52 protein-coding genes and 1 tRNA gene (2 of these 53 only partly in view) are annotated in these 56696 nt (G+C 66.4%); 29 read left to right on the forward strand and 24 right to left on the reverse strand.

Annotation, left to right across the window (positions count from 1 at the left end; all coding sequences use genetic code 11):
* Positions 1-272, forward strand: the end of a protein-coding gene (locus ACFPN1_RS13520; RefSeq protein WP_386755646.1) for a S1 family peptidase. The gene continues 523 nt to the left of window position 1, outside the view; the window shows 272 of its 795 coding nt (coding positions 524-795); its start codon lies beyond the left edge, outside the window; its stop codon occupies positions 270-272.
* Between the two features lie 396 nt (positions 273-668).
* Here the strand turns inward: ACFPN1_RS13520 and ACFPN1_RS13525 are convergent, their stop codons facing one another.
* Positions 669-1079 (reverse strand): TfoX/Sxy family protein, encoded by a 411-nt coding sequence (locus tag ACFPN1_RS13525; protein ID WP_386755647.1) that lies wholly within the window; start codon positions 1077-1079, stop codon positions 669-671.
* The gene (locus tag ACFPN1_RS13530) at positions 1076-1561 is read right to left on the reverse strand and encodes a GAF domain-containing protein (protein ID WP_386755648.1); all 486 of its coding nucleotides are present in this window, start codon (positions 1559-1561) and stop codon (positions 1076-1078) included. Before ACFPN1_RS13530 ends, ACFPN1_RS13525 begins: the two co-directional genes overlap by 4 nt.
* 45 nt (positions 1562-1606) lie before the next feature.
* On the opposite strand from ACFPN1_RS13530, the gene bioD reads away from it, so the two are divergent.
* Positions 1607-2278 (forward strand): dethiobiotin synthase, encoded by a 672-nt coding sequence (bioD, locus tag ACFPN1_RS13535; protein WP_386755649.1) that lies wholly within the window; start codon positions 1607-1609, stop codon positions 2276-2278.
* A gap of 293 nt (positions 2279-2571) precedes the next feature.
* Here the strand turns inward: bioD and ACFPN1_RS13540 are convergent, their stop codons facing one another.
* The 5 genes from ACFPN1_RS13540 to queD all read right to left on the reverse strand — a co-directional run bounded on the left by ACFPN1_RS13540 (position 2572) and on the right by queD (position 8834).
* Positions 2572-5727: an efflux RND transporter permease subunit gene (locus ACFPN1_RS13540; RefSeq protein ID WP_386755650.1), complete on the reverse strand. Its 3156-nt coding sequence runs from the start codon at positions 5725-5727 to the stop codon at positions 2572-2574.
* Positions 5728-5796: 69 nt separating this feature from the next.
* A complete protein-coding gene (locus tag ACFPN1_RS13545) occupies positions 5797-7008 on the reverse strand; it encodes an efflux RND transporter periplasmic adaptor subunit (protein WP_386755651.1) in 1212 nt (403 codons plus the stop codon).
* The gene (locus tag ACFPN1_RS13550; RefSeq protein WP_386755653.1) at positions 7008-7772 is read right to left on the reverse strand and encodes a TetR/AcrR family transcriptional regulator; all 765 of its coding nucleotides are present in this window, start codon (positions 7770-7772) and stop codon (positions 7008-7010) included. Before ACFPN1_RS13550 ends, ACFPN1_RS13545 begins: the two co-directional genes overlap by 1 nt.
* Before the next feature lie 151 nt (positions 7773-7923).
* On the reverse strand, positions 7924-8325 hold the full coding sequence (locus ACFPN1_RS13555) for a phasin family protein (protein ID WP_386755654.1): 402 nt from the start codon (positions 8323-8325) through the stop codon (positions 7924-7926).
* Positions 8326-8480: 155 nt separating this feature from the next.
* Positions 8481-8834: a 6-carboxytetrahydropterin synthase QueD gene (queD, locus tag ACFPN1_RS13560; protein ID WP_386755655.1), complete on the reverse strand. Its 354-nt coding sequence runs from the start codon at positions 8832-8834 to the stop codon at positions 8481-8483.
* A gap of 215 nt (positions 8835-9049) precedes the next feature.
* On the opposite strand from queD, the gene ACFPN1_RS13565 reads away from it, so the two are divergent.
* Positions 9050-11380, forward strand: coding sequence for a Tex family protein (locus ACFPN1_RS13565; protein ID WP_386755656.1), 2331 nt, complete (start codon positions 9050-9052; stop codon positions 11378-11380).
* A gap of 49 nt (positions 11381-11429) precedes the next feature.
* Here ACFPN1_RS13565 and ACFPN1_RS13570 read toward each other — a convergent pair.
* A tRNA-Met gene (locus ACFPN1_RS13570) sits at positions 11430-11506 on the reverse strand.
* A 135-nt stretch (positions 11507-11641) separates the two neighbouring features.
* Between ACFPN1_RS13570 and ACFPN1_RS13575 the strand changes: the two genes are divergently transcribed.
* The 3 genes from ACFPN1_RS13575 (at position 11642) to bfr (ending at position 13109) form a co-directional block, all read left to right on the forward strand.
* Positions 11642-12253, forward strand: a complete 612-nt coding sequence (locus tag ACFPN1_RS13575) for an RNA pyrophosphohydrolase (protein ID WP_386755729.1) — start codon at positions 11642-11644, stop codon at positions 12251-12253.
* 64 nt (positions 12254-12317) lie between these two features.
* Positions 12318-12521, forward strand: coding sequence for a (2Fe-2S)-binding protein (locus ACFPN1_RS13580; RefSeq protein WP_386755657.1), 204 nt, complete (start codon positions 12318-12320; stop codon positions 12519-12521).
* Positions 12522-12638: 117 nt separating this feature from the next.
* Positions 12639-13109: a bacterioferritin gene (gene bfr, locus ACFPN1_RS13585; protein ID WP_386755658.1), complete on the forward strand. Its 471-nt coding sequence runs from the start codon at positions 12639-12641 to the stop codon at positions 13107-13109.
* Between the two features lie 76 nt (positions 13110-13185).
* On the opposite strand, the gene ACFPN1_RS13590 is transcribed toward bfr, so the two are convergent.
* On the reverse strand, positions 13186-13788 hold the full coding sequence (locus tag ACFPN1_RS13590) for a DUF4126 domain-containing protein (RefSeq protein ID WP_386755659.1): 603 nt from the start codon (positions 13786-13788) through the stop codon (positions 13186-13188).
* A gap of 139 nt (positions 13789-13927) precedes the next feature.
* Between ACFPN1_RS13590 and ACFPN1_RS13595 the strand changes: the two genes are divergently transcribed.
* The 6 genes from ACFPN1_RS13595 to ACFPN1_RS13620 all read left to right on the forward strand — a co-directional run bounded on the left by ACFPN1_RS13595 (position 13928) and on the right by ACFPN1_RS13620 (position 18258).
* A complete protein-coding gene (locus ACFPN1_RS13595; protein ID WP_386755661.1) occupies positions 13928-14356 on the forward strand; it encodes a bactofilin family protein in 429 nt (142 codons plus the stop codon).
* An 87-nt stretch (positions 14357-14443) separates the two neighbouring features.
* Positions 14444-15160, forward strand: coding sequence for a DUF6776 family protein (locus tag ACFPN1_RS13600; protein WP_386755662.1), 717 nt, complete (start codon positions 14444-14446; stop codon positions 15158-15160).
* Positions 15161-15206: 46 nt separating this feature from the next.
* On the forward strand, positions 15207-15590 hold the full coding sequence (erpA, locus tag ACFPN1_RS13605; protein ID WP_386755663.1) for an iron-sulfur cluster insertion protein ErpA: 384 nt from the start codon (positions 15207-15209) through the stop codon (positions 15588-15590).
* Between the two features lie 43 nt (positions 15591-15633).
* Entirely contained in the window at positions 15634-16212 is a 579-nt protein-coding gene (locus ACFPN1_RS13610; protein WP_386755665.1) for a GIY-YIG nuclease family protein, read from the forward strand.
* Between the two features lie 29 nt (positions 16213-16241).
* Positions 16242-17165: an NAD(+) diphosphatase gene (nudC, locus tag ACFPN1_RS13615; RefSeq protein ID WP_386755666.1), complete on the forward strand. Its 924-nt coding sequence runs from the start codon at positions 16242-16244 to the stop codon at positions 17163-17165.
* A gap of 166 nt (positions 17166-17331) precedes the next feature.
* Positions 17332-18258: a hypothetical protein gene (locus ACFPN1_RS13620; RefSeq protein ID WP_386755667.1), complete on the forward strand. Its 927-nt coding sequence runs from the start codon at positions 17332-17334 to the stop codon at positions 18256-18258.
* A 129-nt stretch (positions 18259-18387) separates the two neighbouring features.
* On the opposite strand, the gene ACFPN1_RS13625 is transcribed toward ACFPN1_RS13620, so the two are convergent.
* The 6 genes from ACFPN1_RS13625 to ACFPN1_RS13650 form a co-directional block, all read right to left on the reverse strand.
* Positions 18388-18816 carry a DUF2752 domain-containing protein gene (locus ACFPN1_RS13625; RefSeq protein ID WP_386755669.1) on the reverse strand — a complete coding sequence of 143 codons (429 nt, stop codon included), beginning with the start codon at positions 18814-18816 and terminating at the stop codon, positions 18388-18390.
* A gap of 45 nt (positions 18817-18861) precedes the next feature.
* Positions 18862-19215, reverse strand: coding sequence for a CD225/dispanin family protein (locus ACFPN1_RS13630; RefSeq protein WP_386755670.1), 354 nt, complete (start codon positions 19213-19215; stop codon positions 18862-18864).
* A 433-nt stretch (positions 19216-19648) separates the two neighbouring features.
* Complete coding sequence (locus ACFPN1_RS13635) at positions 19649-21544, reverse strand: MFS transporter (RefSeq protein ID WP_386755671.1); 1896 nt, start codon at positions 21542-21544, stop codon at positions 19649-19651.
* Positions 21545-21697: 153 nt separating this feature from the next.
* Positions 21698-22708: a CorA family divalent cation transporter gene (locus ACFPN1_RS13640; RefSeq protein WP_386755672.1), complete on the reverse strand. Its 1011-nt coding sequence runs from the start codon at positions 22706-22708 to the stop codon at positions 21698-21700.
* Between the two features lie 5 nt (positions 22709-22713).
* Positions 22714-22914 (reverse strand): hypothetical protein, encoded by a 201-nt coding sequence (locus tag ACFPN1_RS13645; RefSeq protein WP_386755673.1) that lies wholly within the window; start codon positions 22912-22914, stop codon positions 22714-22716.
* 207 nt (positions 22915-23121) lie between these two features.
* Positions 23122-23331, reverse strand: coding sequence for a hypothetical protein (locus ACFPN1_RS13650; protein ID WP_386755674.1), 210 nt, complete (start codon positions 23329-23331; stop codon positions 23122-23124).
* Positions 23332-23939: 608 nt separating this feature from the next.
* Between ACFPN1_RS13650 and ACFPN1_RS13655 the strand changes: the two genes are divergently transcribed.
* The gene (locus ACFPN1_RS13655) at positions 23940-24494 is read left to right on the forward strand and encodes a DUF4136 domain-containing protein (RefSeq protein WP_386755676.1); all 555 of its coding nucleotides are present in this window, start codon (positions 23940-23942) and stop codon (positions 24492-24494) included.
* 24 nt (positions 24495-24518) lie between these two features.
* Here the strand turns inward: ACFPN1_RS13655 and ACFPN1_RS13660 are convergent, their stop codons facing one another.
* Positions 24519-24920 (reverse strand): response regulator transcription factor, encoded by a 402-nt coding sequence (locus ACFPN1_RS13660; protein ID WP_386755677.1) that lies wholly within the window; start codon positions 24918-24920, stop codon positions 24519-24521.
* 275 nt (positions 24921-25195) lie between these two features.
* Here ACFPN1_RS13660 and ACFPN1_RS13665 point away from each other — a divergent pair, with 275 nt between their 5' ends.
* A complete protein-coding gene (locus ACFPN1_RS13665; protein WP_386755678.1) occupies positions 25196-25351 on the forward strand; it encodes a hypothetical protein in 156 nt (51 codons plus the stop codon).
* A gap of 133 nt (positions 25352-25484) precedes the next feature.
* On the opposite strand, the gene ACFPN1_RS13670 is transcribed toward ACFPN1_RS13665, so the two are convergent.
* Positions 25485-25817 (reverse strand): hypothetical protein, encoded by a 333-nt coding sequence (locus ACFPN1_RS13670; RefSeq protein WP_386755679.1) that lies wholly within the window; start codon positions 25815-25817, stop codon positions 25485-25487.
* A gap of 56 nt (positions 25818-25873) precedes the next feature.
* Between ACFPN1_RS13670 and ACFPN1_RS13675 the strand changes: the two genes are divergently transcribed.
* Positions 25874-26995, forward strand: coding sequence for an ATP-binding protein (locus tag ACFPN1_RS13675; RefSeq protein WP_386755680.1), 1122 nt, complete (start codon positions 25874-25876; stop codon positions 26993-26995).
* 1691 nt (positions 26996-28686) lie between these two features.
* Here ACFPN1_RS13675 and ACFPN1_RS13680 read toward each other — a convergent pair.
* The 4 genes from ACFPN1_RS13680 to ACFPN1_RS13695 all read right to left on the reverse strand — a co-directional run bounded on the left by ACFPN1_RS13680 (position 28687) and on the right by ACFPN1_RS13695 (position 35556).
* Positions 28687-30270, reverse strand: coding sequence for a hypothetical protein (locus tag ACFPN1_RS13680; protein WP_386755681.1), 1584 nt, complete (start codon positions 30268-30270; stop codon positions 28687-28689).
* A gap of 21 nt (positions 30271-30291) precedes the next feature.
* Positions 30292-31188 (reverse strand): hypothetical protein, encoded by an 897-nt coding sequence (locus tag ACFPN1_RS13685; protein WP_386755682.1) that lies wholly within the window; start codon positions 31186-31188, stop codon positions 30292-30294.
* A 998-nt stretch (positions 31189-32186) separates the two neighbouring features.
* Complete coding sequence (locus ACFPN1_RS13690; protein ID WP_386755683.1) at positions 32187-34280, reverse strand: alkaline phosphatase D family protein; 2094 nt, start codon at positions 34278-34280, stop codon at positions 32187-32189.
* A gap of 796 nt (positions 34281-35076) precedes the next feature.
* A complete protein-coding gene (locus tag ACFPN1_RS13695) occupies positions 35077-35556 on the reverse strand; it encodes a hypothetical protein (RefSeq protein ID WP_386755684.1) in 480 nt (159 codons plus the stop codon).
* Between the two features lie 634 nt (positions 35557-36190).
* Between ACFPN1_RS13695 and ACFPN1_RS13700 the strand changes: the two genes are divergently transcribed.
* From ACFPN1_RS13700 to ACFPN1_RS13750, 11 genes are all read left to right on the forward strand, one after another.
* Positions 36191-36799 carry an HD domain-containing protein gene (locus tag ACFPN1_RS13700; RefSeq protein WP_386755685.1) on the forward strand — a complete coding sequence of 203 codons (609 nt, stop codon included), beginning with the start codon at positions 36191-36193 and terminating at the stop codon, positions 36797-36799.
* 7 nt (positions 36800-36806) lie between these two features.
* On the forward strand, positions 36807-38408 hold the full coding sequence (locus ACFPN1_RS13705) for a type I restriction-modification system subunit M (RefSeq protein WP_386755687.1): 1602 nt from the start codon (positions 36807-36809) through the stop codon (positions 38406-38408).
* On the forward strand, positions 38398-39798 hold the full coding sequence (locus ACFPN1_RS13710; RefSeq protein WP_386755688.1) for a restriction endonuclease subunit S: 1401 nt from the start codon (positions 38398-38400) through the stop codon (positions 39796-39798). Before ACFPN1_RS13705 ends, ACFPN1_RS13710 begins: the two co-directional genes overlap by 11 nt.
* Entirely contained in the window at positions 39798-42116 is a 2319-nt protein-coding gene (locus tag ACFPN1_RS13715) for an AAA family ATPase (RefSeq protein WP_386755689.1), read from the forward strand. Before ACFPN1_RS13710 ends, ACFPN1_RS13715 begins: the two co-directional genes overlap by 1 nt.
* Positions 42113-43399 carry an McrC family protein gene (locus ACFPN1_RS13720; RefSeq protein ID WP_386755690.1) on the forward strand — a complete coding sequence of 429 codons (1287 nt, stop codon included), beginning with the start codon at positions 42113-42115 and terminating at the stop codon, positions 43397-43399. Before ACFPN1_RS13715 ends, ACFPN1_RS13720 begins: the two co-directional genes overlap by 4 nt.
* Complete coding sequence (locus ACFPN1_RS13725) at positions 43396-43665, forward strand: hypothetical protein (protein WP_386755692.1); 270 nt, start codon at positions 43396-43398, stop codon at positions 43663-43665. Before ACFPN1_RS13720 ends, ACFPN1_RS13725 begins: the two co-directional genes overlap by 4 nt.
* Positions 43662-44375 (forward strand): DUF3800 domain-containing protein, encoded by a 714-nt coding sequence (locus ACFPN1_RS13730; RefSeq protein WP_386755693.1) that lies wholly within the window; start codon positions 43662-43664, stop codon positions 44373-44375. Before ACFPN1_RS13725 ends, ACFPN1_RS13730 begins: the two co-directional genes overlap by 4 nt.
* A complete protein-coding gene (locus ACFPN1_RS13735) occupies positions 44372-44881 on the forward strand; it encodes a hypothetical protein (RefSeq protein ID WP_386755694.1) in 510 nt (169 codons plus the stop codon). The genes ACFPN1_RS13730 and ACFPN1_RS13735 overlap by 4 nt, the downstream gene beginning before the upstream one ends.
* 185 nt (positions 44882-45066) lie before the next feature.
* Positions 45067-48186 carry a type I restriction endonuclease subunit R gene (locus tag ACFPN1_RS13740; protein WP_386755696.1) on the forward strand — a complete coding sequence of 1040 codons (3120 nt, stop codon included), beginning with the start codon at positions 45067-45069 and terminating at the stop codon, positions 48184-48186.
* A 20-nt stretch (positions 48187-48206) separates the two neighbouring features.
* The gene (locus ACFPN1_RS13745; protein ID WP_386755697.1) at positions 48207-48839 is read left to right on the forward strand and encodes a DUF1294 domain-containing protein; all 633 of its coding nucleotides are present in this window, start codon (positions 48207-48209) and stop codon (positions 48837-48839) included.
* A 158-nt stretch (positions 48840-48997) separates the two neighbouring features.
* Positions 48998-49420, forward strand: a complete 423-nt coding sequence (locus ACFPN1_RS13750; RefSeq protein ID WP_386755699.1) for a hypothetical protein — start codon at positions 48998-49000, stop codon at positions 49418-49420.
* A gap of 220 nt (positions 49421-49640) precedes the next feature.
* Here the strand turns inward: ACFPN1_RS13750 and ACFPN1_RS13755 are convergent, their stop codons facing one another.
* Positions 49641-50195 (reverse strand): cysteine hydrolase family protein, encoded by a 555-nt coding sequence (locus tag ACFPN1_RS13755; RefSeq protein ID WP_386755700.1) that lies wholly within the window; start codon positions 50193-50195, stop codon positions 49641-49643.
* A 204-nt stretch (positions 50196-50399) separates the two neighbouring features.
* A complete protein-coding gene (locus ACFPN1_RS13760; RefSeq protein WP_386755701.1) occupies positions 50400-50783 on the reverse strand; it encodes a winged helix-turn-helix transcriptional regulator in 384 nt (127 codons plus the stop codon).
* Between the two features lie 77 nt (positions 50784-50860).
* Here ACFPN1_RS13760 and ACFPN1_RS13765 point away from each other — a divergent pair, with 77 nt between their 5' ends.
* The 3 genes from ACFPN1_RS13765 (at position 50861) to ACFPN1_RS13775 (ending at position 53771) form a co-directional block, all read left to right on the forward strand.
* Positions 50861-51172 carry a DMT family transporter gene (locus tag ACFPN1_RS13765; protein WP_386755702.1) on the forward strand — a complete coding sequence of 104 codons (312 nt, stop codon included), beginning with the start codon at positions 50861-50863 and terminating at the stop codon, positions 51170-51172.
* A gap of 632 nt (positions 51173-51804) precedes the next feature.
* Positions 51805-52314: a hypothetical protein gene (locus ACFPN1_RS13770; RefSeq protein WP_386755704.1), complete on the forward strand. Its 510-nt coding sequence runs from the start codon at positions 51805-51807 to the stop codon at positions 52312-52314.
* A gap of 20 nt (positions 52315-52334) precedes the next feature.
* On the forward strand, positions 52335-53771 hold the full coding sequence (locus tag ACFPN1_RS13775; RefSeq protein ID WP_386755705.1) for an XVIPCD domain-containing protein: 1437 nt from the start codon (positions 52335-52337) through the stop codon (positions 53769-53771).
* Positions 53772-54595: 824 nt separating this feature from the next.
* Here ACFPN1_RS13775 and ACFPN1_RS13780 read toward each other — a convergent pair.
* Positions 54596-56696: the 3' portion of a bifunctional diguanylate cyclase/phosphodiesterase gene (locus ACFPN1_RS13780; RefSeq protein ID WP_386755707.1), read on the reverse strand. The gene runs 1211 nt beyond the window's last position; 2101 of the gene's 3312 nt are visible here — the last part of the coding sequence; its start codon lies beyond the right edge, outside the window; the stop codon is at positions 54596-54598.

Here is a 56696-nt window from a genome sequence, read left to right on the forward strand (position 1 = left end):
GTTGGCGCTGCGGCGCGATCAAGGCTAAGGGCGTGACCGTCAATTACCAGAGCGGCGAGACGATCGTGAACCTCACCCAGACCACGGCCTGCTCGGAAGGCGGCGACTCGGGTGGTTCCTTCATCACGGGTACCGGCCAAGGCCAAGGCGTGCTCTCGGGCGGCAGCGGCAACTGCAAGGGCCGGGCCGGCAAGACCGGCGGCGGCAACAGCTACTACCAGCCTCTGCTGCCGCTCTTGTCTTTCTACGGGCTGACCCTCAAGACCAATTGATCCATTGCGTCGTGAGAAAAAACGCCCCGGGAAACCGGGGCGTTTTTTTATGCAGCTACTTACTCGATGTCCACTTCGGGTCGAGAGCGGTCGTCCGGGCCTGGTAGCACGCTGGCACTCCCAACTAGTGGGAGTGCGACATGCCTGCGAGACGTAAGATCGTAGGCCAGAAGGCATCGCTGAAGATCCGCGAGATCTGGGCAAGGCCGCAAGGCGCAATGAAATTGCGCCGCATGCTCTGTCAGGACGCGGTCTCGTTCGGCGCATACGCCTGCGGCTGATGCGTCCCGCGACGTTGGGTCGTATGGCGGCGCCTGGCCGCATGAAGAGCGAACTGACGAGATTCCCGCGTTCGCGGGAATGACGATCGAATAAGTTGCGCGGCGTTACCGGGCGTCAGTCTTCGGTGTCGCCGCCGCCACTCTCGTGCGAATCGAACATCGCACTGAACATCGCAGAGCCCGAGCCCGAGCCCGAGCCCGAGTCGGTGGACTCGCTCATCTGCGTGGTGGTCACCGGGCCGGCGGCGGGGCGATTGCGCGGCGGTGGCAGCTTGGCGGTGGCGGCGTCCGCGGCGAGGATCAGTTCCTGGCGGCGTTCTTCGGGGACTTCCTGCCAGTGGCAGTCGAGCAGGGCGCCTTCGATGGCGTAGAGCAGGTTGAGGCCGGGCTTGAAGCCGGCGCGCTTGACGCGCATGAAGGCTTCCACGGTGCCGACGGCGGCCAGGTCGTCGAGTGTGCGCAGGCCTACCTGCCGCAGCCAGGCCGCGCTCTTGGGACCGATGTTGCGCATCTTCGCAGTCGTCATGACAGGGCTTCCATGAAGGCCTGGGCGATGGCTTCGAGGCCGCGCTGGTCGTCGGCGTCGAAGCGGTCGGGTTCGGGGCTGTCGAGATCGAACACGCCGATCAGTTCGTCGCCGCTATACAGCGGTACCACCAGTTCCGAACGCGAGGCCGAGTCGCAGGCGATGTGGCCGGGGAAGGCGTGCACGTCGGGCACGCGTTGCGTTTCGCGCGTACGCGCGGCGGCACCGCACACGCCCTTGTCGAGCGGGATGCGCACGCAGGCGGGCAGGCCCTGGAACGGGCCGACGACGAGTTCGGTGCCGTCGTAGAAATAGAAGCCGACCCAGTTGAGCGACGGCAAGGCGTGGTAGACGAGCGCCGACAGGTTGGCGGCATTGGCGATGCGGTCGCGCTCGCCGGCAAGCAGCGCGCGCGCCTGCTCCTGCAGCTGCGCGTACTGCTCGGGCTTGCCGCCGCTGAGCTGGGAGGCGGTGAAGGTCATCGCCGGAGTGTAACAGCCGGGCCGCGGCGGCTAGGATGCCGGGCCATGACGCTGTCTTCCTTCTATGTGACCGGTACCGATACGGGTATCGGCAAGTCCGTGGCCAGTGCGGCGCTGCTGCATGCGCTGCGCGCGCGTGGACGGCGCGCCGTCGGCATGAAGCCGGTCGCCAGCGGCTGCGAAGCGACCGCGGCGGGCTGGCGCAACGAGGATGCGCTGCTCCTGCAGCAGGCCAGCGAGCCGCGCCCGGCCTATGCCGATGTGAATCCGTATGCGTTGCCGAACGCGCTGGCGCCGGAGCTCGCCGCCGCCGATGCGGGCGTGACGATCGCGCTCGATCCGATCCTCGCCGCGCACGGCCGCCTGGCGGAGATGGCCGACACCGTCGTGGTGGAAGGCGTGGGGGGCTGGGCCGCCCCGTTGAGCGCGAGCCTCGACCAGGTCCATCTGGTACGCGCGCTGCGCCTGCCGGTGGTGATGGTGGTGGGCCTGCGCCTGGGTTGCATCAGCCATGCACGGCTGACGGCGCGGGCGATTACCGACGACGGCGTCGAGCTGCTCGGCTGGATCGCCAACGACATCGATCCGGCAATGGCGCGCAGCGACGACAACTTTGCGATCCTGCAACGGGTGCTGCCGGTGCCGTGCTGGGGGCGCGTGCCGTTCATGGCGGCGCCGGATCCGCAGGCGGCAGCGGGGCATCTGCGGTTGCCGTAGGCGGGCTGGGCGCGGGCCGAACCCGGGTGCGCTGCGCTTACCCGGGCTACGTGTGCTGCGGGACGCCGATGCTTCTCCCGCGCTGCGGCGCGTTGCAGCCAGTCGCGGCGCGGACTACGAAGACTGTGGGCAATGCGGGTGAAGTTGTTCGCGGTGGGATGGCGGCCAAGGCCCGCCCTACGCGGCGACGCGCTGAAGACCGTCCCGCATCAAGTTCTTCGCGGCGCGGTGCGCTGCGCAAAAACGGAAACGGGCGCATCGCTGCGCCCGTTTCGCGTTCCACTCGGGGAACGTCAACCGGCTTCGGGGGCCGGCGGCAGCTCCGGTTCGGCGTGAGCTTCCTCGACGCGATGCTGGCTGTGGTCGCGCGCGATGTAGAGGTAGAACGCCGGCAGCACGAACAGCGTGAACATCGTGCCGATCAGCATGCCCGCGGCGATCACCAGGCCCATGCAGAAGCGCGCGGCCGCACCGGCGCCGCTGGCGATCAGCAGCGGCACCATCGCGAACACCAGTGCGGCGGTGGTCATCAGCACCGGGCGCAGGCGGATGCCGGCGGCGCGCTCGATCGCCTCGCGCTTGCTCAGGCCCTGCTCGATCTGCAGCTTGTTGGCGAACTCCACGATCAGGATGCCGTGCTTGGAGATCACGCCCACCAGCGTCACCAGGCCCACCTGCGTGTAGATGTTGATGCTCATGCCGGGGAATCCGGCCATCCCCATGAAGCCGAGGATGCCGTTGAGGATCGCCAGGATGTTGAGCACCAGCAACGCGCCGCAGATCGCCATCGGCACCGTCAGCAGCATGATGATCGCGTCGCGGAAGCTCTCGAACTGCGCGGAGAGCACCAGGAAGATCACGATGATCGCCAGCGCCAGGGTCAGCAGCATCGCCTGGCCCTCCTGCTTGAACTGCCGCGACTCGCCCGCGTAGTCGACGCTGTAGCCCTGCGGCAGCACCTGCCTCGCGGCATCCTCGAGGATCTCCAGCGCTTCGCCCTTGGTCACGCCGGGGCGCGGGGCGAAGGTGATCGACACGGCGTTGAGCTGCTGGAAGCGCTTGAGCTGCTCGGGCTGCGCCGACTCCTTCAGGGTCACGATGGTCGACAGCGGAATCAGGTCGCCGTCCCTGGTCCGCGTGTAGTAGTTGGTCAGGTCGCTCGCGTTGAGGCGGTCGCTGCGCTGCACCTGCGGAATGACCCGGTAGGAGCGATTCTGCAGCGCGAAGCGGTTGGCGTAGCCGCCCGACAGCATCGCCGACATGTCGGCCGACAGCGTGCGCATGTCGATGCCGAGCAGCGCCGCCTTGTCGCGATCGACCAGCACTTCCACGCGCGGCTTGTCGATCTTCAGGTCCTTGTCCAGGAAGATGAAGCGCTTGCTCTCGCGCGCCTTCGCGAGCACCGCGTCGGCGAGTTCCTGCAACTGCGTCAGGGAACCGGTGCCGCCGATCACGAACTCGCCGCCGCCACCGCCACCACCGGCGCTGGGCAGCGCGGGTGGAACCTGGGCGAAGACGTTGAGGCCGGTGATCTTCGACAGCTCCGGCTGGATGGTCTGATCAAGCACCTGCTGGGTGGTGCGGTCGCGCTCGCCCCACGGCTTCAGCACGAAGCCGGCAATCGCGGTGTTGGTGCCGGCGCCGCCGTTGATGAGGAAGAAGTTCTCGTTCTCCGGCGTGGTCTTGCCGATCTTCGTCAGCTCGGCCGTGTAGCGCTCGACATAATCCAGCGTCGATGCCGGGTCGGCCGACGAGAACGAGAAGATGAAGCCCTGGTCCTCTGCCGGCGCGGGTTCCTTGGGCGAGCCCATGTACAGGAACGCGCAGGAAACGAACACGAGTACGCCGAAGATCGCGATCACCGACTTCGTCGCCAGCGCGCTGTGCAGGCGGGTCTCGTAGCTGCCGCGCAGCTTCTCGAACTGGTTGTCGAGCCAGACCTCGAGCTTGCCCTTGCCCTGGCCGTGCTCGTGCGCCTTGAGGATCTTCGCGCACATCATCGGCGTCAGCGTCAGCGCGATCACGCCCGACAGCAGCACCGATCCGGCCAGGGTGAAGGCGAATTCGGTGAACAGCACACCGGTCAGGCCGCCCTGGAAGCCGATCGGGATGTACACGGCGACGAGCGTCGTGGTCATCGCCACCACCGGCCAGGCCAGCTCGCGCGCGCCGCGTATGGCCGCGTCGAAGGGTTTCATCCCTTCCTCGATGTGCCGGTGCACGTTCTCCAGCACGATGATCGCGTCGTCTACCACTATCCCGATCGCCAGTACCATCGCCAGCAGGGTCAGCAGGTTGATGGTGAAGCCCATGACCAGCATCAGGAACAGCGCGCCGATCAGCGACAGCGGCACCGTGACGGCCGGGATCAGCACGCTGCGGAAGCTGCCCAGGAACAGGTAGATCACCACGATCACGATCAGCACCGCCTCGACGATGGTGTGGATCACCTCGTTGATGGCGTCATCGATGTACTTGGTGCTGTCGTAGGGAACGCTCGCGCTCAGGCCTTCGGGCAGCTGCGGCTTGATCTCGTTGTCGAGGACCTCGCGCACCTGCTTGATCACGTCCAGCGAGTTCGCATCGGGCGCGACGAAGATGCCCATGAACGTGGCCGAACGGCCGTTCATCGACACCGAGGAGCCGTAGCTCTCCGAGCCCAGCACCACGTCGGCGACGTCGCCCAGGCGCACGATCGCGCCGTCCTGCGAGCGGATCACCAGCTGCTTGAATTCCTCCGGCGTGCGCAGGTCGGTGCGGGCGGTCAGGTCGATGGAGACCATCTGGCCCTTGGTCTGGCCCAGCGCGGACAGCACGTTGTTGGCCTGCAGCGCATTGAACACGTCGCTGGCGGTGACCTTGAGCGCGGTCATCCGGTCCGGCTTCATCCAGATGCGCATGGCGAAGGTTCCGCTGCCGATCACCTCGGCACGCTGCACGCCCGGAATGGTCGCCAGCTTGGGCTCGACCGCGCGGACCAGATAGTCGGTGATCTGGTTGTTGTCGAGCAGGGTGCTGTCGAACGACAGGTACATGGCCGCGATCTGTTCGCCCTGCTGCAGTTCGATCACCGGGTCCTCGGATTCCGGCGGCAACTGCCCGCGCAGCTTGTTGACCTTGGCGGCGATCTCGGTGAGCGCGTCGTTGGCGTTGTGGTCGAGACGGATGTACGCCTGGATCGTCGACACGCCGGCGGTGCTGCTCGACACAAGGTAGTCGATGCCCTCGGCGCTAGCTACCTCGCGCTCCAGCGGCGTGGTGATGAAGCCCTGGATCAGGTCCGCGTCGGCGCCGAAGTACGTCGTGCTGACGTTGATGACGGCGTTCTGCAGCTCGGGGTACTGACGCACGTTCAGCGAGCTGCCGGCACGGATGCCCAGCAGCAGGATGAACAGGCTGACGACCATCGCCAGCACGGGTTTCTTGATGAAGATGTCGGTGAATTTCATCGTGCGGCCTTCGTGGGGGTGGCGCTACGTGTGCGGCCGCCGCGGCGCGTGTCGCGGCGGCCTTCGGTCTCAGCGGTTCGCCGGCGTCGGCGTCTTCTCCGCCGTCGGCAGCACCGAGTTGTTGATGACCACCGTGGCGTCGTTGCGCAGCTTCAGCAGGCCGCTGGTGGCGACGCGCTCGCCGGGCTTGAGGCCTTCGGTGACCGCGATCAGGTCGCCGTGGGTCGCGCCCGTTTTCACGAAACGCTGCTTGGCGATCAGGGTCGGACCCGCCGGTGCGCCTTCGCTCTTGCCCTTGTCCTGTCCCGCGCCGGCCTTGGCAGGCGCTTCGGTGATCACGTAGACCGAATTGCCATAGGGGTTGAAGCTGATCGCCGTCTGCGGAATCACGACGACCTTCTGTTCGCCACCCTGGTCGAAGCTGACGCGGGCGAATGTGCCCGGGCGCAGCGCGTTGTCCGGATTGCGCAGCGTGGCCTGGACCTGGAAGTTGCGCGTCTGCGGGTCGACCTGCGGCTCGACCGAGGTGATCGTGCCCTCGAACCGGTGGCCGGGCATGGCATCCACCTTCGCCGTCACCTTCGTGCCGGTCTGCACGCTCGGCAGGCGCTGCTCGGGCAGGGTGAAGTTGAGGTAGATCGGATCCAGCGACTGCAGACTCACCAGTTCATCGCCCGGGTTCACGTACTGGCCGAGGTTGACCTTGCGGATGCCCAGCACGCCGGAGAACGGCGCGCGGATCGTCTTGCGCGCGACCAGGGCGCGTTGCGCGTCCGCCTGGGCGCGGGCGCTGGCGGCGTCGGCGATGCGCTTGTCGGCGTCGTCGCGCGAGACCAGCTGCCTGGCCGCGAGCTCGCGGTAGCGGTCGGCCTGCACGGCGTTGAGGCGCGCGGTGGCCTCCAGCGACTTCAGCGTGGCGATTTCGGTCGACGCGTTGAGCTGCAACAGCACGTCGCCTGCGTTGACCCGGTCGCCCGGCTTGAAGTGGATCTCGCTGATCACGCCCGGCGACTCGGTGGTGACCTGGGTGCCGTTGACCGCGACGAGCGTGCCGACGGCTTCCACCGAATCGCGCCAGCTCTGCTGCTGCGCGACACCGGCGCTGATCGTCGCCGGCGGCTGCGGCATGTTGTCGAAGAACTTGTTGGTCTGCGCCGCGAAGAACGCCTTCACGCCGAACACCAGGCCGAACACCAGCACGGTGATCAGCAGCATCCAGAACATGCGTTTCCGGGTGGAAGGCGTGCGCACGGCGGTGCGCGAAGGGTCGTGCCTGGCCATCATGGTGCTTCCTTGTGGGAGTGCGATGCGCCACCCAGCGGCGGCGAAGGTGAATCGAAGACTTCACGGCTGATGCGCGTGAGTTGCGCGTCGATCGCAGCCTCGTCCGACACGTCGAACAGCGGCCGCCAACCGTAGCCGTTGAGCAGGTGTTGCAGATTCTTGATCAGGAGCCGGTAGGGCTCGCCCACGTCATGGCGCTCGAGCACGCCCTCGGCGTGGACCAAAGTATGCATGCCCATGCAGAGGGTCCATGGGCCGATGGTCAGGGTCTGCGGCGTCAGCCCGGTATTGGCCGGCAGATCGCCCCGATGCAGCGCGTCGGCGACGATGCCTTCGATCAGTTCCCCGATCGGCGCGCCGGCCTGCAGGGATCGTTGCCGCGCCTTCTCGGACGCCGCATGCCAGATGACGTCGGTGAACACGTACTGCGCGAGCCGGAAGAACTGCGGCTGCGAGCGGATCAGCATCAGATCGGCGATCGCGATGGCGAGCATGCGTTCGCGCGTCGTTCCGTTCCACTTCGCCGCGCGCTCGAACAGTCCGACCCGGTTGAGGCAGTCGCGCGTGGCCAGCGCCACCAGCAGGTCTTCCTTGCTGGCGAAGTGCTGGTAGAGCGTGCCGACGGCGTAGTCGCAGTCCTCTGCGATGCGCGACATCTGCAGGCTCAGCAGCCCGTCGCGCTGGATCAACTCCTGCGCGCAGTCGAGGAAACGTTGTTCGCGCGCCGCGAGGTCGCGCTGACGGCGTTCCTTGGTGCTCATTCCGGGGCGGGTGGGGGCAGGAGGGTGCAGATTTTGAATCAGATTCAAAAAATGAGCAATTGACTATTTCTGGCGTCCGGGCAACAAAAAACCCGGTAGCGGACTACCGGGTTCGTTGTTCCACGGGGGAGTGGAGAGAGAGACGGTTCGCTTACTTCGCCTTGGTGGCCTTCGCGACCTTGTCGGCGGCTTCCTCGACCGTGGCCTGGGTCTTGGCGGCGACGGTTTCGATCTGGGCCTTGGCGATCTGGCCGATGGCTTCGTTGGCCTTCAGCGTGCGGCTGTAGACGTCCTGGCCGACGGCGACGGCGCGCTCGACGTTCTCGCGCGCGACCTGCACGCCCTTCGGCAGCAGGGTCTTGAAGGCTTCGACGTCGCGGGCCTGGGCGGCTTCACCGAAGAAGGCGAAGGTGGCCTGGGCGCGGTCCTGGAGGGCGCCGAGCTGCAGGCCGAACACGGCCTCGGCGTTCTCGAGGGCGATGCGGTTGATCTGGGCGGCCGTGTCCGCGAACTGGCGCGAGGCGGCGGCAAACTGTTCGTTGAACTGGTACATGGCGGCTCCTGTGGGGACTTTGCAGATCCGGCTGGGCGGATTGTGCGTCGCAGCATAGAGCCCGGATTGTTGCGATGCAACATCCTGCCGACGAACGGCGGCTGGTTTTGTTCAGTTTTCTGCGGAATCAAGGACTTGGCGGCCCCGGCTCGCCGTCAGCCCCGGTACCGGCAGCCCGAGGTGCAGGTCTCGTGCACCACCACTTCGCTCAGCAGCGGCAGCGCGGGCTTCAGCCGTTCCCAGATCCACACCGCCAGCCGCTCGCTGGTCGGGTTCTCCAGACCGGCAATATCGTTGAGGTAGTGGTGGTCGAGCTGGTCGTACAGCGGCTTGAAAGCCGTCTTCACGTCGGCAAAGTCCATCACCCAGCCGGTATCGGCGCCGATTTCGCCGCGCAGGTGGATCTCGACGCGGAACGAGTGGCCGTGCAGGCGCGCGCACTTGTGGCCTGCCGGCACGTTGGGCAGCCGGTGCGCGGCCTCGAGGGTGAAGACCTTGAAGATATCCATGGCGCAATTGTAGGGCGGGCCCCGACCCGGCGCGTGCCGCTCGCCCGCCTGGGAGCCTGTGTGGCGTAGCACCTGGCTGCAACAATGGCGGCATCGCGTGGCTCGATCGGCGGGCGTGAGTCCGCCCTACGCGAATGCGGGATGTCAATCCTTACGTTGCCGCGCGTGCATCGCCACAATCGGCCTGCATTCCGCAGCAAACGACTCCCGTACTGATGCCCGAGATTTCCCCGCAGCTCGCCCGCCAGATCGCGTCCACCATCGCCGCCGAGATCGGCGCGCAACCCGCCCAGGCCCAGGCCGCCATCGCGCTGCTCGACGAAGGCGCCACCGTTCCCTTCATCGCGCGCTACCGCAAGGAAGTCACCGGCGGCCTCGACGACACCCAGCTGCGCAACCTCGAGACGCGCCTGACCTATCTGCGCGAACTGGAAGACCGCCGCGCCGCCGTGCTTGCGTCGATCGCGGAGCAGGGCAAGCTCAGCGACGAGCTGCGCGCGGAGATCGAGGCGGCCGATTCGAAGTCGCGCCTGGAAGACCTCTACCTGCCGTACAAGCCCAAGCGCCGCACCAAGGCGCAGATCGCGCGCGAAGCCGGGCTCGAACCGCTCGCCGATGGCCTGCTTGCCGATCCCTCCCAGGTGCCGGACGAATTCGCCGCGACGTTCGTCGATGCCGAAAAGGGCGTCGCCGACGCCAAGGCCGCGCTCGACGGCGCGCGCGCGATCCTGATGGAGCGCTGGGGGGAAGACGCCGCGCTGGTCGGCGAGCTGCGCAACTGGCTGTCTGATGTCGGCGTGATCCGCGCGCGCGTGGCCGAAGGCAAGCAGAACGAAGGCGCGAAGTACCGCGACTACTTCGATCACGCCGAACCGCTGGCGAAGATCCCCTCGCACCGCCTGCTCGCGCTGTTCCGCGCGCGCCGCGAGGAGATCCTGTTCCTCGACCTCGACCCGGGCGCCGACGCCGAAGCCGGCCACCAGCAGGCCGAAAGCCGCGTCGCCTTCCACGCCGGCGTGAAGGCGCAGGGCCGCCCCGCCGACAAGTGGCTGCAGGACACCTGCCGCCTCACCTGGAAGGCCAAGCTGCACTTGCACCTGCTGCTCGACCTGTTCGCACAGGCACGCGAGAAGGCCGAGGCCGAGGCGATCGACGTGTTCGGCAACAACCTCAAGGACCTGCTGCTCGCCGCCCCGGCGGGCCCGAAGGCCGTGCTCGGCCTCGACCCCGGCCTGCGCACCGGCGTGAAGGTCGCGGTCGTCGACCGCACCGGCAAGCTCGTCGCCACCGACACGATCTATCCGCACGAACCCCGGCGCCAGTGGGACCAGTCGCTGCACACGCTGCGCGCGCTGTGCACGAAGCATGGCGTCGAGCTGATCTCGATCGGCAACGGCACAGCTTCGCGCGAGACCGACAAACTCGCCGGCGACCTGATCAAGCTCGCGCCCGAGCTGAAGATGCAGAAGATCGTCGTCAGCGAAGCCGGCGCGTCGGTGTATTCGGCGTCCGAGTTCGCGGCGAAGGAATTTCCCGGCCTCGACGTGTCGCTGCGCGGCGCGGTGTCGATCGCGCGCCGCCTGCAGGATCCGCTCGCGGAGTTGGTGAAGATCGAACCCAAGGCCATTGGCGTGGGCCAGTACCAGCACGACGTCGACCAATTCCGCCTGGCGCGCGCGCTCGACGCGAGGGTCGAGGACTGCGTGAACGCGGTCGGCGTCGACGTGAACACCGCTTCGGCCGCGCTGCTCACGCGCGTGTCGGGCCTGTCGTCGACGGTCGCGGAGAACATCGTGGTCTACCGCGACCAGAACGGCGCCTTCAGGTCGCGCAGGGAACTGCTCAAGGTGCCGCGCCTGGGCGACAAGACCTTCGAGCAGTGCGCCGGCTTCCTGCGCATCAACGACGGCGAGCAGCCGCTCGACGCCTCGTCGGTGCACCCGGAGGCCTATCCGGTGGTCGAGCGCATCCTCAAGCACTCCGGTCGCGAGGTGAAGCAGATCATCGGCGACGCGTCGCTGCTGCGCGGCCTCAAGCCCGAGCAGTTCGTGGACGAGAAGTTCGGCGTGCCGACCGTGCGCGACATCCTCAAGGAACTGGAAAAGCCCGGCCGCGACCCGCGCCCCGAGTTCAAGGCCGCACGCTTCGCCGACGGCGTGGAGGACATCAAGGATCTCAAGGTAGGCATGATCCTCGAAGGCGTGATCAGCAACGTCGCCGCGTTCGGCGCCTTCGTCGACATCGGCGTGCACCAGGGCGGCCTGATCCACATCTCCGCGCTGTCCGACAAGTACGTGAAGGACCCGCGCGACGTGGTGAAGGCGGGCGACATCGTCAAGGTGCGCGTGCTCGAAGTCGATGTCGCCCGCAAGCGCATCGCGCTGACGCGACGCCTCGACGATGCGGTGCCGCCGGTGCGCGACGCGAAGGCGACCGACAGTCGCGGCGGTCGCGACGAGCGTCGTCCGCCGCGCGACTTCCGCAACGCCCCGGCGCCCGCCAACAACGCGCTGGCCGCGGCGTTCGCCAGGGCGAAGCGGGACTGACGGCTGCAACGAAAAAGCCCCGCGATGCGGGGCTTTTTCGTGGAACGGATGGTGGCTATGGGTGGACTCGAACCACCGACCCCAGCATTATGAGTGCTGTGCTCTAACCGGCTGAGCTACATAGCCATCGCGGATGCAATTCCCGCAGAGAGCCGCGAATTATTCCGGCTCGCCCGTCCTCCGTCAATCCTCCGCGGCCTTGCTTGTCCGCCGACGGGCCCCGTGGCAGAGTCGGACGCAGTGCATTTCGGAGTCCGCATCGTGATCGATCCGGACGGGTACCGACCCAACGTCGGCATTGTATTGATGCACCCGGACGGCCGGGTGTTCTGGGCCCGCCGCGTGCATCGCGATGGCTGGCAGTTCCCACAGGGCGGCATGAACAGCGACGAGACGCCGCTGGAAGCCATGTACCGCGAATTGCGCGAAGAAACTGGCCTGTTGCCCGAACATGTCGAGGTTTTGGGCGCCACCCCCGGCTGGCTGCGCTACCGGCTGCCGCCGCGCGCGATCCGCCGCCACGACCGGCTGGTCTGCATCGGCCAGAAACAGGTGTGGTTCCTGCTCCGGCTGACCGGGCAGGAGAGCGACCTGCGCCTGGACCTGACCGACAAGCCGGAGTTCGACCACTGGCGCTGGGTCGACTTCTGGTACCCGGTCGAGCACGTGGTGACCTTCAAGCGTGGCGTCTACAGCAGCGCGCTGCGCCACCTGGCGCCGGTCGCGCGCCGCATCGCCGGGCCGCAGGCGGTACCGGTGCCCGGTCCGGAATTGCTGCGGGATCCGCGCCGGAATGCCGGTCGCAACCGGTTGCGACCGCGGTCCCGCCCGGATTCCCAGGCCCGCGGCGGGTCCGAACCCTCGTCTAATTGACAATCATTCTCATCCATGGCGGAATAGTGCGGCAGCCAGCCCGGCTGCATAGCGCCCGCCGCTCATGTACGTCTGCATCTGCAATGGGGTCACCGACCACGACATCCGCCAGGCCGTCGAAGCCGGGTGCCGGAGCGTGGCCGAACTGACCATGCGGACCGGCGCCGGCGCCACCTGCGGCAGTTGCCTGGACCTGGCCGCGCAGCTGATGGACGAGGCGCGCGCCGTGCACGCGTTGCCGCTACCGGTGCTGTCGCAGGCGGCCTGAGCCACGATCCGGCGCGCCGAGCGGACGCGCGCCGCCCGTTGATGCATTCGATTCGCGTTTCGTCATGGCCTGCGCGCAAGGACTAGAGTCGCGCCAACGACACGCACGGAGCACGCCATGAAGGGCGACGCCAAGGTCATCGAATACCTCAACAAGGCGCTCTACAACGAGCTGATCGCCATCAACCAGTACTTCCTGCACGCCAAGATGCTGAAGAACTGGGGCCTGAAGGAACTCGCCGAGCACGAGTACCACGAGTCCATCGACGAGATGAAGCACGCCGACAAGCTGTCGGAACGCATCCTCTTCCTCGAGGGCCTGCCCAACTTCCAGAACCTGGGCAAGCTGCGCATCGGCGAGGGCCCGCGCGAGGTGCTCACCTGCGATCTCGCACTCGAGCTCGATGCGCTGCCGATGCTGCGCGAAGGCATCGCCTACTGCGAAAGCGTCAAGGACCTCGTCAGCCGCCGCCTGCTGGTCGACATCCTCGAATCGGAGGAAGAGCACATCGACTGGATCGAGACGCAGCTCGCCCTGATCGATCGCGTGGGCGAACAGAACTACCTGGCGATGAAGATCGAAAGCTGACGGTCAAGCCGACAACCGCGCCGGACACGAAAACGCCACCGCAAGGTGGCGTTTTTCGTTCGCGGGAGCCGTGGCCTCAGGTCGCCCCGAGCCCCGAGGAAGGCCGGTCGACCCGCGGACGGCGCCGGAACAGCTTGCGCCATACCCACCACAGCAGCAGCGCGAACACCGCGGTGATGAAGACCACGATCGACAGCGCCAGCCAGGGATGCGCGAACACGAGCGCGAGTCCGCCCACGGTGGCGAGATCCTCGGTGACCGACGCGGTCCAGTTGCTGACCGGTTCCGGCGAGGTGTTGAGCAGGGCGCGCGCGCCCGCCTTCAGCGCATGGCTGGTCAGGGCGACGCCCGCGCCGGCGGCCAGCGCACCGGCCCCCAGATGCCCGTCCGGCGACAGGGTCGCGGCGGCGAGGAACGCGCCGGCGGGGATCCGCAGCAGCGTATGCAGCAGGTCCCAGCCCGAATCTACGCCCGGAATCTTGTCGGCGAAGAACTCCGTGGCGGCCAGGGCGCCCGAAACCCCCAGCACCCAGGGCGACTGGGTCGCCTGCAGCGCCGCCGGCAGTTCCAGCCAGCCCAGGGCCCCGGCCAGGCCGACGCCGAACACGGTGAGATACACGCGGATGCCCGCCAGCCAGGCCAGCACGACGCCAATTGCGAACAGGTGCGCATCGGACATGGCCCGTCTCCCGCTAGACTTCGCGCCGAGTATAGGGGAAGGGAAACCGCCCATTCCGGCCCGTGCGGCCGCTTGGCGCCAGTCACTGATGCGCGCGCCGTCCGTCCGTTCGGGACGGTTCCAGTCTTTGGGGAGAGCCATGTTCAAGAAAGACAAGAAGTCCACCGTCGCCCCCGGCCAGGTCGACACCCTGATCGGCCCGCAGGTGGTGATCCGCGGCGACTTCCATTTCTCCGGCGGCCTGTACGTCGAAGGTCGCATCATCGGCAAGGTCATCGCCAGCAACGGCGAAGCGGCCCAGGTCACGATCGCCGAAACCGGCATCGTCGAAGGCGAAGTGCGCGCGCCCAATGTCGTCATCAACGGCCAACTGGTGGGCGATGCCTACGGCGAGCAGGTCGAGATGCATCCCAAGGCGCGCGTCAACGGCAACGTCCACTACAAGGTGATCGAGATGATCGCCGGCTCCACGCTCACCGGCCGCCTGGTGCATGCCGAAACCATTGCCGCCACGGCGCAGGATTCGGCCAACGTCCATCCGATCAACGCGGACGTGGCGATTGCCTGACGCCCGCGGGCGGCACATCTGAGGTGTGTGCCCGCACCGTTACCGCCGGCACACACCATCGCCGGCCGTAGCGGATAATCTCGCCGCATGTATCGACGCCAGCAAACTTCGTGGTTGCGCGAACACTGGGTCGCGCTCGTCATGGCCCTGGTCTTCGTCGCCGCACTCGCCTTCGGTGGCTGGGGCCTGTGGCAGGTGTTCGCACCGGCCTCGGGCAATCCGCAGGCGCAGATCGGCGCGCTCCGCCGTGAAAACGGCAACCTGCGGGACGAAACCGAGCAGCTGCGCCAACGCATCGCCACCCTGACGCGCTCCGACCAGATCAGCCGCGACGCCAATCGCGACCTGCAGGGCGCGCTCGCCGACCGCGACGAGGAAATCGCCGGCCTGCGCGCCGACGTCGCCTTCTACGAACGCCTCGTCGGCGCCACCGCGCAGCGCCACGGCCTCAGCGTGCATGCGTTGAAGCTGCTGCAGAACGGCCCCGCCTGGCACTTCACCGGCACGCTCACCCAGAACCTCAACCGCGGCGCGATCAGCGAAGGCGTGCTGACCCTGTCGGTCGAAGGCACGCGCGGCGGCAAGCTGCAGAAGCTGGCCTGGACCGATCTGCGCCAACAGGCGTCGGCGCCGGGCGTGGTCTATTCGTTCAAGTATTTCCAGCAGGTCGAAGGCGACATCTTCCTGCCCCCGGACGTGACGCCGGCGAAGGTCACCGTGCGCCTGCAACCGCGTTCGGGCGCGGCCATCGAGCAGTCGTTCACCTGGGCCGAGGCCCTGCGCGGGCAATCCGCCGCCGAATGAACGCGCGCGGGTTGAATGCCCGCCCCGCGCCCCCCATTCTCGACGCATGAGCCAGAACACCGTTCCCCTCGAAACCCACGCGCCCGATTACCAGGCGCTGGATCGTCCGCTGCAGTTCACCTCCGCCGCCGCCGCCAAGGTGCGCGAACTGATTGCGGAAGAGGGCAATGCCGCGCTGAAGCTGCGCGTCTACATCCAGGGCGGCGGCTGTTCCGGCTTCCAGTACGGCTTCGAATTCGACGAGCAGCAGGCCGAGGACGACCTCGCGGTGCAGACCGACGGCGTCACCCTGCTGGTGGATCCGCTCAGCCTGCAATACCTGATGGGCGCGGAAGTCGATTACACCGAAAGCCTGCACGGCGCGCAGTTCGTGATCCGCAACCCGAACGCGAAGACCACCTGCGGCTGCGGATCTTCCTTCTCCGCGTAAGCATTCCGGTTTCGACGCTTCGATCACTGCTCATGGATGGGCAATGTTCCGGGACTACATGCTGCGCTGTGTCGATCGCAGCTATTACATCGGCCGCACCGACGATCTCGAGTACCGCCTGGCCCAACATCACGCCGGCGCCTTGCCCTGTTACACGCTGAAACGGCGGCCGCTCGAACTGGTGTTCTCGCAGGAATTCGTGACCCGCGAGGAAGCGCTTGCGGTGGAGCGCCAGCTGAAGGGGTGGAGTCGCGCGAAGAAGGAGGCGTTGATCCGCGCCGATCGGGCGACGATCAATCGGCTGGGGCGGGGCAGGCATCGGCATGAGCGCATGGCGGCTGATCCGCTTCACTCGAACTGCGTACGGAAGCTGAGGTTGCCCGGCTCGCTGGGAGCCCTTCGACTTCAGGCCTTCGGCCCTACGCTCAGGGCGAACGCAGTCCAAGGTTCAGATCGGTTCCTTCACCTGTTCGCCCAGAGCGTAGGCGCGCAGCGCCGAAGTCGAAGGGAATTCAGCGTCACCGGAAAGCATGTCCCGTTCGCCCAGAGCGTAGGCGCGCAGCGCCGAAGTCGAAGGGCTGCAACAAAGCCACCTGCCCCACACCACGCCCCCGACCGATAATACGACCCTCATCGCGCCCGGAATCCCCGATGCCCGCAGCCCCCTTCGCCTTCGTCGAAACCGATGCCGTCCGCGCCGCGCTCGATCGCGCCGACCACCTGCGCAACGACAACGACGCGCTGACGAAGCTGTGGCCCAACGCGCGCGTCGTCCTGCTCGACGAGAACGGCCTGGCCTACGCCGACGAGCAGCGCCGCCTGCTCGCACCGACCGGCATGCGCCTGAGCGAGGGTCCCGGCGGTACCGGCGCTGCGGTGTTCCTCGGCATCGACGCGAACGGGCAGGGCTGGTTCGCGCTCGATGCCGCGCTCACCGCCTTCCAGGCCTCGCAACGCATCGACCTGCGCAGCGCCGCCACGCACTGGCCGCATTTCGACGCATCCGTGTTCGCGCAGGCGCGCGCCGTGCAGCACTGGCGCCAGCGGCATCGCCACTGCGGCGCGTGCGGCGCGGCGCTGACGTATTCGCGCGGCGGCTGGCTCGGCACGTGCACGCAGTGCAAGTCGGAACACTACCCGCGCACCGATCCCGCGGTGATCGTCGCGGTCAGCGACGGCGAGCGCCTGCTGCTCGGTCGCCAGAGCGTGTGGCCCGCCCGCCGCTACTCGACCCTCGCCGGCTTCGTCGAGCCCGGCGAATCGCTCGAGCACACCGTCGCCCGCGAAGTCTTCGAGGAAACCGGCGTGCGCGTGAAGTCGTGCCGCTACCTCGCCTCGCAGCCGTGGCCGTTCCCGAGTTCGCTGATGCTCGGCTTCGTCGCCGATGCGCATCCGGACACGCCGCGGATCAGCGATGAACTCGAGGACGCGCGCTGGTTCACCCGCGAGGAGATCCTCGAGGCGCAGGCGCGCGAAGCCGACCCCGCGCGCGACGACGGCACCGGCCTGCTGGTTTCGCCGCGCCTGTCGATCGCGCGCTGGTTGATCGATCTGTGGGTCGAAGGCGTGCGCTGAGCGAGGTGCCGCATTCCGCGCGCCCCTTGACCACAACGGCGGGCGCGCTGCGTTCACCCTGACAGAAGCACGGTGCGCGTCACGGGCGACGGGCTAGAATCGGCCGCGTCGTCCGCCCCGCTCCCCGAGCGCTCGCTCCGGAGCGAATGTCCGCAAGGATTTGCCCATGGCTGTCACCCTGCTCGCCGTCGTCGCCGCCCTGGTCATCGGCCACCTGGCGCAGTCGCTGGCGGCCTCCGTGCGCCATTACGACTGGTACGCCCATTGGCTGGACTGGCTCGACGCGCAGTTTCCCGAAGGCAGTTTCTGGCGCGGTCGCTGGGGCGCGGCGCTGGCGCTGGTACCGCCGTTGCTGGTCGTGCTGCTGTTCCAGATCGCGCTGCGGCATCCGCTGTACGGCCTGGTCGGCGTGCTCTTCGCCATCGCGGTGCTGTTCTACGCGTGGGGCCCGCGCGATCTCGACCTCGACATCGACGCCATCGCCGATGCGCCCGACGCCACCGCGCGTCGCGCGGCCATGGCACGGCTGTGGCCGGATGCGCCGCCGCTCGCCATCGATGGCAGCGCCCTGGTGTCGGCGGTGTTCCAGAACGCGTTGCGGCGCTGGTTCGGCGTGCTGTTCTGGTTCCTGGTGATGGGCCCGACCGGCGCGCTGCTGTACCGCCTCGCGGTGCTGTCCTGCGAAGGCGCCTACGCCCGCAAGGTGCCGATGGAAACCCGCGACGGCGCCGCCACGCTGCTCAAGCTGCTCGACTGGCCCGTCGCGCAGTTGCTGACGCTGGCCCTCGCGCTGGTGGGGAATTTCGATACGGTGCTGGGCGCGTGGCGCGAAGCCGGCGGCGCGTCGTTCACGCTCGAGCACCGCTTCCTCGATGCCGCCGGTCGCGCCAGCGTGCGCACCGAACTGGCGGAAGAAGCCGCCGACTACGCCGACGGGATCGCCGAATCCGGCATCGAAGCGACACCGCCGCCCGCAGCCGCCCCGGTGTCCGAACTGCCCGAACTGCGCGACGCCATGAGCCTGGTCTGGCGCAGCCTGCTGGTGTGGCTCGCGGTGCTGGCGTTGTTCGTCATTGCCGGCTTCGTCGCGTAAGGCGGACTCAAGCCCGCGCTTCGTCCGAAACGCACGCAACATCGTAGGGTGGGCTCAAGCCCACCCATACGAATCCACCAGCGTAACGGGATGGTGAACGGCGCGACGAACGGCGGGCCAGGGCCCGCCCTACGAGATCCCGCCGGGGGCGAGCCACTCCAGGCCGGGCAGATTGCGCAGCAGCCCGAACACCAGCAGCGCACCGATCCACCAGCGCCCGTCGAACACCACGCGCCGCACCGCCTTCGGCAGCCACGCGCGCGCGGTCACACCCTGCAACGTCATCGCCGCGAGCAGGGGCAGACACAATACGAAGAACGCGTTCATCGCCAGCGCGCGCCGCAGATCGAAATGCACCAGCGCATGCAGCGCACGCGTGATGCCGCAACCGGGGCAATACAGCCCGGTCAGATCATGGAACAGGCACGACGGGAACCAGCTTCCCGCCGCGTTCGGATCGAACGCACGCAGCAATCCGATTCCCACCAGCGCGCCCGACGCAACGACCGCGATCGCGATCGTTGCGTTGCGCGAAGCCGATCGCGGCGCTGCGTTCACGTCATCGGCCTTCGTGCGATCGATCGGATGGACAGTCCGCGCGGATCAGCGGCGCTGCTCCATCTGCTCCGCCCACTGCTTCCAGTACTGCGTCGAATCGTAGCCGGCGATGCGCAGGCCGATGTTGATCAGCAGACCGAGCACGCACAGACCGGTGGTGATCTGGCACCACAGCTTGGCCTGCTTCGACGCATGCTCCGCGCCCGCCCGATCGCCCGCCGACAGCTTGCTGTTGACCTGCGAGGCGAACACGATCGCCACCACGCCCGGAATCGTGCCGACGATGCAGCACAGGCAGAGCGAGGCGATGGTGATCAGGATGGCCCAGATCAGGTAGTTCGGAAGCGGCCCGTAGGCTTGCGCCTGTTCGGGCGGAAATGACGGCGGTGTGCTGCTCATGACGGCGTCCCCTCGGACATGGTGAATGGAATCCCCTGCAGGCCTGGCGGCCCTGGCCGGCATCCTAGCAGCGGGGGTTTGCGGGCGTCATCGTGAAAAGCCGCGCTTCCCGCGCCTGTGCGCTGCCCGCGGGATCCTTCGACTCCGCGCCTGCGGCGCTACGCTCAGGGCGAACGGTGTTGGGGCAGTCGCACCATTTCGCGCCGATGGCTCTTCCTGGACCCGTTCGTCCTGAGCGTAGGTGCGAAGCACCGAAGTCGAAGGACACCCGCCCGCGCAACACCACCACCATGAACCCGTTCGTCCTGAGCGTAGCGAAGCGAAGTCGAAGGACACCCATGGCGCGACACAGTCGCCATAACCCCGCTCGTGCTGAGCGTAGGTGCGAAGCATCGAAGTTCGAAGCACCGCCCGCACCACCCAAACAGAGTCCCTACGCCGCCTCCCCCCGCAATCCCCGCACCTTCGCCTCCAGCACTTCCGCCGTAACCCCCTGCGGATCCAGCGGCGCCTCCGCCATCACCTCCACATGCGCGCGGAACCGCCGCGGCACCCGCATGCGTCCCAGGCGTCCGTCGCGATGGCTCCACATGCTCGCCCACATGCCGCGCAGCGCCATCGGCACCACCGGCACCGGGCGACGCTCGAGGATCTTCTCCACGCCCGACTTGAACTTCGCGATCTCCCCATCCCTGGTCAACGCGCCCTCGGGGAAGATGCCGACGATCTCGCCCTCCGCCAGCGCCGCGTCGATCGCATCGAACGCGCGCTGCATCACCTCCGGGTTCTCGCGCGCGCCCGCGATCGGGATCGCCTTGGCCGTGCGGAAGATCCAGCTCATCACCGGGATGTTGAAAATCCTGTAGTACATGACGAAGCGCACCGGCCGCGGAATGCTCGCCGCCAGGATCAGCGCATCCATGTAGCTGACGTGGTTGCACACCAGCAGCGCCGGCCCCTCGTCGGGCACGTGCTTCTCGATCCCGTGCAGCTTCAGCCGGTACAGCGTGCGCACCAGCAGCCAGCTGACGAAGCGCATCGCGAACTCGGGCACGATCGTGAAGATCCAGATCGCCACCAGCGCATTGACGATCGCCAGCGCGAGGAACAGCTGCGGAATCGTCCAGCCCAGCACGCGCTGCGCGGCGATGCCCACGCCCGCGGCCAGCACGATGAAGAACGCGTTCTGGATGTTCACGCCGGCGATCACGCGCGACAGTTCGTCCTTGGGCGTGCGGCTCTGGATCAGCGCGAACAGCGGCACCAGGAAGAAGCCGGCGAACAGGCCGATCCCGACCAGGTCCATCACGATCCGCCACGCGCCCGGCTGGCGCAGGAAACCCATCGCATCCAGCCCGCTCACCGGCGCCAGGCCGCTGCGCGCGAAGTACAGGTCGAGCAGGAAGCCGGTCATGCCGATCGCGCCCATCGGCACCAGGCCGATTTCGACCGTGCGCGCCGACAGCTTCTCGCACAGCAGCGAGCCCACGCCGGTGCCGACCGAGAACAGCGCCAGCGCGAGGATGTAGATCGTCGCGTCGTCGCGCGGCGCACCGAGGTTGAGCTCGGCGTAGGTCGGCAGGTTCGAGGTGATCACCGTGCCGAAGAACCAGAACCACGACACGCCCAGCACCGAGTTGCGCACGCCGGGCTGGCGGCGGGTCAGGCGCATGATCGCCAGCGATTCGGGCAGCGGGTTCCAGTTGATCTTCAGGTCGGGCGCGCCGGCTTCCGCGCGCGGAATGAAGCGGCTGACGACGTTGCCGGTGATCGCCAGCGCGATGATGGCAATCGCCGCGACTACCGGCCCCTGCGCGCCGGCCACCTGGAAGATCAGTCCGCCGGACAGCATGCCGGCGAGGATCGAGATCGACGTGCCCATCTCGACCAGGCCGTTGCCGCCGGTGAGTTCCTCCGGCTTGAGCACCGAGGGCAGGATCGAATACTTCACCGGCCCGAACAGCGTCGACTGCACGCCGGTCGCGAACAGCGCGACCAGCAGCACGATCATGTTGTGGGTGAGAAAGCCGATCGCCGCGAACGACATGATCACGATCTCCATCGTGGTCGTGATCCGGATCAGCTTCGACTTCTCCAGCTTCTCGGCGATCTGCCCCGCGGTGGCCGAGAACAGGAAGTAGGGCAGGATGAAGATCGCCGGCGCGAGATTGGTGTAGAGCGTCTTGTCCTGCGGACTCACCGCGAGATAGCCGAGCAGACCGATGATCGCCAGCCGGTAGACGTTGTCGTTGAACGCGCCCAGCGACTGGGTGAGGAAGAACGGCAGGAAACGTCGCTGCCGCAGCAGCTCGAACTGGTTATGGGCCATGGGGGCTCCCCTGAATCTGCGCGGGAGCCTAGCAGACGATCCCGCACGCGATCACATGGCCCGCGGACGCGGCGCCACCTCGCCCGCACGCACCACATCCATGCAGGAGCGTCCCACGGGCGCGAAACGCCGCCGATCGTCAAACCGCAAGCCTCACCACCACCGCCGTCGCTTCGCCACCACCATCGCCACCGCGACCAGGATGCCCATCGCGACGATCGTGGTCACGAATCCGATCGTGCCGGTCTTGAAGATCGGCGCCTGGAAGTTCATCCCCAGCACGCCCGCCACCACCGCCAGCGTGCCCAGCAGCACCGTCACGAAGGTCAGCGTGCGCATGATCTCGTTGGTGCGCTGCGCCGTGTGCGTGGCGAACAGTTCGAAGCTGCCGATCACCAGCTCGCGTGCGGCTTCCACCGCATCGAGGGTGCGATCGAAGCGCTCGCTGAGCGCGCGGCACTGCTGCTGCGTGCCCTCGTCCGCGTCGGGACGGAAATCCGGACGCGCCATCGCGCCGTACACCTGCCGATGCGGCGTCAGCAGGCGGCGCAGTTGCGACGCCGCGCGGCGCAGCACCGCCAGTTCCTTCACGTAACCGCGCGGCAGCGGCCGCTCCAGCAACTGCACTTCGAGCCGGTCGACGTCCGCTTCGAGTTCGGCGACCGCATCGAAGTACGTCGACATCTGCCAGTCCAGCAGCGAAGCGGTGAAACCCTCCGCGCTCAGCACGCCGAGATGCGTGTCGGCCTGCTCGCGGTCGCCGAGCTGCGCGAGGTATTCCAGCGGCTGCCGGTGCACGGTCACCACGAAGTTGCGTCCGCTGAGCACCAGCAGCGACTGGCCGCGGCACTCCAGGCGCTTTTCGCCGGCGACCACCACCACCTTTACCAGGAACCAGTCGCCGAAGTTCTGCAGCTGCGGCCGCCCGTCGTCGTGATCCAGCGCCGGCACGGCATCGCCCAGCCCCAGGGTCTGCAGCAGTGCGCGGGCGTGCTCGCCTTCGTGGTCGATCCACAACAGCTGGCGTTCGGAGAGTGCGTGCAAATCGACGGTGTCGACGGCCACTTGGCGATCGCTGCCGTCGTCATCGAACAGCACCGCACGCGTCCGCCCCTCGCGCGACGCAGCGCCTGCGGCCGGTGGCGAGGACAGGGGCGGGCCCATGTCGCTCAGTGGTGCTTGCGATCCCCGCCGCGACTGTCGCGGTCGCCGCGATCGCCCTGGCCCGGCGGCGACGCGTGCTTCGCGGGCTTGCGCACGTCCTGGCTCAGCGAACGGCCCAGATCGTCGGACTCGCGGATGCGGCCCTGTTCATCGCGCCGCACCAGGCGCTTGTCGCCGCGGGGAGAAATCAGTTCGCGCTTGCTCATGGCTGCGGCCCGGTGTTTGGGGACGCCCAGCTTCCGGCGACCGCGGTGAAGGTGCGGCGAATCCGCGCAGGAGCGCCGCACCGCTACCGGATGCACGCATCACACCGCACACACGAAACACGCGCGTCACGTCGCACGTACGCGAAGGCCCCGCCTGGCGGGGCCTCCTTCCGCTGCCACCTGCAGCGGCGCGTCATTGCATTCGCGTCAGCTGTTGTCGCGATTGGTCTGGGTATTGCCGCTCTGGCCGCTCTGCTTGCCCTGGCCCTGCCGGGTGGATTCGTCCGTGTCCTTGCGGCCGGCCTGGCGCTGCTGCTGGTCCTGCTCGCGACCCATGCCTTCGCGGCGCTCGGTGCTCGAGCCGGTGTTGCCGGTGTTGGTGCGGTTCGGGTTGTTGCCCATGTTGGTGTTACCCATCGGTGTATCTCCACAAGGCCGACTCATGTCGGTGCGCGCATGGTGGGCAGCGGGCGGGTAGGCGGCAGTGAGCGGCGCGCGAACGTTGTGCAAACAAACGGCACAGTGACGCGCGCGGCGCGGCGGTTGGCGCATTCATGCGCGAGGCGGCGGTTGAATGGTTAAGGCGGTGCGCAGGGCGTCTGGCGGGTGACGAGTGCAGAGGCCGAAGTGCAGAGCAAAAGCGCGGAGCAAAAGCGCCCCTCATCTGCCCTTCGGGCATCGTCTCCCCGCGATGCGGGGAGAAGAGGAAGCCTGCCGCGACGCCGGAGGAGAGGAAGCCCGCCGCGACGCGGGGCGGAGAGGAAACCCGCGCGCGCATTCCCCTCTCCCCGCTTGCGGGGAGAGGGTCGAGCGGCCGCCAGGCCGCTGAGGGAAGGGCGGGTGAGGGGAGCGAGCGCAGCGAGCTGCCTTTCGCTCTCGCTTTCCCAGATACCCAACTACCCCCAGTTCACAACACCGCCACCCCCACCGCCGCACCGTATCCCCGCGATCCGCCGTGCGCGCCGTTCGCCGTCCTCGCGCCGCGCGCCGGCGGCTTCGCACCCGAATACGCCAGGAGCACATCCATGAAACGCCTGCTCACCACGGCCTTCCTCCTGCTGGCGCTCGCCGCGTGCGCCACGCCGAGGGTGTTCACCGATCACGATCCCAACGCGCCGTTCTCCCGCTACCACAGCTACAGCTGGCGCGAGAAAGCCGAGAAGGCGCCGCCGCTGGTCGCGCAGCGCATCGTCGCCGCCGTCGACGCGCAGCTGCGCGCGAAAGGCTGGACCCTGATGCCCGAAGGCGGCGACATCGCCCTCGCCGCGCACGTCGCCAGCCGCCAGGAATACGAACTCGACACCTTCTACGACGACCCCTTCTGGGGCGGCTGGGGCTGGCACGGCCACTGGGGCCATTACTGGGGCGCGCCGCGCCTGGGCTTCGACACCACGCGCGTGCGCAGCTACACCGTCGGCACGCTGGTGCTCGACATGTTCGACACGCAGACGAAACAGGCGGTCTGGCGCGGCACCGCCGAAGGCACCGTACCGAAGAAGCCGGAGAAACTCACCGCCGACATCCAGACCGCCGTCGCGAAGATGTTCGAAGACTTCCCGCCCGGCAGCGCCATGCGCTGACGGCGCAGCACGACAACACCTGCGCTACACCGCCGGATGCCGCCGCGTCGTGCGCGCCGGCGCCGGCCGGTTGCGCGCGGCAAGATCGCCGCACAGCGCGCGCAGCGCGGTGACCAGTTGCTCGGGCCGGTACGGTTTGGCGATCAGCGGCTGCCAGCGCAGGTCCGGCGGCATGTCCAGGCGCCGCGTCGACGACGCCAACAGATAGGGAATCCCGCGCGCGGCGAGCGCACGCGCCAGTGGGAACACCATCCCGCCCTCCAGTCGCACATCCAGGATCGCCGCATCGACCGCCTTCGCGGCCAGTACCGCTTCGCCGGTCGCGGCATCGCGCGCGCATTCGACCTCGTAGCCGGATTGCACCAGAACATCGGAAAGCATTGAAGCGAGCGAGCGGTCGTCCTCGACGATCAGTACGCGGTTCATGCGCAGCCACACAACGGGAGGAAACGCGAGGATCGCCCGTCGCGCGTGTGCGCCGTGTGGGCAGTCATGCAGGTGGCGTGCCGCCACCGCAGGCGCGTGTACGGGCGCGTGCGCACGAAAGCCCGGTGCCCGCGCGCGACACGCCGATCGCACCGGCGGCGCCAACCTGCATGAACCGCTCAGCGTCATCGCACCGCCTGCACGCGCTCCACGCACGCCCGTCACCTTTCCCGGTCCACGCTGCGCGCTATCCCGATGCGAGCCCGTGAACCGACATGACGACCCCGCGCAACCGCCCGCCGCGTGCCCCCGCGCGCAAGACCCCGACGAGCAAGTCCCTGCCCACGCGCACGATCCAGCCACGCCGACCGCGCGCCGAAGACCCGACCGCGCGCATGGTCACGCCCAGCCGCAAACGCACCGTGCACTGATCGTCGCTGCTGCGCGCGATGCGAAGCGCATCGCACCGCGTTCATGAACGTAGGAGCGGGCCACGCCCGCGACGCCTTCCGTTTCGCGCCCAGCGCATCCATGCAGCGCTCCGGCAAAACACCCCGCCCCGATTCAGATATCCCACTCCAGCGGCCCGATCCGCGTGCGCACGTCCATGTCCCACTCGCGATCGCGCATCACGCGCTCCTTGAGTTCGTAGCCGATCGGCCCGCTGAAGCTCTCAAGCCGCCGCCACAACAGCGGTCCCGGCTCGCCGACTTCGTCCGGTTCGCGCTCCTCGCGGAAGATCGCGATCGCATCCATCGCGCGCGCATCCACCACCCGCGGCGTGAGTCGTACGTTGTAGCGGACGGTGCAGTGAGGCATCGCGCGAGAGTGCACCGCGCCCACGCGGTAGCCAACGATGAATGCGCTGCGTTCACCCACGCGGGGGATGATCTTCACGCGGCCGTGACGCGACCGCGGTTTCCTCGTACATCTCACTCGCCCCTCGAGCGCGCATGAACAGCCAATTGGCGGACTTCATCGAACTCCACACCGACGCGATCGTGGAGGGCGCGATCCGCTTCGCCCGCTCGGTCGAGGTCGCCACCGTCCTCGACGACGCGGCCCTGCGCGACCACCTGCCCGACATCGTCGCGGCGATCGTCGCCGACCTGCGCACCCCGCAGACGCGCGCGGAGGAAATCGAGAAATCCGAAGGCCGCGCCGTCGCGCCGCCCGGCCGCGCGCGCTCGGCCGCCGGCACCCACGCCCTGCATCGCGCCCACAGCGGCTACAGCATCGCCAACCTGGTGTCGGAATACCGTGCCCTGCGCGCGTCCGTGCTGCGGCTGTGGGCCGATGCACCCGAGTGCGCGGCCGCCTCGCACGAGGACGTCACCCGCTTCAACGAAGCCATCGACGAAGCGATCGCCGAGTCGGTCAGCCACTACGCCACCGAAGTGGAGCGCTGGCGCAACATCTTCCTCGGCGTGCTCGGCCACGACCTGCGCAGTCCGCTCAGCGCCATCGTGATGACTTCGGAAATGATCGCGCGCATGGCGGTGGACGCCCCCGTCGCCGACGCCGCGCAGCGCCTGATCCGCAGCGTCGAGCGCATGCGCGTGCTGCTCGACAACCTGCTCGTGTACAACCGCGCCCAGACCGGCGTCGGCTTCCAGATCGAGAAGCACGACACCGACCTGGTGCCGTGCTGCCACGAGGAAATCGAACTGCTGCGCGCGTCGCTTCCCGGCGCGCGCATCCACTTCCGCGCGCCCGCATCGGTGCGCGGCCGCTTCGACGCCGGCCACATCCGCGAAGCGCTGTCCAATCTGGTGGTCAACGCGTACAAGTACGGCGCGCGGGGCGGCGAGATCGAAGTCGAACTGCGCGAGGAACCCACCGGCGCCGAACTGAGCGTCGCCAACGCCGGCACCGAGATCCCGCGCGAGCAGTTCGACCTGATGTTCGAACCCCTCCGCCGCGCCGGCCTCGCTGCCGACGAGGAAACCGAACGCGCCAGCCTCGGACTGGGCCTGTTCATCGTGAAGCAGATCGCCCTGGCCCACGCCGGCAGCATCCGCGCCGAATCCGCCGACGGACATACGACGTTCCGGTTGCGATTGCCGCGCAGTTGAGTGGGGCGTTGAACGGATAGTTGGCGAACGATCGAGTGATCGAGCGATCGAGTGATCGAGCGATTGAGCGGTTCAACGACTCGAACATGCACGTCGCGACCCGTCCGCGCCCACTGAGATCCCCGCACTTCTCCCTCCCTTTCGCGCAGCGAAGGGGAGGGCCGGGGAGGGGTGCGAGCGCAGCGAGCGGCTTTCGCGGTGGCGTGAAGAAGGAGCAACAGCAAAAACAAAAGCACCCCCTCCCAACCTCCCCCTTGCGCTGCGCGCAAAGGGGAGGGGCTTCAAACCAGGGCTCGCGCGACAACGCACCGGCGCGATGGCCGAGGTGCTGCACGACTTGCATGCACCCCGCACTCCGATCGCCGCTTCTACCCCTCCCTTTCGCGCAGCGAAGGGGAGGGTTGGGGAGGGGTGCGAGCGCAGCGAGCTGCTTTCGCGGTGGCGCGAAGAACCAGCAACAGCAAAAACAAGAGCACCCCCTCCCAACCTCCCCCTTGCGCTGCGCGCAAAGGGGAGGGGCTTCAAACCAGGGCTCGCACGACAACGCACCGGCGTGATGGCCGAGGTGCTGCACGACTGGCCGCACCCCGCACTCCCATCGCCGCTTCTCCCCCTCCCTTTCGCGCAGCGAAGGGGAGGGCCGGGGAGGGGTGCGAGCGCAGCGAGCGGCTTTCGCGGTGGCGCGAAGAACCAGCAACAGCAAAAACAAAAGCACCCCCGCCCAACCTCCCCCTTGCGCTGCGCGCAAAGGGGAGGGGCTTCAAATCACGGCTCGCGCGGCAACGCACCGGCGTGATGGCCGAGGTGTTGCACGACTGGCATGCACCCCGCACTCCGATCGCCGCTTCTCTCCCTCCCTTTCGCGCAGCGAAGGGGAGGGCCGGGGAGGGGTGCGAGCGCAGCGAGCGGCTTTCGCGGTGGCGCGAAGAACCAGCAACAGCAAAAACAAGAGCACCCCCTCCCAACCTCCCCCTTGCGCTGCGCGCAAAGGGGAGGGGCTTCAAACCACGGCTCGCGCGACAACGCACCGGCGTGATGGCCGAGGTGCTGCACGACTGGCATGCACCCCGCACTCCGATCGCCGTTTCTCCCCCTCCCTTTCGCGCAGCGAAGGGGAGGGTTGGGGAGGGGTGCGAGCGCAGCGAGCTGCTTTCGCGAGGGCGCGTAGAAGAAGCAACAGCAAAAACAAAAGCACCCCCTCCCAACCTCCCCCTTGCGCTGCGCGCAAAGGGGAGGGGCTTCAAGCCATTGCTCCACGACAGCGCACCTGTGTGATCGCCAAATGTGCTGCAACTGCACGACTTGCATGCACCCCGCACTCCGATCGCCGCTTCTCTCCCTCCCTTTCGCGCAGCGAAGGGGAGGGTTGGGGAGGGGTGCGAGCGCAGCGAGCGGCTTTCGCGATGGCGCGAGGAAGGAGCAACAGCAAAAACAAAAGCACCCCCTCCCAACCTCCCCCTTGCGCTGCGCGCAAAGGGGAGGGGCTTCAAACCACGGCTCGCGCGACAACGCACCGGCGTGATGGCCGGATGTGGAGCGCCAGTTGCTTCTCCTCCTCTCACCCCGCGGAGAGAAGGTCGAAGCGCGATAGCCTGCTGAGGGCGGAGCGCCGGATGAGGGGCGCTTTTGCGCTTCACTGCATCAAAAACAGAGAAGCCCCAGGTGGGGCTTCTCAAACGAGGCGCTGAACGCTACGAGACCTGCGTATTCATCCGCATCGCCAGCGACACCGCCGCCTCCGGTCGCGGCGCATTCCCCTGGAGCTCCTGCGTCGCGACGTTCTCCGCCCGCTGCACCGACTCGGCCAGTGGTGGCGGTGCCGCGCCGAGATCGACTTTCGCGAAGAACCCCGGCGTCCGGCCGATCACCCACGCCTGTCCTTCCACTACCGCCACGCGATCGAGCTGATCCACTCCGCGGATGCCGTTGATGCGCGCCTGTGCGAACGCATGGGCGGCATGTTCTGGCGACGTGCCCTCAGGCAACTGGCGCCGGATCGCATCGAAGAGCGCGTCGGCATGTCCCGGTCGCTCCTGCTCGCCACGCACGTCGCGCGCGCCCGGCCCCGGCGCCTGCTGCCTTGGCGGGGCGCGGTCGGCGGGCCGCTGCTCCGGAGCGACTTCATCGCCTGCCTGCCGTTGATGCACAGCGGCGGGCGTCGTCGACGTCAGGACGTACTGCCAGCGCGTCTGCTGCGGGCGGCCACGCACCGCGGTCTCGAAGCTGTGGTAATCGCCGCGCAGGATCGTCTGGCAACCGGCGGAATCGGTATTGGCCGACGAGCCCGGATGGATCTTGAACGAGCGGTCCAGATCCTGGACGCCATTGATGTCGGCCTGATCGAACCACCCGTCGCCATTCGTATCGCGCTGCACGCGACCGGCGCGTGCGTTCGGCGTCAGCGCCGCCGGGCTGGGACGCAGCGCGAAGTCGGCGGCTTGGCCATGCGGCGCCGGATGAGTCGTCGCCTGCATCTCGATGGTGCCTTCGGCCAGACGGCCAAGGTCACGCAGTCCATCGCCGTTGACATCGACGCCTTCGATCTTGCGACGCGTGACGTCGCGGTATCCGGTTGCGGCTGCGCGCACCTGTCCGTCTATCCCGCCTTGGGCAAAGCGCCGATGCCCATCGCTGCCGGCATGATGGTCGTACTGGGCCGTGGGTTCGGTGTTGGCGCGATCGAATGACCGAAGATGGCGGCTTCCGTCTGCACCACGCCACAACACGACAACGCGATCGTTGTACACACCCACGCCAGTGCGCGACTCGTCAGCCTCACGAGTGCGAGGATCATCAAGAGCAGGAATCGCGACGCTTCGATCGGAAGGCGACGCCAGCGTCGAGTTCTCCCGACGTAGCCCCAGGATGACGCGGTCCTGGCCCTGCAAGGCTTCGCGCGCAGCCTGGTTTCCGCGCGTCGCCACGATGCTCGCGAATATGTCGTATTGCTGCGCGTCGGTCAGACCTGCCATCTCGTTGACTTCGCCAGGGACTCCTCCGGTTGAGAATCGCGGCGCCCGGCTTGCAGCGGCGACGCGATCCAATGAGGCGTAAGTGCCTTCCTCGCCTGTGGTCGCGCCAGCGCGGCGCAATGCAGCAATGCGGTCGGCGGCGCCTGCAGCCACATAGCGATCCAGCGCCTCCTGCACCACAAGACGCTCTCCCTGGCGCTCGCGTTCCAGCAACTGCATAGCTTCGCGCGTCCGGTTCTGCTCCAGCAATGCGATTACGCGATCCGCCGACTGGCGAATGTCGATTTCGGTCTGTCCTGTCATTCCATGACTCCTGTGAGTGGCTTACCTGCCGTTGATGACGAAGCGATCGTGTTGCGGGAATTCGTAGGGGCACGCCGTCTTGTTGTCAGGAACTCGAGCGCAGGGCCACTGCGAGCGAGCCACGCGCTCCTTCAGTTCGAAACTCTGTCCGTTCCAGACCAGGAAGCCGAAGTGCGCTACGCCTCCGGCGTCACGCGGATCGTCGGATGGAATCGGGCGATCCGGGTCGAATTCCATGATCCAGCGCATGGTTGGTGCAAGCCCCAGTTTGCTCATGTCCAGCCACAGCGGCCCCCCGCCCAGGTCGTCGTAGTGCGTGCGCTGTGCGGGTGACAGTGCCGGTTTTTCCGGGAGAAGCTGTGCAGTGACGTCCATCGGCGCGCCAGCGCCTGTTACCCGATAGGCCTTCAGGCCCATGCCATAGCGACATCCGGGTGCGTACGGGTCAGCACACATGTCGGCGACGAGATACACCGTCGTGGCCGGATCGGATCCTTCAAACGAGCGAATTCCGAGCTCCCGCCCCACCATCAGATCCATGCGCCTGCCCAGGCCCGGAATGACCTTGAAGGTCACGTCTTGGGTGGGCCAGGGCTCTTTGCCTTCGCTCGACGCATTCCGCTGCGTCAGCCAGATCACTGTCTGCGCGAAGTAAGTGGGCAACGCGCCATAGCAGAGGTGGCCGGGCTCCGCTGAGGTATCAGCCGCCGGCTCCGAACCGGGAGGGCACGCCGGTTCATCGCGCGCAATGGCAGGTGCTTGCCTCGGTGCCGCCGCCGTTGCCATGTCGGTCGCTACCGGGGGCGCCGCTACATCGGCCGAAGTAGCCAGCGTCGGCGTTGTGGAGGCTTGCGTGCACCTCGCCAACGCGAGCGTCAGCAGAAGGGCAGGGAAGGGTGAATGCGTGTCGAAGCGCATGAATGGACGGTCCTTATCCAGAGCGGCCGGGCCTGGCCGCGCGGAAGCGTAGCGCACGCCGGCGCCAGCTCACCATCCTTTCGGCATTCCGGCACGCGATGAGGTCGCCGCTTCTCTCCCTCCCTTTCGCGCAGCGAAGGGGAGGGCCGGGGAGGGGTGCGAGCGCAGCGAGCGGCTTTCGCGGTGGCGCGAAGAACCAGCAACAGCAAAAACAAAAGCACCCCCTCCCAACCTCCGCCTTGCGCTGCGCGCAAAGGGGAGAGGCTTCAAACCAAGGCTCGCGCGACAACGCATCGGCGTGATGGCCGAGGTGCTGCACGACTTGCATGCACCCCGCACTCCGATCGCCGTTTCTCCCCCTCCCTTTCGCGCAGCGAAGGGGAGGGTTGGGGAGGGGTGCGAGCGCAGCGAGCTGCTTTCGCGGTGGCGTGAAGAAGGAGCAACAGCAAAAACAAAAGCACCCCCTCCCAACCTCCCCCTTGCGCTGCGCGCAAAGGGGAGGGGCTTCAAGCCATTGCTCCACGACAGCGCACCGGCGTGATGGCCGAGGTGCTGCACGACTTGCATGCACCCCGCACTCCGATCGCCGTTTCTCCCCCTCCCTTTCGCGCAGCGAAGGGGAGGGTTGGGGAGGGGTGCGAGCGCAGCGAGCTGCTTTCGCGGTGGCGTGAAGAAGGAGCAACAGCAAAAACAAAAGCACCCCCTCCCCACCTCCCCCTTGCGCTGCGCGCAAAGGGGAGGGGCTCAAAGCACGGTTCGCACGACAACGCACCTGCGTGATTGGCGGATGCGCTGCTCGATATGCATGCAAGCCGCGCCCCGATCGCCGCTTCTCCCCCTCCCTTTCGCGCAGCGAAGGGGAGGGTCGGGGAGGGGTGCGAGCGCAGCGAGCGGCTTTTGCGGTGGCGCGAGGAACCAGCAACAGCAAAAACAAAAGCACCCCCTCCCAACCTCCCCCTTGCGCTGCGCGCAAAGGGGAGGGGTTCAAACTACGAACCTCACACCGCCAACCCCACATCCCCCTCCAGCACCGTCTGCTTCAGTTGCGGTCGCTCACCCGGTTGCCACAACGCCGCTTCATGTCGCACGCGATACCGCAGCGGGCCGCCGTCCTCGCCCGGTGCGCGCGTGATCGGACGCGGAATGCACACGAAGTCGGTCACCATCCGTTCGCCGTCCACACGCACGGTCGCGTAGCCGTGTCCGCCGGCGTCGTAGAAGGTCAGGTGCGGGGCCAGTTCCGGATTGCGCACCGCCAGCGCCTTCTGCAGGTCCCTGGTCTTTTCGTATTCCAGCGCCGAGCGCACGCCGTGGCGCAGCGTCAGGTTCTGGGTGGACTGCGGCCTGCCATCCTTGTCCTCGGCGATGTACAGCCCGCGCGTGGGATTGTTTTCCTTCTTCTGGTTGTGCTCGTTGGCCTCGGCCGCGCCCGGGGAAATCAGCGAGCCGCCGACAAAGCTGACGCCCACCGGTTCGAACGCCGCCGGCGGCAACGCCTTCGCGGCGTAACCGGCCCAGAAGCTGTGGCGATCGCCGGCGACGACGATGAGCCCGGTCATGCCGGCATCGCGCACGGCATCGAAGATCTCCGCGCGTTCGTGGTACATGCTGCCCCAGTCGTACACGGTCATCAGGCCGTAGCCCTTGCCCTTCCACTGGCGCGACAACTCGGGCGGCAGGTTCTGCGGATCGACACGCGTATCCAGCGTGCCCAGCGAATTGCCCCAGACCTTCCACGTCGCCGTCGCGCCGCGCAGCTGGTCGAGGAACCACGCCTTCTGCTTCGCGCCCAGCATCGACTGCGGCGGATCCTTTGCGACGTAGTTGTCCACGCTCCTGTCGCCCATCACCAGCTTCGCCGGCGGGTGGCCGTCGGCGTAGGCGCGGCCGCCGTCGAGCTGCGCCCACAGCTCCTCCGGCACGAAGCCGAGCACGTCGCCTTCGAACAGCGGACCGATCTCGTCGTGGCTGCCCGGATCGCGCGAGCGGAAGCTGCGGTTGTCGGTGATGAACAGGTCGATGTGCCGGCCCCAGCGCAGCGCACGGTAGGCGATCAGGCTGTTGATCGCGGCGAGGTTGTTGGGCTCGGTGCACAGGCCGGTGTCGTCGAAGTCGGCGGGCTTCATCGGCACGTCCTCGACCTGCGGCGCGTCGAAGGCGGCCAGGTTCGAACCCGGCGCCAGCACGCGCGCCGGCAGGAATTCGAACCACGCCTGGTTGGCCGCGACCTTCAGCGTCTGCGCCGGCACCCAGCCGTCGGTGCCGGCGAATTCCTGGATCGATTGCCAGCCGTTCCACGAGAACTCGTGGTTGTCCCAGATGCACACGAACGGCCAGCGCGCACGCGCGTCCTGCAGGTCGGGATCCTGCAGATAGGCCTTGTAGGCGACGCGGTAATCCTCCAGCGAATCGGGCACCCAGAAGCGGTTCTTCGCGACGGTCTTGCCCTTCGGATACTTGATCGGGAAGGTGATGAGGCGGTCGTAGCGATGCCCGTTCTTCACCTGGTCCGGGTACTGCACGACTTCGTAGATGAAATCGCCCAGGTGCAGCACGAAGTCGATGCGCTCGCCCGGCGCGGCGCGTTCGTCCTCGTAGATCATCCGGCGATAGCCGTTGCCGTAGCCCTCGGGAATGCTCTGGCAGCTGACGAAGGCGAACTTCGCCGGACGCAGGTCGTCGGCGGCGGGCGCGGTCAGCGTGCGACCGATGCGGCTGCCGTTGCCGTCCTCGTCGACGAAGCGATACCAGTACTCGCGCGCCGGCTGCAGCTCGCCGACGAGCACACGGCAGGTCCAGTCCGAGCGCGCCAGCACCGGCGCCGCGGTGGTCGCGACCACGCGCGTGAACGCCGCATCCTCCGCGACTTCCACCAGCAGCATCCCGCGCTCGCGGTTGTCCGCATACGGCCGCCGCGTCCACAGCAGCACGCTGTTCGCATCCGGATCACCCGACGCGACGCCCTGCGGAAACAGATCGCGGCGTTCGCGCCACCCACTCGACGACGGCCGCACCGTCGCGCATCCCCACGCGAGCGTGGCACCCATCGCAGCGGCGAGCTTGAGGAACTGACGACGATCGAGAGTCGGCATGGCGGCGCCCCGGGACGTGACGGATGCGCCGCACGCTAGACCCGCGACATGGGTGGGGAACGTGCCGGAAGTACTTGCCCGCACCCCCGCGCTTGTTCGCCATCCCCGCGAAAGCGCGAACCAGCGCCTTTGTACTGGTTATCGCCTTGCCGTTTTGCTCGTCATCCCCGCGAAAGCGGGGATCCAGTGTCTTTGTCCTTGTCCTTGTCTTTGTCTTTGTCTTTGTCTTGTTCCTGCTCGTCATCCTCGCGGCCTTTCACGGCCGAATGGCTGGGCAAGCGGGGATCCAGCGAGTAGCCCGTGTAAGCGCAGCGCGTAGCCCGCGTAAGCGCAGCGCACCCGGGTCGCGAGGAGCCTCACCCGCGATAGTTCCCGACACGCCGCAGCGCGCGAGAAAGAAACATCGGCGCGCTATTCCCCCTCCCTTTCGCCGAAGGCGAAGGGGAGGGTCGGGGAGGGGTGCTCTTGCTTTTGCTTTGCCGTCACAGACTCGCGAACCCACACGCAACATAAAAAAGGGCCCCGCATCCGCAGCGCGTAGCCCGGGTAAGCGCAGCGCACCCGGGGTCGCGAGGAGCCTCACCCGCGATAGTTCCCAACGCGCCGCAGCGCGCGAGAAACATCGGCGCGCTGTTCTCCCTCCCTTTCGCCGAAGGCGAAGGGGAGGGCCGGGGAGGGGTGCTCTTGCTTTTGCTTTGCCGTCACAGACTCGCGAACCCACACGCAACACAAAAAAAGGCCCCGCATCCGCAGGGCCTTCCCACATCACCACCTCAACGCAAACGCCACTGCATGCTCAGGCAGTCACCGCCTCCGGCTCCGCCTTGCGCCGCCCATTGGCCTCGAAGCGCTTGCCCAGATCCCGCCGCAACGCCTGCAGACCTTCGCTCTTGCCCGCGATCTTGAGGAACGCATAGCCCTCCAACGCCGACGCCATCGCATCGCTGCCCAGCGCCACTTCGGTATCGCGCACCCGCTCGACCAGACGCGTCAGCCGCACCAGGCGCGCATTGAGCGCATCGTGCGTTTCCAGGTCGCGGCGCATTTCCTCGACATCCAGGTTGCGCGGCAGCAGCCCGCTGTTCTCCGCCATCACGTCCAGCGCCTTGCGGCAGAACGCCTCCGACCCGTCGCCCATGCGCACCGCGTGCTTCAGCGATCCGGGCGCCAGCGCCACCAGCATCGGCGCCAGCTGCTGCTCGACCTGGGCGAGCAGCTGATCCAGCTGGTCCCACTGCTCCGGCGAAAAATGCGTATTCACCAGGTTCTGACTCATTCCCTGCTCCTTGTCCGTGATCCATTGAAAGCCGGCCACCATGGCCGACGCGCAAAGGCTAGCCAGCGCGTGTGCCGGCGCCCATCGGACAAGTCCGCGCCGCGGGATAGGAAAACTCCGACCCGTGTCGCCCGGGCTCCCGACCGCAGTCGGCCCGGGCGGGGACACCAGCCCGCTCGCACCCCGGCGCAGTCCCCCAGGCAGCGAACCGAAGTAGGGTCCGGCCCCGACCCGACTCGCCGGCGAGGGGAGTGCGGTCGTTCGGCGAGCGAAGCGCGGTATCCCGGCGAAGGGACTGCAGTCGGGCTGACAGGAGACTGCGGTGGGTGATCGATGGACCGCAGGAGGGCGCCGAGGGGACTGCGATAGGCCGCCGAAGGGACTGCGGTAGACCGGCGAGGGGACCACGGCAGGCGGCGAGGGAACTGCGGTAGGCGGCGAGGGGACTGCGGTAGGCGGCGCCTCCCCCTTCTCCCCGCCCCAGCGGGGAGAAGGTCGAAGCGGCGCAAGCCGCTGAGGGAAGGGCGGATGAGGGGCGCTCTTTGCCCTTTCAGCCATTTCAAACCCCCAGCCCTCCCCACCCCCACCCCCCACCCGTCATCATCCCAACCCCGGGAACGTGGCAGGGGGCCACATGACCGCACTCACCGAGCGCTTCACCCGCGCCGTCGACTACGCCCGCATCGCCCACGCCGGCCAGGTCCGCAAGGGCACCACCATCCCGTACCTCACCCACCTGCTCGGCGTCGCCGCCCTGGTGATCGAACACGGCGGCACCGAGGACCAGGCCATCGCCGGCCTCCTCCACGACTGCATCGAAGACTGCGGCGAAGCCCACGAAGCCACCATCCGCGCCGAGTGCGGCGACACCGTCGCCCGCATCGTCCGCGCCTGCACCGACGGTACGGCGGAAGACAAGGGCGCCTTCGTCACGCCCGAAGAAAAGAAAGCCGACTGGCTGCGCCGCAAACGCGACTACCTCGCGCACCTGGCCGAAGCCGACGACGAGGTGCTGCTGGTGTCGGGGTGCGACAAGCTGCACAACGCCCGCGCCATCGTGCAGGACCTGGAAGACCCGCGGGTGGGGGGCAGCGTATTCGCGCGCTTCACCGGTGGGCGCGACGGCACGCTGTGGTATTACGACGGCCTCGTCGCGATCTTCTCGCGGCGCAATACGCCCGCAGCGCCGGCGGTTGCCAATGCCGTGGCCCGTATGCGCGCGCTTTCCGCTTCCCACCCCTGATCAAGCAATGACCAACGAAGAATTCAAACGCACCCTCTGGGACGCTGCCGACAAGCTGCGCGGCTCGGTGGCGGCGGCGCAGTACAAGTACCCGGTGCTGGGCTTGGTGTTCCTCAAGTACGTGTCCGACATGTACGACGCGCAGTCGGAGGTGATCCGACAGCGCATCGCCGATCCGCGTTCGGACTACTACATCGAGGACGAGGCGACGCGAAAGGAGAACGAGGACGCCTTCGCCCGCGACAAGACCTTCTACGACCTCGACAACGTGTTCTGGATCCCGCCGGACGCGCACTTCAGCGTGCTGCTGGCGCAGGCCACCGCGCCGGACCTGGCCCAGCGCCTCGACAAGGCCATGGCCGCGATCGAAGCGGAGAACCCGCGCCTCAAGGGCGTGCTGTACCGCGAGTTCTCGCGGCTGGAACTGGAGCCGGGCAAGCTCGGCGAGCTGATGGGACTCATCGCACGGCTGAAGTTCGACGCGCACAAGCACGACAGCCGCGACGTGTTCGGCGAGGTGTACGAATACTTCCTCGGCCAGTTCGCGCTGAAGGAAGGGGCGCGGGCCGGCGAGTTCTACACGCCCAAGAGCGTGGTCAACCTGCTGGTGGAAATCCTCGCCCCGTTCAAGGGCACCATCTACGACCCGGCCTGCGGCTCGGGCGGCATGTTCGTGCAGTCGGCGCGCTTCAAGGACGCGCACCAGGCGCAGCTGAAGAAGAAGGGCGACCTCGCCATCCACGGGCAGGAACTGATGGCCGCCACCCGCCGCCTGTGCCTGATGAACCTCGCCGTGCACGGCCTCGACGGCGACCTCGGCCAGAGCTATGGCGATACCTTCGCCAACGACCAGCACAAGACGCTGCGCGCCGACTACGTGCTGGCCAACCCGCCGTTCAACATCTCCGACTGGGGCGGCGACAAGCTGCAGGACGATCCGCGCTGGGTGTACGGCATCCCGCCCAAGGGCAACGCCAACTTCGCCTGGCTGCAGCACATGCTGGCGCGCCTGTCCGCGCGCGGCCGCGCCGGCATCGTGCTGGCCAACGGCTCGATGAGCTCGCAGCAGAGCGGCGAGGGCGAGATCCGCCGCGCGATGGTACAGGCCGACGTGGTCGAGTGCATGGTCGCGCTGCCGGGGCAGCTGTTCTCCAACACGCAGATCCCCGCGTGCCTGTGGTTCCTGTCGAAGGACAAGGCGGCGGGCGGCAATGGCAAGGTGGACCGGCGCGGGCAGATCCTCTTCATCGACGCGCGCAAGGCGGCGAGCGGGCGCATCAGCCGCACCCAGATTGAGTTCACCGACGAGGACCTGCAGCGCGTCGCGCAGGCCTACCACCGCTGGCGTGGCAGCGACTTCAGTGATGGTGGCGAGTACGCCGATGTGCCGGGTTTCTGCTACAGCGCCTCACTGGCGGACGTCGAGAAGCACGGCTTCGTGCTTACCCCGGGCCGCTATGTCGGCGCGCAGGCGGAAGAGGACGACGACGAGGCCTTCAACGACAAAATGGAGCGGCTGACCGCGCAGCTGGCCGAGCAGATGGCGAAGGGGGCGGAGCTGGATGCAGTGATCCGGGAGAAGCTGGGGGCATTGGGTTATGGCGTCTGAGTGGAGGCCTGTACGGATCGAGGAAATCGCCGAGAAGATCGCGATGGGGCCGTTTGGCTCAAATATCAAAGTCGAGACATTCGTCGATGAAGGAATTCCAGTCATCAGTGGTGCCCACTTGCATGGGACACGCGTCGAGGATGGAGACTTCAATTTCGTTACGCCAGAGCATGCCGAAAAGCTCAGAAATTCGAATGTCTATCGCGGCGATGTGATCTTCACTCATGCAGGAAACATCGGTCAGGTTGCGTATGTTCCAAATAACTCCCGATACGAACGCTACGTCATTTCTCAGCGTCAGTTCTATCTGAGATGTGACCAGGCCAAGGCTGATCCGGCATTTATCACCTACTTCTTTCACAGCCCAGAAGGTCGGCACAAGCTGTTGGCCAATGCGTCGCAAGTCGGCGTTCCGTCCATCTCGCGCCCGTCGTCGAACCTAAAGGAAATCGAAGTCGCATTGCCGAGCCTTGCGGAGCAACGTGCAATCGTCGATCTCCTTGGATTGATTGAAGATCGCATCGGCAACCTGCGCCAGACCAACGCCACGCTCGAAGCCATCGCCCAAGCCCTGTTCAAGTCCTGGTTCGTGGACTTCGACCCTGTACTCGCCAAGGCCGAAGGCCGCGAGCCGGAAGGCATGGACGCCGCCACCGCCGCCCTGTTCCCCAGCGAATTCGAGGATTCCGAACTCGGCCCTATCCCGCGAGCGTGGGGCTGGGCAACGCTGGGTGTCCTCTGTGAATCGCGAGGAGGCTTTATCCAGACAGGTCCGTTCGGAAGCCAATTGCATGCCAGTGACTACGTCGAAGTTGGCGTACCCGTTGTAATGCCTCAGGACTTGTCTGGGCGTCGGGTTATAGAGGATCGAATCGCGCGAATCGCCGCGGAAGATGCAGATCGCCTTGAGCGGCACAAGCTTCGAGCTGGGGACATTGTGTTTAGTCGTAGGGGCGACGTAGGCCGACATGCAGCCATCTCAGAGCGAGAGGCTGGGTGGTTGTGCGGAACGGGTTGCCTGCTTGTTAGGCCGGGAAGCTCGGAGTCTGTTTCTGCATTTTTCTCAGCGGCGCTGGCACGGCCCGAAGCTACGGAATGGCTGGTGCGACATGCCGTGGGCGCAACGATGCCAAACCTAAACACCAGAATTCTTTCAAATCTCCCGATGATTCAGTCGCCACCCGAGATCATGAGCGCGTTCGAATCGATCTGCGGTCCGCTTGAGAGTCGCGTGTCGGCGAATCTCGAACAAGCTGCGCAGCTTTCAGCCCTCCGCGACGCCCTTCTCCCCCGCCTGATCTCCGGCAAGCTCCGTCTGCCGGAAGCAGCGACGGTTCTGGAAGAACTCACTGAAAGCAACGGCTTCGCCGAGCCGGCAGGAGTGGCCTGATGACTGACAACGAAAAGCCGCAATGGGAACTGGTTGCCGACGCTGTGCTCGCATTGGGCGGTCAGGCCAACCGCCATCAGGTCTGGGAGTACCTGAAACGCAGCCACCCGGACATTCCGTTCAGCACGGTGACCGCCGAACTGAACAGCGTGTCGGTCAACTCCCAGGCCCGTACCTCCTACAACACCGGCCGGGAGCCCAGGCGCACGGATAGCGGCAACCGCTATGACCGGTTGTTCAAGGTGGGCAGCGGCGCGGGCGCGCACTACGTTCCCTACGACCCCAAGGCGCATGGCGTCTGGGAGATCTATCCGGATCCGGCGGCCACCAGCACGCACAAGACCTCGATCCGGCGGGTGGATGGCGCGAATACGGCGGTGACGGTGACGCTCACCGAAGGCGCCATCAAGCCCGGAAACACCTTCTTCCCGATCAAGGCGTTCGAAGGCGATTTCTTTCCGTCGTCGCTGATCCGCGCGAAGGCCCCGGACGCACCCGCGGTCAAGGCGCGCTTCACCACCGACGCCGGCATCGAGTTCCAGTCGGACATCTACCGCAGCAGCGTCAACACCGGTTATCTCCACAACCGCGCCGCCGCAAGCGACTACTACGCCGCGCGGGGCGCCAAGAGCGGGGACGTGCTTCGTTACGAGCGCACGGGCGACGGCAGCTACCACATCACGCTTCTTCCGGCGGCGACGGGCACCGGCAGTGCCAGCCAGCAGAACCCTGCTACGCAAACCGAGACGACCATGACGTTGCCCATCAACAAGATCCTCTTCGGCCCGCCCGGCACGGGCAAGACCTACCGCACCGTCGATGAGGCGCTGCGGATCCTCGATCCGGTGTTCCTCGCCACGCACGGCGACAGTCGCGACGCCCTGAAGACGCGCTTCGATGAACTGTCGGACGCAGGCCGCATTCGCTTCGTCACGTTCCACCAGAGCTTCAGTTACGAGGACTTTGTCGAGGGCATCCGTGCAGACACCGACGGTGACGAAAGCGACGAAAAGGAAGGCGGCATCCGATACCGGGTGGAGCCCGGTGTCTTCAAGCAGATCTGCGAAGCGGCGCGCAGCCGCACCGTGGTGGAGTCCGGCTCCGGCATCGACATCGCCGGACGTCGGATCTGGAAGATCTCACTGGGCGACGCCAATACGGAAGGCCATATCTACGACGAATGCATGGACAAGGGCCTGGCACTGCTCGGGTTCGGAGCGGGGGCGGATCTGTCAGGCGTAACGTCGCGCGCGGACATCGTCGAACGGCTGCGTGCCGCTGGCGAGCACGTCGATTCCGCCGACTACCCGGTCACGGCCCTCGATCTGTTCGTCCGTCGTGTCCGGGTGGGTGATCTGGTCGTCGTTTCGCAGGGCAACTTCAAATTCCGAGCCCTTGGCGAAATCACGGGCGGCTATGTCCACGTCGACCGCGATGGCGCGGATACGTATGCCCAGGGACGGCCGGTGCGCTGGCTCCGGCGCTATGAGCCCGCGCGGCCGTACACGGACCTGATGGACAACCGCTTCAGCCAGATGACCATCTACGAGCCGGGCACCATCAAGCGGGAACGCCTGGCCGCGCTGCTCGCACCCGAACAGGCGGAAAGCAGGGAGCCAGAGCCGCGTGTGCTGATCATCGACGAGATCAACCGCGGCAACGTGTCGCGCATCTTCGGCGAGCTGATCACCCTGATCGAACCCTCCAAACGCGAAGGGTGCGGCGAAGTGCTGAAGGTCACCCTGCCGTACTCCAGGGACGAGTTCAGCGTGCCGCGAAACCTGCACATCATCGGCACCATGAACACGGCGGACCGTTCGCTGGCCGGGTTGGACGTGGCACTAAGGCGGCGGTTCGAGTTCACCGAAATGCTGCCCGACATCGACGCGCTGGATGGTATCGGGGTCGCGGGTATCCCGATCGACGTGCTGCTGTCCACGATCAACCGGCGTATCGAAGTGCTGCTGGGCCGCGATTACATGATCGGCCATGCCTACTTCATGCGCCTTAAGGAAACACCGGCGATCGACGTGCTGGCCGGGATCTTCCGCCGCCAGGTGCTGCCCCTGCTGCAGGAATACTTCTTCGAGGACTGGCAGAAGATCGCGTGGGTGCTCAACGATCACCGCAAGGCTGACGATGCCTTGAAGTTCCTCAAGCAGAACGGGGCAGGTATGGCCGAACTGTTCGGCGACCTGGAGCTTCCCGGCGAAGGCAGGCTGTGGTCGATCAACCCGGAGGCATTCGAGAACCCGGACGCCTATCTCGCGACCATCAAGGCAGCGCAGCCGGCGAAGGTGCCACCGGCCATCGCGTGAAACTCGTTACCGTCCGCGAACATGCGCGACTGACGACCGGGCCAGTTCCGGCCGGCAGCCTCGACGCCGCCGGCATTCCACTGTCTGCTTTCGACTGGCTGTGCCGTGAGGCCCAGCGGCATCGCGCGGGTGGCGCGCCCCTGGTGCAGGTGGAGGATCGGCGCTGGCTGCGGATCGACAACTACGTGGGCGTGCTCGAATCTCCGTGTGGCACACGCATCGAAATCCTGCCCAAGCATGTTCGCGGCGAGAGCGACGTGGCGACAGCCCGCAGGGTGCTGGTGAGGATGCTCAGGGAAGGGCTGCGTCTTCCGAGACCACGCATCAGTGATCCGACGGCGCTGGAGACCTTCGATGCGCCGGTCAGCGAGTGGATCATCCAGCAGTTCCTGCTGGAGCTCGACGGACTGGTGCGTCGCGGCCTGCGTTTCGACTACCGGCTGGTCGAAGAAGAAGTGCGCTTCCTGCGCGGACGGCTGCAGATAGCTCGCCAGCTTCGGCAACCGGTGGGGCGACAGCACCTGTTCCAGGTCGAGCACCAGGTCTTCGACGCCGATCGCCCTGAGAACAGGCTGATTGCTGCCGCGCTACTAAAGGTAGCCGGCATGACGCGCGATCCGGCGAACTGGCGCCTCGCGCACGAACTGGAACACCAACTGGCCGAGATCCAGCCCAGCCAGGATATCGCCGGCGACTTCCGCCGCTGGAGCCGCGACCGCCTGATGGCGCACTACGCCGGCATCCGCCCGTGGTGCGAGCTGGTCCTCGGCGACCGCAACCCGATGTCGGCGCTCGGCGAGTGGACCGGGCGCAGTCTGCTGTTCCCGATGGAAAAGGTGTTCGAGTCCTTTGTCGAAGCCTGTCTCCGTCGTCACCTTCCTCCGGCTGCGAAGATCAGGTCGCAGGCAGCCAGCCAGTACCTGTGCCATCAGGGCAAGCGCCCGATGTTCCAACTGTGCCCGGACTTCGTCATCGAGTACGAAGACAGGAAGTGGGTGGTGGACGCCAAGTGGAAGCTGCTCGACGAAACCGACGCCGCGAAAAACTACGGACTGAGCCAGGGCGATTTCTATCAGCTGTTTGCCTACGGACAGCGATATCTGTCCGGAACGGGCCAGCTGGTGCTCGTGTTCCCGGCGTCGGACACCTTCCGGCATTCTCTGGATACCTTCGACATGCAGGAGGGCCTGCGCCTGGATGCCATCCCGCTGGATCTCGAAGGTGGCCGATTCATCACGCTTGAGCAGTCGCCCTTGCCATTTCTACAAGGAGAAGTGCATTGAAGAAGGAACTCATCACTCGCTTGCACCGCAGTTTCGAAGATGCCGCCCACGAGCAGGATGGCGTGGAGTTCTGGCTGGCGCGCGAACTGCAGGATCTGCTGGGCTACACCACATGGCGGCGCTTCGAGGAAGTCATTGACCGCGCCAAAACCGCCTGCGCCAACGCCGGGCAACCAGTGCCGGACCATTTTGCCGACGTTGGCAAAATGGTCGAGAGGGCGGCGCAAGGTGTCCTGCAGCCAGCCATGCCGGAGATCGCAACGTGAGCGACAAGTACAACCTCTACTGCGATGAGAGCTGCCACCTCCCCAATGACCGTCACTCACTGATGGTGTTGGGGGTTGTCACTTGTCCGGTGGAGAAGAGCCGGGAGGTCGCCGTGCGATTGCGCGAGATCAAGCAGGCACACGGCATGTCTTCGGATTTCGAGGTGAAGTGGAACAAGGTCTCCCCCGCGCGGAAAGATTTCTATCTGGCGTGGGTGGACTACTTCTTTGACGATGATGATCTGAGCTTTCGCGCCGTTGTGGCCGACAAGACCGGACTTCAACACGCAGCGTTCGGACAGGACCACGACGATTGGTATTACAAGATGATGTTCAGGTTGCTGGAGCCGGTGATCCTGCCCAACGCGTGCTTCCGGGTCTACCTCGACAAAAAAGACACGCGCAGTGCCGATAAGGTTGCCAAGCTACACGAAGTCCTCTGCAACAATGTCTATGACTTCAACCGGGAAGTTATCGAACGGGTACAGGTCGTCGAGTCACATGCCGTCGAACAGCTGCAGTTGACGGACCTCTTGTTGGGCGCAGTGGGATACGAGAACCGGGGCTTGTCGGGCAACGCCGGGAAGGACGCGCTCATTGCGCGACTCAAGGAACGCTCCGGGTACGCGTTGACGCGATCGACATTGCTCCGTGAGCCGAAGTTCAACCTGTTTCTCTGGCGCGGACGCCAGGGTGGGCCGGTGGCATGAGCGGAGAATGGTTGCCGGACCTGCTCTTGCTGGAGGATTCGCAAGGCAACTGGAACGCCTATCTGGAAAGGCTGCATGCCTGCTTCAAAGCAGACTTTGTAGACTCAAAGCCGACGTGGCCGGGCAAGCGTGTAGGCCTCAAGCATCACCCGGCGTACGACGGCAAGAGCGCTACCTTCTGGCATCTGATCTCCGAGGGAGATGAGGAGTCGGAGCGGATGCCAGACATGCGTCGTTGCGAACGCATTGGTTGGCCGCGACCGATGATCGATGAGTTCGACGAGGCGGCGCCGGGGACCACCAGCTGCCGCGTCGTATGGTGGGTCGAAGAACGCGAGCGCGAGCAGCGTTACCTACTTGCCCTCGACGACTTCAGCTATGTCGTGGTCGTTGCTGACCGGGGAAGTTATGTGTTGCCCTGGACGGCCTTCTGCTGCGAGTACGCGCATCAACGCGACAAGCGCAGAAAGGCCTTTGAACGGTATTGGGAAGCCAGAAAAGGCTGAGGCCGCCCCGGAGGACGGCCTCGTTACTCTTTCAACACATGGTTGATGAGCTGGGTGGGGATGGTACTGAGGGGCGGATGACCCTGCAATGAAGGCCCGACAAGCGGCCATTTCTGCCGGCGATCGGCTCACATCTGACATGGACACCACGAACACGGAGGGTTCGCGGATTCGGAGGGAGAAGGATGAAGGAGAACCACCTGGAAGAGGTCTGTCTCGATTGGCTGGATGGCCTGGGCTGGACCCGCATGCACGGCGAAGCGCTGGCCCCCGGCGGAATGGAGGCGGCACGCGAGCGCTGGTCGGAGGTCGTGCTGGCGCCCCGGCTACGCGATGCCGTGGTGCGCCTGAATCCCGGTCTTGCCGCGTCCGAGGTCGATCTGGCGGTCGCCCATGTATCCGGCTATGCCTCGCAATCGCTGGTGGACGGCAACCGCGAGATGTACGACTGGCTGCGCAACGGCGTGCCCGTCGAACGGATCGAAGCCGATGGCCACCGCACGGTACTGCGCGTGCAGGTCATCGATTTCACCGGCAAGCAGAACGAACTGTTGGCGGTGCAGCAGTTCACGGTGCAGGGACAGAAGGTGCGGCGGCCGGACCTGGTCCTGTTCGTCAACGGGCTGCCGCTGGTGGTGATCGAGCTGAAGAATCCCGCCGACCTCAATGCCGACTACGAATCCGCCTTCCACCAGATCCAGACATACAAGGCCGATATCCCGCAGCTGTTCTGGTTCAACCTGCTCAATGTCATTTCCGACGGCACGGTGGCGCGGTACGGATCGTTGACCGCGGACCTGAGCCGTCATTCGCGCTGGCGACTGCTCGGCGGCGAGAAGGCGGGCAAGGGACAGCTGGAGCTGGACGTGCTGATGCGCGGCCTGCTGGAGCCGCGGACGTTGCTCGACTTCTTCCGTGGCTTTGTCGCCTATGGTGGTGCGGACGGCGGCGCCAGCTTCAAGGTCATTGCCCAATGGCACCAGTATCACGGCGTGCGGAAGGCCGTGGCGCGCGCTGTCGAGGCGTTGGTGCAACGCAAGGACGGCAAAGGCGGCGTGATCTGGTTCACGCAGGGCTCGGGCAAGTCGCTGCTCGCCCTGTTCTATGTAATGGCGTTGCGCGACCGTCGGGAGTTCGAGAACCCCACCGTCGTGCTGGTTACCGATCGCAACGATCTGGATGGACAGTTGTTCGAGACGTTCGCCGATTGCCGCTGGTCGATCCGGGCGACGCCCGTGCAGGCCGACAGCCGCGAGGACCTGCGTGACAAGCTGTCGCAGTCGCAGGCGGGCGGCGTGTTCTTCACCACGATCAATAAGTTCGCACCGCGTCCGGGTGAGCGGACGGTGCCCACGCTGTGCGATCGTTCCAACGTCATCGTCATCGCCGACGAAGCGCACCGCACCCAGTACGGCTTCAAGGCCGACCTGGATACCGAAACGGGCCAGACCAGGTACGGTCTGGCCAAGTACATGCGCGATGCGCTGCCGAACGCCATCTATCTGGGCATGACAGGTACGCCGGTGAGCCTGGACGACCGCGATACCGAGGCTGTCTTCGGCACGTACGTCGACGTGTACGACATGATCGCCGCACAGGAGGACGAGGCCGTCGTCCCGGTCAGCTACGAGAGCCGGATCATCGAGCTGCGCTTCAACGAGGCCGAGAAGCAGGCGTTGATGGATGAATTCATCGACGTCACGGAAGGCGAGGACGAAAGCGAGCAGACGAAGACGGTCAGCCGCCTGACCCGCCTGGAAGCGCTGGCCATCGCCGATGGCCGCCTTGAGGTGCTGGCAGCGGATCTAGTGGCGCACTGGGAGGCACGCAAGGAATCCGTGGCCGGCAAGGCGATGATCGTCGCCATCTCGCGCGAGGCGGCCGTCCGCCTGTACGACGAGATCGTCAAGCTGCGGCCCGACTGGCACAGCACCGACATCAATCAGGGCCGCATCAAGGTGGTGATGACCGGCAGCTCGGCCGATCCGCTGCACTTCCAGCCGCACCGTACCGACAAGCCGCAGCGCAAGCTGCTGGAGAAGCGGTTCAAGGATCCCGACGACGCGCTCGAACTGGTAATCGTGCGCGACATGTGGCTGACCGGCTTCGACGCGCCACCGGTACACACCTTGTACGTGGACAAGCCGATGCAGGGACACGGGTTGATGCAGGCGATCGCCCGAACGAACCGCATCTGGAGCAACAAGCCCGGCGGCCTGATCGTCGATTACATCGGTATTGGCGAGGAGCTGAAGAAGGCGATCCGCCAGTACACCAAGGAATCAGGAAGCGAACGCGAACCGGTCGACACCTCGGGACTGGCGCTCAAGATCCTGCTGGATACCCTCGATGTGATCCGTCGGGAGTTGTTCCACGGCTTCGACTACAGCGGGTTCGACGACCCCAAGAAGGCGCTCGCGCTGCTGGCACCCGCCATGGAGCATGTGCTTCAGGTCGATCCGGAGCCGGACGAGAAGGGCCGCAATCGCGGTGTGCGGTCGTACCTGGACCAGGTCGCCAAGCTGACCAAGGCGCAGGCGCTGGCGGGCACCTTGGCGCCCGCCATGGCGGTTCGCGAGGAGATCGCCTTCTTCCAGGCTGTCCGCGTGTGCCTGATCAAGCTGACGCGCGCGGGCGAAATCCGCTCCCGCATCGAGAAGGAAGCCGCGTTGCGGCAGTTGGTAGCCAAAGGCGTCCTGGTCGAGGGCGTCAACGACGTGTTCGCGACGCTTGGGCTGGGGCGTCCGGATATCTCGCTTCTGGATGAGGAGTTCCTCAAGCAGATCCGGGAGATGCCCACCAAGAACCTTGCCGCCGAGCTGCTTGAGCGCCTGATCGCCGATCAGGTGCGGGCGCGCGGGCTGCGCAATGCCATCCAGGGCAAGGAGTTCACCGAGAAGCTGGAAGAGGCGATCAGCAGGTACCAGAACAGGGCGCTCACCACCGTCGAGGTGATCGAGGAACTGATCAAGCTCGCCAAGGAAATCAATGCGGCCAAACCACCGCATGACATGAGCGAGGAAGAGTTCGCCTTCTACCAGGCGCTGTGCGAGAACGAGTCGGCCGTTCGCGAGTTGGGCGATCCCGTCCTGCGAAAGCTCGCCCACGAACTGACGGACAAGCTACGGCGGTCGGCGACCATCAACTGGCAGAACCGCGCATCCGCGCGGGCGAAGATGGTCGCGTTGGTGAAGGTCTTGCTGGTCAAGTACAAGTACCCGCCGGACAAGCAGCCGCACGCGACCGAAAAGGTGATGGTGCAAGCGGAGTTGCTGGCGGATACGTGGGCGGCCGAGGCTGCGTGATCGAATCGAGGGGGCGGGGGATGAGGCTGGTCGGACGAATTTCCGATTGGAACGACGACAAGGGTTATGGCTTCGTCGCCCCGCACGACGGCGGCGCGCGGGCGTTCGTGCATATCAAGGCGTTCCAGGCAGGTTCGCGGCGCCCGGTTGCGGGCGACCTGATCTCCTATGAAGCCACGCAGGACCAGAAGGGCCGGACCAATGCGGTCAACGTGCGCTTCGCCGGCCAGCGCATCGCGGAGCCGAAGGTGCGGCCCGCGCGGTCCGGTGGGCTGCGCAACATCCCTCGGCGCACGTTGGCCGTAATGGCATTGCTCGGCGTCGCGGCGGCGGCTGCCGTGGGTTGGGTTCCTGTCCTGGTGACGGTTCTCTACGTCGTGTTGAGCCTGGCTTCCTTCCTTGTCTACTGGTGGGACAAGGACGCGGCGAACGCGAAGGCGTGGCGCACGTCGGAGGGCACGTTGCACCTGCTGGACCTGCTCGGTGGCTGGCCCGGCGCGCTCGTCGCACAGCAGCAGTTCCGGCACAAGACGGCGAAGGCGTCTTTCCAGACGGTGTTCTGGATCACCGTGGTGCTCAACATTGCCGGCATGGGCGCTGCCGTGGCTTCGGGCGCAGCGGCGGAAGTGTCGCGAATGATGCTTGGACTTTAGGGCGAGGGGCGCGTGGTCTACGAGCAGCGAAGGCGCTCAAGCTGATCGCGTCCGCAGGGCGCCAAGCCCCGGGCTGGTGGGGCCTCGATGGATCACGACGGAGTAGGCTGGCGCTGCCCGCCCGGGTAGCGCGAGTACACCAGGCCTGGAGACCGCCCATGACCCCCGAACTAGCCGCCGCCAACGTCAACCGCTCCTACCAGCTGGCGGCGTCGAGCATTGCGATCTTCACCTTCCTGCTGTTCTTCCTGTTTCCGCGGTACACCAGCGGGCAGGTGAATGCGGTGCTGTACCAGGTGGCGCTGGTGGGGATGGGGGTGGCGACGTTCTCGTTCGCGTTTTCGTCGTTCTTCTATTACGGGGCTTCGCTCGGGGCGCGGATGGGCGATGAGGAGCGGGTGCGGTATTCGCGGCGGGGGGATCGGTTCTGGTTGCTGGGGTGTGTGCTGTTGTTCTTGACGCCGAGTCTGATTCTGTTGGCGATCGGGTTGGTGGTGGTGGCGGTGGTGTGGTTTGCGTTGTGGGTGGTGTATGTGGGGTTTGTGGGTCGGTTTTTTTCGCGGGTTCTGGCGGGGGATTGAGGGGTTTCGCGGTCACGTCCCCTCACCCTGCCCGCTACGCGACTACGCGACGCTGTCCCTCGCTCTGCCTCCGGCCCTTGCGCATGGCGCAAGAGCGTTCAGTCGGACATGCGCCAGTGGCGCATAAGCGTCGGCCTTCACCCCGCAAGCGGGGCGAGGGGGGACGCTAGCGCGCGCCTTGCGTCAGCGAGGAACTACGTGCGCCTTGTGCGCCGGGTATTCAGCGACGCTCACCGGTGATTCGCGCGCAGGTGGTTACCTCGACTTCGAACGTCCTCAACACCGCTAGCGCGTTGCGGTGCCGCGTCGGGGTGATCGCGGCAGTGCCGTCGCTGGCGACGATGGTGTCCAGGCGGCGCATGCGGGCGCCGATGGCGCTGGCGAGGATGCAGTGGTCGGTGGCGATGCCGGTGAGGATCACGCGGCGGATGTCGAGTTGCGACAGCAGCACTTCGAGCGCGGAGTTGTAGAACGCGGAGTGCTGCGGCTTGAGCATGCTGTAGTCGTCCTGTTCCGGCGGCAGGGCCTGGATCAGCGGGGCACCCGTGACGCCGGGCTGGCTGCAGATCGCCACCAGCTGGCGGAAGTCCTCCTGCCAGTGGGTGAAGTTGTCGTTGACGTAGACGACGGGGACGCCTTGCGCCTTCAGGCGCCGGCGCAGTCTCGCAATGCGGCGCGCGGCGGGCAGGGCGTGGGCGAGCAGGCGCTTGCCTTCGGGGAAGTCCAGGGCGTTGATCATGTCGATGATCAGCAGCGCGGTGCGGGGGCGGGGCATGGGCGTGACGCGGCGTTTCGGTGCGGTGTGCCTAGGGTTGGCGACGCGGTGGATGTTGCGCGTGAATGTGCGACGGTTCGGATGCCGCGCAGGTGGGGCGTCCGCGTTTCGCGGCCGTAGGCCGCTCCTGCATGTCGCGGGTAGGGGCGCCCCATGGGCGCGATCGCCGCGCGAGGGGAGTCTTCGTCCCGGCGTTGCTACGCGCTAATCCGCTGCATCGGTGTCCGGCGCCGGGCCTGGCGTGGTCGCGGCCCGCGCCTTCGCCTGTTCGATGCGAGGCAGGTTGGCTTCGGCCCAGCGGTCTACCGGTTCGAGTGCGCGGCTGAGGGAATGGCCCAGTTCGGTAAGGCGGTAGTCGACGTGCGGTGGCACGGTGTGGTGGTCGATGCGCATGACCAGGCCGTTGGCTTCAAGGTCGCGCAGGGTCTGGCTGAGTACTTTCTGCGAAATGCCGTCGATCTTGCGCAGCAACGCATTGTTGCGTTCCGGGCCGCGTGCGAGCAGCGGGACGATCAGCAGGGTCCATTTGCCGGCGATCAGTTCCAGCACGGCGCGCGAGGGGCACATGGATGAATAGACGTCGGCCATGGTTACCGGAAGGTGCGTACTTGAAGTGGCGGGAGCATTGCACAAGCTTGCTCGCTCCGGAGTCAGGAGCGTGTGCGATGGCGTGGTTACTGGTGATTGCGGCGGCGTTGACGGAAGTCGGGATGGCCGCGGCGTTGAAGGCGTCCGAGGGCTGGACGAAGACGGGGCCGAGTGTGCTGGGCGTGGTGTTGGCGCTGGCGTCGATTTTTCTGCTGACGAAGGCGTTGCCGTCATTGCCGACGGGGCCGGCGTATGCGGTGTGGACGGGGTTGGGGGCGATCGGCGTGGTGCTGGTGGGGGTGGTGTTTCATGGCGATGTGTTGTCGCTGGCGAAGGTGGGGTGCATCGGGTTGATTGTGGGTGGGGTGGTGGGGTTGCGGGTGTTGTGAGGGGCTTTTGCTCGTCATTCCCGCGGAGGCGGGAATCCAGTGTCTTGGCACTTGTTCGTCATTCCCGCGGAGGTGGGAATCCATGTCTTTGGCCTTTGCTCGTCATTCCCGCGGAGGTGGGACTGCAGCGTCTTGGCCCTTGCTCGTCATTCCCGCGAAGGCGGGAATCGAGTGTCTTTGGTCTTTGCTCGTCATTCCCGCGAAGGCGGGAATCCAGTGCCTTGGCCTTTGCTCGTCATTCCCGCTTTCGCGGGAAGAGAAAAAAGCGGAAGGCACTGGATTCCCGCTTTCGCGGGAATGACGAACAAAAGCTTGACCGGACATTCGTCCGTTGAAACCCGCGGGAATGACGAGCAAAAGCGAAAGACTCTGGATTCCCGCTTGAACGGACATCGTCCGTTGAAGGCCCCGGGAAGGACGAGCAAAAAGAGCGGTGGCACACCGGTCCTTTATGTGAGTGGCAATGGTGGGCATGAGCCCACCCTACGCACTGTCGTTATAGTGGCGCTCCCGCGAATATGGACATCCGCATGCCCCATCGTCGTCTTGCCCCGCTCGTCCTGCTTTCCCTGTGCGCCTGTGCGCATTCCGGAACGGCAACGACGTCAACACCGCCCAAGGAAGAACTCGCGATGACCTCCACAGCCGGAAGCACCACAAAGCCGACACCGAAGCTCGATGCCGAACACGCGCTGCTGCGGTTGCTCGAGCTGATCCGCACGACCCCGGCGATGCGGGGCCTCACGCAGGAAAAGCTCGCCCAGGTCATCGGCCTGGATTTCGTCGCCAGCGGCAGCGGTCGCTATGGCGCGGGCGAGCGCATCACGCAGGACTGGTGGTACGGCGTGGAACTCGATCAGACCCTGGTCGCGGGGCCGCGTCTCGACTTCAGCTTCAATCCGGACCAGACCGGTGCGGCGCCGTCGATGTCGGAGATCTGCGCGCTGGACTTCGATCGATTCGCATCGGAACTGGAAGCCATGGGCTTTACCCGCGAGCGCTATCACGGCGAACACGGCCGGGTGATCCATGACCGGTTCGAGCGTGCCGGTCTGGCGGTCACCGTGTACTCACAGCAGGAAGCCAGCGCGCCCGCCGACAAGGCGGCCCATGCCTGCATCAGGACGGTGCTCGTGAACTGACGGCTCACGGAGGAGCCCCCATGCCTACTCTCAGTCCCCAGGCCCAGGCCGTGGTAACGGCCTTTGGTCAGCAGCAAGGTGTGAGCGCGGATCAGGTGACGAACCTGCAGGCGGCCATCAACGGCTCGCCGTCCCTCATCGATCAGATCAATGCCGCGGTCCAGGCCGGCCAGTTGCAGCGGATCGTTCCGCTACCGCCCGGTACGCATGCGGGTGGCGAATACGATGGCGCTGCGAAGGAAATGCGCATGCCGGTGTCGATCCTGACGACACCGGCGGCGGGTGCGTTCGATCCGGCCGAAGCCACCTTCGTGCTGGGTCACGAATTGCGGCATGGCCACAACCATGCGGCCACGGTCCAGGCCTATCGCAGGTTCAATGGCGACGTGGCGCAGATCGCGCAGAGCCATGCCGCTGTCCACGACTACACCCAGGTCACGGCGACGCTGATCGCTGCCAATCGTCGCGACGAAGCCGGCGCCGAGATCGCGGGCTGGAATGCCGTGGTGGGCATGGTCAAGGCCTCGCATCCCCATCCGACACTGGAAGACATCTACAAGGCAAGTCCGTTCCGGATGGGCGATTTCATTGACCGGAGCGCGAGTCCGCCGTATCGCTATTCGCTCAAGCCGAACCTGAGCCTGAATCCGGACCTGACGCTGGCGCAGTCCTCGGCCAATCTCGAAGCGATGGGTGCCAACTACTTCGACAAGCCGAATTCGCGGCTTGGGTACAACGGCAATTCGGATTACGCCAACTACTACGGCGCCTATGCCGTCGGTGTGGCGGGGCGTCAGGAGCGCCAGTACGCGACGACCCACGGCAGCGTGGTGCCGCAGATGACGTTCGATCTGGGCAGCCTGCGGCTGAGTGAAAGCCAGATGGAACAGAACGGCATCGACCTGGGAACGAATCACAACCCGATCGCCTACCTGGACCGCAGTGTGCAGCCTCCGGCTCTGCATCATTTCGATCACACGAAGTCGACGCATACGCACGTGCCCGTCGCCGCGCGCGTGGCGGAGGAAGCCGTGGTCCGGCCTGATCGGGATCCGCGCGCACCGGAGCATCCCGATCACGTCCTGTTCCAGCAGGCCCAGCGCGGCGTGCATGCGCTGGACGCTGCACTGGGCCGTGCGCCCGACGCGGCCAGCGAGCGGATGGCGCTGAATCTCACCGTCCTGGCCAAGGAACATCGGCTCCGCATCGACCATGTCGTACTCGGCCAGACGGCCTCGGCGACGGGCGAGAACGTGTTCGTCGTGCAAGGTGGCCTGGATGATCCGGCGCGGGCGCTGGCGTACATGAAGACCGAGGCGGCGCTGCATACGCCGGTGGAGACGGCGCTGCAGAACCTGGAGGCGATCAACCGGTCGCAGGTGCTGAGGTCTGAGGTGACGGCATTACAGGCTCAACCACATCCGATGCAGGAACCGTTGCGGATGATGTCGCACTGAGCGTCGTCGGAGGTTTGGTTCGGCGTGCTGGATTGGCGTGATGCTGGTGGGGTTGGGTTTCACTGCGATGCGTTGTCGCTGGCGAAGGTGGGGTGCATCGGGTTGATTGTGGGTGGGGTGGTGGGGTTGCGGGTGTTGTGAGGGGGCCTTTTGCTCGTCATTCCCGCGAAGGCGGAAATCGAGTGTCTTTGGTCTTTGCTCGTCATTCCCGCGGAGGTGGGAATCCAGCGTCTTTGGTCTTTGCCCGTCATTCCCGCGGAGGTGGGACTCCAGTGTCTTGGCCCTTGCTCGTCATTCCCGCGGAAGCGGGAATCCAGTGTCTTGGCCCTTGTTCGTCATTCCCGCGAAGGCGGGAATCGAGTGTCTGTGGTCTTTGCTTGTCATTCCCGCGGAAGCGGGAATCCAGTGTCTTGGCGTTTGCCCGTCATTCCCGCGAAAGCGGGAATCTGGTGTTTGGCGGAGCGAATGGCTTGGATGGTGTTGGGGCTGCGGGCGTTGAAGAGCGAGGACACTGGATTCCCGCTTTCGCGGGAATGACGAGCAAGAGCGAAAGACTCTGGATTCCCGCTTGAACGGACATTCGTCCGTTGAAGGCCGCGGGAATGACTAGGAAAAGGCGGAAGGCACTGGATTCCCGCTTTCGCGGGAATGACGAACAAAAGCTTGACCGGACATTCGTCCGTTGAAGGCCGTGGGAATGACCAGAAAAAAGCGGAAGGCACTGGATTCCCGCTTTCGCGGGAATGACGAACAAAAGCTTGACCGGACATTCGTCCGTTGAAGGCCGCGGGAATGACGAGCAAAAGCGGGCAAGAGCGCGCTTGCTACGACGCCGCCGAGACCACCGATGCCGCAACCCCCGCATCCCTGCGCCCCAACTCCCGTTCGATGACCTCCGCGGAAAGCGGTCGGGAGAACAGGTAGCCCTGCATCTGCCGGCAGCCCAGGTCGCTCAGTGCATCGGCCTGGGCTTCGGTCTCCACGCCTTCGGCAACGACGTCGCATTCCAGCGACTGGGCGATGCCGAGGATCGCCTGGATCACCGCGCGCGCTTCGTTTTCGTCGGGGAGGCCGTGGACGAAGGCGCGGTCGATCTTGATGGTGTCGAAGCGGAAGTCGGCGAGGTAGCTCAGGCTGGAATAGCCGGTGCCGAAATCGTCCACCGACAGGCGTACGCCCATCGCGCGGATGCGGTCGACGAGCTGGCGCGAGCGCACGTTCTGGCCGAGCATCTGGCTTTCGGTGAATTCGACTTCCAGCAGTGACGCGGGCAGGCGGGCGTCGGTCAACGCGCGTTCGATGTTGCGCACCAGCCGGTCCACGTCGGCGCGTGCGAGCGACATGTTCACCGCGACGGGCACGGCCGCGAGTCCCGCCTCGAACCACGCGCCGACCTGGTGGCAGGCTTCGCGCAGCACCCATTCGTCGATCGCGGTGACCAGGCCGGTTTCTTCGGCGATGGGGATGAAGTCGGCCGGTTCGATCAGCGTGCCGTTGGGATGGCGCCAGCGCACGAGGGCTTCCACGCCGACCAGTTCGCGCTCGGGGTAGCGCATCTTCGGCTGGTAGTCGAGGTACAGCTGGCCTTCGCGGATCGCCGCGCGCAGTTCGGTTTCCAGGCGCAGGCGCTGGTCGGCGCGTTCGCCCATCGCCGCGGTGTACAGGCTGAAGCGGCCGCGGCCGGCCTGCTTGGCGTGGTACAGCGCGGTGTCGGCCTGCTTGATCAGCGTCTTGGGATCGGTGCCGTTCTGCGGGAACACGGTGATGCCGATGCTCGCGGACACGTGCAGCGTGCGCTTGCCGTACTGCAGGGGCTGTTCGATGGTGCGGATCAGTTGCTCGGCGGTGCGTTCGAGCTGGCCCTGGTCGGCGACCTGCGGCAGCAGCAGCACGAATTCGTCGCCGCCCTGCCGGCTCACCGTGTCGGCGCCGCTCACCACGCGCTCCAGTCGCGCGGCGAGCGTGCGCAGTACCCAGTCGCCGGCCTGGTGGCCGAGCGAGTCGTTGATGTGCTTGAACAGATCCAGGTCGACGAACAGCAGCGCGCCGCTGCAGGTGTGCGGCGCTTCCTCGCAGGCGCGCAGCCACTCGGCCAGGCGCTCCTGCAGCAGGCGGCTGTTGGGCAGGCCGGTGAGGTGGTCGTGCTGGGCGAGGTAGGCCATGCGTTGCGCCATCGCGTGCGCCTGGCTGATGTCGTGCACGACCATCACGCCGCCGATGACGCGGCCTTCGTCGTCGCGCAGCGGCGCGTCGGAGACTTCGACCTGCAGGCTGTCGCGATCGGAACGGCGCAGCACCAGCGCGCCTTCGAAGACGCGGTCGTCCTGGTGGCGCCGCGCATCGGTGCGCACCGGCGGCGCGTTCGGATCGTCCGATTCGTGCAGGCGCACGACCTGTTCGAGCGGCCTGCCGATGGCTTCGCCGCGCGAGCAGCCGGTGATGTCCTCGGCGACGCGGTTGAGCGAGGTGACGGTCAGCGCGGTGTCGTAGGTGAGCACGGCATCGCCGATCGACTGCAGGGTCACGCGTGCCTGTTCGCGTTCGCGGCGCAGCGCGTCCTCGGTCTGCCGCTTCAGGCTGACGTCGCGGATGCCGGCGACGACCTGCGCGGTGGCGTGGCCGGTGAGACGGCTGAGCACGACTTCCACCGGGAAGGCGTGGGCGTCGGGGCGCAGTCCGTTGAAGAGCAGCACCTCGCCCGCGGGCGTGTCCGGCGTGCCTTCGTAGGCGGCGGTCAGGGCGATGGCGAGGCGTTCGGGATCGTCGATGAAGCGGCCGATCGATTCGCCCAGCATCGCGTCGCGCGGCACGGCGAAGATGCGCTCGGCCTGTTCGTTGACCAGGACGATGTGGCGCGTGGGCACGTCGACGACGACCATCGCGTCCGGCGCGGATTCGAGCAGGTTGCGGAAACGCCGGTCGGCT

It is taken from the genome of Lysobacter yangpyeongensis, assembly GCF_042655745.1.
Lineage (GTDB): Bacteria > Pseudomonadota > Gammaproteobacteria > Xanthomonadales > Xanthomonadaceae > Agrilutibacter > Agrilutibacter yangpyeongensis.

Bases quoted from the DNA above. Each gene is read 5' to 3' on its own strand.
- ACFPN1_RS13525 (WP_386755647.1), bottom strand. From the start codon at position 1,079: ATGACGACTGCGAAGATGCGCAACATCGGTCCCAAGAGCGCGGCCTGG.
- ACFPN1_RS13530 (WP_386755648.1), bottom strand. From the start codon at position 1,561: ATGACCTTCACCGCCTCCCAGCTCAGCGGCGGCAAGCCCGAGCAGTAC.
- bioD (WP_386755649.1), top strand. From the start codon at position 1,607: ATGACGCTGTCTTCCTTCTATGTGACCGGTACCGATACGGGTATCGGC.
- ACFPN1_RS13540 (WP_386755650.1), bottom strand. From the start codon at position 5,727: ATGAAATTCACCGACATCTTCATCAAGAAACCCGTGCTGGCGATGGTC.
- ACFPN1_RS13545 (WP_386755651.1), bottom strand. From the start codon at position 7,008: ATGGCCAGGCACGACCCTTCGCGCACCGCCGTGCGCACGCCTTCCACC.
- ACFPN1_RS13550 (WP_386755653.1), bottom strand. From the start codon at position 7,772: ATGAGCACCAAGGAACGCCGTCAGCGCGACCTCGCGGCGCGCGAACAA.
- ACFPN1_RS13555 (WP_386755654.1), bottom strand. From the start codon at position 8,325: ATGTACCAGTTCAACGAACAGTTTGCCGCCGCCTCGCGCCAGTTCGCG.
- queD (WP_386755655.1), bottom strand. From the start codon at position 8,834: ATGGATATCTTCAAGGTCTTCACCCTCGAGGCCGCGCACCGGCTGCCC.
- ACFPN1_RS13565 (WP_386755656.1), top strand. From the start codon at position 9,050: ATGCCCGAGATTTCCCCGCAGCTCGCCCGCCAGATCGCGTCCACCATC.
- ACFPN1_RS13580 (WP_386755657.1), top strand. From the start codon at position 12,318: ATGTACGTCTGCATCTGCAATGGGGTCACCGACCACGACATCCGCCAG.
- bfr (WP_386755658.1), top strand. From the start codon at position 12,639: ATGAAGGGCGACGCCAAGGTCATCGAATACCTCAACAAGGCGCTCTAC.
- ACFPN1_RS13590 (WP_386755659.1), bottom strand. From the start codon at position 13,788: ATGTCCGATGCGCACCTGTTCGCAATTGGCGTCGTGCTGGCCTGGCTG.
- ACFPN1_RS13595 (WP_386755661.1), top strand. From the start codon at position 13,928: ATGTTCAAGAAAGACAAGAAGTCCACCGTCGCCCCCGGCCAGGTCGAC.
- ACFPN1_RS13600 (WP_386755662.1), top strand. From the start codon at position 14,444: ATGTATCGACGCCAGCAAACTTCGTGGTTGCGCGAACACTGGGTCGCG.
- erpA (WP_386755663.1), top strand. From the start codon at position 15,207: ATGAGCCAGAACACCGTTCCCCTCGAAACCCACGCGCCCGATTACCAG.
- ACFPN1_RS13610 (WP_386755665.1), top strand. From the start codon at position 15,634: ATGTTCCGGGACTACATGCTGCGCTGTGTCGATCGCAGCTATTACATC.
- nudC (WP_386755666.1), top strand. From the start codon at position 16,242: ATGCCCGCAGCCCCCTTCGCCTTCGTCGAAACCGATGCCGTCCGCGCC.
- ACFPN1_RS13620 (WP_386755667.1), top strand. From the start codon at position 17,332: ATGGCTGTCACCCTGCTCGCCGTCGTCGCCGCCCTGGTCATCGGCCAC.
- ACFPN1_RS13630 (WP_386755670.1), bottom strand. From the start codon at position 19,215: ATGAGCAGCACACCGCCGTCATTTCCGCCCGAACAGGCGCAAGCCTAC.
- ACFPN1_RS13635 (WP_386755671.1), bottom strand. From the start codon at position 21,544: ATGGCCCATAACCAGTTCGAGCTGCTGCGGCAGCGACGTTTCCTGCCG.
- ACFPN1_RS13640 (WP_386755672.1), bottom strand. From the start codon at position 22,708: ATGGGCCCGCCCCTGTCCTCGCCACCGGCCGCAGGCGCTGCGTCGCGC.
- ACFPN1_RS13645 (WP_386755673.1), bottom strand. From the start codon at position 22,914: ATGAGCAAGCGCGAACTGATTTCTCCCCGCGGCGACAAGCGCCTGGTG.
- ACFPN1_RS13650 (WP_386755674.1), bottom strand. From the start codon at position 23,331: ATGGGTAACACCAACATGGGCAACAACCCGAACCGCACCAACACCGGC.
- ACFPN1_RS13655 (WP_386755676.1), top strand. From the start codon at position 23,940: ATGAAACGCCTGCTCACCACGGCCTTCCTCCTGCTGGCGCTCGCCGCG.
- ACFPN1_RS13660 (WP_386755677.1), bottom strand. From the start codon at position 24,920: ATGAACCGCGTACTGATCGTCGAGGACGACCGCTCGCTCGCTTCAATG.
- ACFPN1_RS13665 (WP_386755678.1), top strand. From the start codon at position 25,196: ATGACGACCCCGCGCAACCGCCCGCCGCGTGCCCCCGCGCGCAAGACC.
- ACFPN1_RS13675 (WP_386755680.1), top strand. From the start codon at position 25,874: ATGAACAGCCAATTGGCGGACTTCATCGAACTCCACACCGACGCGATC.
- ACFPN1_RS13680 (WP_386755681.1), bottom strand. From the start codon at position 30,270: ATGACAGGACAGACCGAAATCGACATTCGCCAGTCGGCGGATCGCGTA.
- ACFPN1_RS13685 (WP_386755682.1), bottom strand. From the start codon at position 31,188: ATGCGCTTCGACACGCATTCACCCTTCCCTGCCCTTCTGCTGACGCTC.
- ACFPN1_RS13690 (WP_386755683.1), bottom strand. From the start codon at position 34,280: ATGCCGACTCTCGATCGTCGTCAGTTCCTCAAGCTCGCCGCTGCGATG.
- ACFPN1_RS13695 (WP_386755684.1), bottom strand. From the start codon at position 35,556: ATGAGTCAGAACCTGGTGAATACGCATTTTTCGCCGGAGCAGTGGGAC.
- ACFPN1_RS13700 (WP_386755685.1), top strand. From the start codon at position 36,191: ATGACCGCACTCACCGAGCGCTTCACCCGCGCCGTCGACTACGCCCGC.
- ACFPN1_RS13705 (WP_386755687.1), top strand. From the start codon at position 36,807: ATGACCAACGAAGAATTCAAACGCACCCTCTGGGACGCTGCCGACAAG.
- ACFPN1_RS13710 (WP_386755688.1), top strand. From the start codon at position 38,398: ATGGCGTCTGAGTGGAGGCCTGTACGGATCGAGGAAATCGCCGAGAAG.
- ACFPN1_RS13715 (WP_386755689.1), top strand. From the start codon at position 39,798: ATGACTGACAACGAAAAGCCGCAATGGGAACTGGTTGCCGACGCTGTG.
- ACFPN1_RS13735 (WP_386755694.1), top strand. From the start codon at position 44,372: ATGAGCGGAGAATGGTTGCCGGACCTGCTCTTGCTGGAGGATTCGCAA.
- ACFPN1_RS13740 (WP_386755696.1), top strand. From the start codon at position 45,067: ATGAAGGAGAACCACCTGGAAGAGGTCTGTCTCGATTGGCTGGATGGC.
- ACFPN1_RS13745 (WP_386755697.1), top strand. From the start codon at position 48,207: ATGAGGCTGGTCGGACGAATTTCCGATTGGAACGACGACAAGGGTTAT.
- ACFPN1_RS13750 (WP_386755699.1), top strand. From the start codon at position 48,998: ATGACCCCCGAACTAGCCGCCGCCAACGTCAACCGCTCCTACCAGCTG.
- ACFPN1_RS13755 (WP_386755700.1), bottom strand. From the start codon at position 50,195: ATGCCCCGCCCCCGCACCGCGCTGCTGATCATCGACATGATCAACGCC.
- ACFPN1_RS13760 (WP_386755701.1), bottom strand. From the start codon at position 50,783: ATGGCCGACGTCTATTCATCCATGTGCCCCTCGCGCGCCGTGCTGGAA.
- ACFPN1_RS13765 (WP_386755702.1), top strand. From the start codon at position 50,861: ATGGCGTGGTTACTGGTGATTGCGGCGGCGTTGACGGAAGTCGGGATG.
- ACFPN1_RS13770 (WP_386755704.1), top strand. From the start codon at position 51,805: ATGACCTCCACAGCCGGAAGCACCACAAAGCCGACACCGAAGCTCGAT.
- ACFPN1_RS13775 (WP_386755705.1), top strand. From the start codon at position 52,335: ATGCCTACTCTCAGTCCCCAGGCCCAGGCCGTGGTAACGGCCTTTGGT.